Below are 56274 nucleotides of genomic sequence, written 5' to 3' on the forward strand. Positions count from 1 at the left end.
ACCAGATTCAGGTTACCGTCGCCAAATTCCTCGCAGCTTAACTTGCTGTGATCGCCGAACAAGCCACTATGCTCGTCGGCGAAGCGCATAGCGTCATCAGTGGTAAAGGTGCGGTATTCGGCCATAGTGTCGGTTCCATACTTGTGTTGAAAAAAGCAGGGCTGCATAATCGCAAACCTTATAGACGTCTGCAACGCCAAACAGGAATAAGCTATGAAAAACTTAACCTCTCTCAGCCTGAAAACCGTGCAGGGCGAATTATTTGTACTTGATCAGACCTTGTTGCCGCAGCGCCAGCTATGGTTGCTGTGTCAAACCGTGCCCGCTATGGTGGCGATGATTAAAGCGCTGCAACTGCGCGGTGCCCCCGCCATTGGCATCGGTGCCTGTTTGTTACTGGCATACCGCGCCAGTGTCGGCGACAGCCGCGAGCAGTTGCTGCGCGATGCTGAGGTGCTGCGTGCAGCGCGGCCAACCGCCGTTAATCTGATGAACAATCTTGATACTATGATAGCTGCGCTGGCGCAGGATGATTACAAAGCAGCCGCTATCGCCTGTGCTGAACAGTTATTCGCTGAAGACGTAGCACTATGCCAGCGTATGGCAGAACATGGCGCGGCGCTGGTACAACAGGGCGAGCAGCTACTGACACACTGTAATACCGGCGGCCTGGCAACCGCCGGGGTTGGTACGGCACTAGGTGTGATTAATCTGGCGCATCAGCAGGGCAAAAATATCCGCCTGTGGGTGGATGAAACCCGGCCGCTATTGCAGGGAGGGCGGTTAACCGCCTGGGAATGTCAGCAACTGGGTATTCCGTACCAGCTGATTTGCGACAATATGGCCGCTATGCTGATGGCGCGTGGCCAGGTCGACCGTATTTTTGTCGGCTCTGACCGTATTGCTGCCAATGGTGACTTTGCTAATAAAGTGGGCACTTACTCATTGGCGGTGTTGGCGCATTATCATCAGGTACCGTTTTACGTGGTCGCGCCGCATACCACGGTTGATTTAGCCTGTGCCGACGGCAGTGCTATCCCGATTGAACAGCGTGATGCCAATGAAGTGCGCGGTGTCAGCGGTGCCTTTGGCAGTGCCATCTGGGCGCCGGAGCAGGCAAATGTATTTAACCCGGCATTTGATGTCACACCAGCAGAACTGGTGACCGGTTGGGTACTGGATACCGGTGTTTACTCACAGGCTGATATTGCAGGTGGCGTACTGGCGCAATTCGCCAGGTAAAAACAAAATTGCAGATAAAAAAACAGAGTTACACCGGGGAGTAGTAACTCTGTGATACACACGGGGGAGTGTAATAGTCGAAGCAGTGAACAGGCGCTTACTCTGTTTACTGCCGGGTACTGCTATCAGACAAGGTGCAGGCGCTTACTCTGCACTAAGCTGATTTCAGTATCAGCAGTGCTTATTCTGCCGATACCATAGCTACATCTAAACCGCTGTTTGCTTTGTTCAGAGCTAACTCTAAACGCTGCAGGTTGTGCAGGTTAACATCGCTGCGGTTTAATTCCGCTGCGCGGCTGAAATCGGCCAGGGCAGCAAGGTTGTTGTTCTGCAGTAAACGCAGAACGCCACGGTTAGTCAGGGCATAGGCACGCATTTCACGTTTTTCGCCGCTGCTGACATAATGAAACTGCTGTGCAGCTGAAACGGCACTGTCACAGGCTGTTTCTGCTTGTTGCAGTTTGCCGCTTTTAGTGAAGCCAACGCACAGGCTCATCTGGCGTGAGAAGTTATCTACTTCTGCACTGTTGCTGGCTAAGGTTTCAGTAATACCCTGGTCGAACTGACCGGCCTGTAAAGCCGCTACGCCAGGTGTATCTTCAATTAGTACCATTTTATAGCCATTGGTGTTGGCTGATGCGAGAAATGAACCCGAGGCCATCAGCATCAACGCCAAAGAACTGCCTAACTTAATTGATCTCGCTTTCATAGTGTGTTGCTCCCAATTTCCCATCCAAGCAGCCGCTCTCGGTCTGCAGGAGTAATTTTGAGCAAAAGCACTAGAACTGACAAACGATAAAAAAAAACCTGACAAGTGAAAAAAATTCACCTGTCAGGCGCTACAGTTTGTCATGCAATGGTCGCAACAGGGCTGTTGGCCTTTAGCAGAAAGCTCTGCAGAACCCAGTCGATCAGCAGCTGTATCTCGTCCCGCGCCGGGTCGTTGTCGTGGCGCACCAGATAATAGCGATCGCGGCTTAGCAGTTCCTGTTCGAACAGGCGCTGCAGGCTGCCGTTGGTAAACCAGCCGTTACTGATCGGCAGAGGAATTAGCGCTACGCCCAGGCCCTGCTGGGCGGCACGGGCGACACTGAACATACTGTCCAGCTGAATAATCTGCTTCGGTTGGAAATTATGGTAGCCGACATGCTCTGCCCACTGGTGCCAGGCATGAGGCCTGGCCTGATGCAGGATCAGTGGCACCTGCTCCAGTACGCGGTAGCCTTTGCTGTGCCATTTATGGTACTGCTGCGTATTACAAGCGGGCACATAGCTGATAGGGAACAAATCGTATGCAACGATTTCAGTCGGTGTTTTGCCGGATAAGATAATCGATAAATCAGTATATTTTGGGCTTTCACGCCGCGATTTTACTGTTTCCAGCTTCAGGTTGATATTCGGGTATTGCTCTGCCCAGCCGATTAGCCGTGGCACAAACAGCTCGCTGGCAAAAAATTCCGGCATCGAAATACTGACTTCCAACATGCGCTGTGCCTGACTGAACTCACCGATTGTCATTGCCAGCTGGTGCATCAAGGGTTCTATCGCCTGATAAAACCTTTTACCGGTTTCTGTCAGAACAATAGCGCGGGTCTGGCGTTCAAATAACTGCAGGTTGAGGTTATCCTCCAGTTGTTTTATCTGGTGACTGACTGCTGAAGGCGTCAGGTACAGCCTTTTCGCAGTTTCTTTGAAACTTAAACAGTCCGCTGCGACGCAAAAACAACGCAGGCCGCGCATGGGGGTATGCATTGGCATTATATAGCACTCAGTCTCATGTATTAGCCGCTGGTTTTAGTCGACAAATATTGCATTATCATTAACAACGCTGAATTGATGCTTAACACTTTATAAATGAAGCAGCTGCATAAAATGCACCAAGGCTGATATGGCTATAAGCTCGCGGCTTATAGCAGGCTCATTAGCAGCGATTGCATCATTTTGGCGCAGGCATGCCTTAAAAAGTATCAGTTAAGGCGACATTTTCCAGTTAATAGCGATGTCGCGGGTATGGATGGTGGAGTTTCAGGCCAGCAACGGAAAGCGACTGGCGATGCTGCTGCCGGTAAAGTCAGCTACCCAACCCGCAGGGTCATTAAACAGGCGAATAGCGGTAAACTCCGGCTCGCTGCCCATATCAAACCAGTGCGTGGTGCCAGCAGGTACACTGATCAGGTCGTTCTGCTGACACAGTATCTGGTATACCTTGCTGTTAATATGCAGGCAGAATAAGCCCTGGCCGCGAACAAAAAAACGCACTTCATCTTCACTGTGGGTATGTTCTGCCAGAAATTTCTGTCGCAGTGCGGCTTTTTCCGGATGGCTGCTACTGAGTGATACTACATCAACAGTGATATAGCCGCGCTCGGTTTTCAGTTTATCGATATCGCTGGCATAGGCCTGCAGGATCTGCTCCTGGCTGCTTTGTGCATCAATCGGAGCTGTAGCTTGCCAGCGTTCAAAGCGGATGCCAGCCTGTTGCAATTGTTGCACAATGGCTGCGACATCGCTGCTGGCAAACAGCGGTTGAGACGGTTCATCAGCGCTGAATATGGTTAAATGACTCATCTTTACTCCGCAACCTGGTAAAAATCGGTGGCCGTTTTATGCTTTCCGACCGGTTGCCGTTCCCGGATCAACTGTACTGTGTCAATACCCAACTGGGCTGCAGCATCAAGCTCGGCTGTAACATCAGATAAAAACAGCACTTGCTTGGGCGGCAGCTGTAACTGTTGCAAAATGGCGGCGTAAGAGGAAATATCGCGTTTCGCGCCGATACGGGTGTCGAAATAGCCACTGAATAACGGCGTTAAATCACCGGCATCACTGTACTGAAACAATAACTGTTGTGCCTGAACAGAGCCGGAACTGTACACGTAGAGTTTAACCCCCTGACTGTGCCAGTGCTGTAGCTGCCTGACGACATCATCGTACACATGACCGGTAAAGGCGCCTGTCTGATAGCCATGTTGCCATACCATGCCCTGTAGTGCTTTGAGTGGTGTGACTTTCTCGTCAGCGGCTATCCATTGTAATAATTGCTGGCTGATCTGCTCTATGCTGGCATCACTTTGCTGCATCAGCGTACGGCATGCCTGCAGCTGAGCGGCGACGTCCGGATTATGCTGCTGTGTCTGGATAAACGCCGGCAATTCGCGTGCTGCATAAGGAAACAACACCTCGGTGACAAAACTGATACGGCTGGTGGTGCCTTCAATATCGGTAACAATAGCGGAATACTTCACGGTTTACCTTGCTAGTTTTAACCTTTCCAGTTCGCAGTTTATAAGAAATTCCCAGCCTTCTAAATGCCTTTTTGCCTCGTCGAGGCTGCGCCCCCAGACATAGAGGCCATGGCCTCGTACCAACAACCCCCAGTTCAGTGGTTGCTGCTGCCAGCGCTGGCGAACCTGAGCTGCCAGGGTAGGAATGTGTTGTGTATTGTCAAACACAGCCAAAGGGCAGGGGCCGTCGTGGCTAGTGTTGCCACTGATGGCTTTTTGCATTTCATAGCCGTTGAACTGATAGCTGTCTTCAGCAATCAGGCGTGAAAATACCGTAGCTTGTACAGAGTGGGTATGTAATACGGCCTTAATTTGGCCGTCTAACTGGTAAAGCTGCGCATGTAACGCTGTTTCAGCTGATGGCTTGCCGGGGCAGCTAAGCTCTCCGCCTTGCCAGCTGACGGGCAGTAGATCCTGTGGGCTAAGCTCGCCTTTATCCTTGCCAGACGCGGTAACCAAAGCACTGTGCTCTGAGCTTCTTACCGAAAAGTTTCCACCGGTGGCTGGCACCCAATGACGGCTGGCGATCCAGCGGCCTAAAGCGCACAGCGCTATAGCGTTAGGATTAAGCTGATGCAGCTGGGCAGTATTATTCATGATATTTGAACCTGTTGCTAAACGTTTAAGCGTTTAGATGTCTATACATAAAACGGGCTAAATGATAGCATTCAAGCCGGTTTTCGCAACTTTTTCTTGCCGCTATGACATTGCAAAGCAAACTGCCAAAGGTGGGCACCACCATTTTTAGCCAGATGTCTCAACTGGCTGCCAGGCACCAGGCCATTAACTTATCTCAGGGTTTCCCGGATTTTCCGGCAGATGCACTGCTACTGGATAAACTGGCTGAATATAGCCGGCAGGGGCTGAACCAATACGCGCCTATGCCCGGTATTGCTGAGCTGCGTGAACAAATCGCCGTACTGATACAGCGCTGCTATCAGCGCGATGTCAGTGCTGACCAGGATGTCACTGTTACCAGCGGCGCAACGGAAGCACTGTTTGTTGCCATCAGTGCTGTGGTGCAAGCCGGAGATGAAGTAATTGTATTTGACCCGGCCTACGACAGTTATGAGCCGGCAATTAACCTGTGCGGCGGCACAGCTGTGCACATCGCCCTGCAGGCCCCGGGTTATCGTATCGACTGGCAGCAGGTGGCAAAATCGATCACTGCACGTACTAAACTGATTATTGTTAACAGCCCGCATAATCCAACCGGCATGGTGTTTAGCCAATCAGACTGGCTGGCGCTGCAACAACTAGTGCTGCAGCATAATTTGTACTGCATAAGCGATGAAGTGTACGAGCATATGGTATTTGACGGCGTAGTGCAGCTTAGTGCGCATTGCCTGCCTGAGTTGGCGCAGCGTTGCTTTATAGTCTCTTCATTTGGCAAAACCTTTCATGTTACCGGCTGGAAACTTGGTTATTGCGTCGCGCCGGCGGCTTTAACTGCAGAGTTTCGTAAGCTACATCAGTACGTCACGTTTTCCAGTTTTACACCTGCGCAGTACGCTGTGGCGGCGATGCTGAAGCAGCAACCACAGCAGGTCGTTGGGCTGGGCGCATTTTATCAGCGTAAGCGTGACAGTTTCGCCGAACTACTGCAACACAGCCGTTTTAAGCTGTTACCTTGCCAGGGTACCTACTTTTTACTGGCAGATTACAGCGCCATCAGTGACATAGATGATGTGCAGTTTTGTCAGTGGCTGACCACAGAGCACAAAGTGGCTGCTATTCCGCTGTCAGTGTTTTATCAGTCGCCGCCAAATGCCCGGATTATCAGGTTTTGTTTTGCCAAACAAGACAGCACCCTGCAGGCTGCCGCGGAGCTGTTATGTCGGATTTAATCAACCCACAACAGGTTAAGCCATTGCGGGTCGCCTTGTTGCAAACAGAGCTGGTATGGCAGGACGCCGCGGCAAACCGGGCGCTGCTGGCGTCAAAAGTGGCGGCTTGTCACAATGCTGATCTTATTGTCCTGCCGGAGATGTTTAGCAGCGGTTTTTCGATGCAAAGCGACGCAATCGCGGAACCAGAAGGCGATACCCTTGCGTGGCTGATACAACAGTCGGCGCTAACCGGTGCGGCACTCTGCGGGTCTGTGGCAACCCGTAGCGGTGATGATTGTGTTAACCGCTGCTACTTTGTGACGCCACAGGGGCAGGTAAGCCGCTATGACAAAAAGCATTTATTCCGCATGGCGGGTGAGCATCGGGCGTACCGCGCCGGCACGGAACGGGTAATTGTTAACTATCAGGGCTGGCGGATATTATTGCAGGTGTGTTATGACCTGCGTTTTCCGGTATTCAGCCGCAGCCGCAATGATTATGACATAGCGCTGTATGTGGCAAACTGGCCTGCTGCCCGCTCACATGCGTGGCGCACGTTATTGCAGGCACGAGCGATAGAAAATCAGGCCTTTGTGCTGGGTTGTAACCGGGTAGGTGCCGATGGCAATGCGGTGGCATATAGCGGCGACAGCCTGATTGTTGACTATCTGGGGCAGCCCGTTGCAGATGTAAAACCTGGTGAGGACAGTGTGCTGCGCGCTGAGCTGGACTATGTAAAGCTGCTACAATGCCGGCAGCAGTTTCCAGCCATGTTGGATGCTGATGCCTTTATACTGTCTGCCCCCGAGGATTGTTAATGTCGCGTTTTCAGCCAACTGCCGCCATTTTCAGCGGTTTCTTCTTACTGGGTAACCTGATTATTTTATGGGGCATGCTGCTGCCTGATATGGCGCAGTCGCTGCAGATGGCGCCTGTGATCAGTGGTATGTTCTTCAGCCTGATGTCTGCAGGTACTATTGTCGGTGCTGTTATCGGTGGTAAATATGTACAGAAGTTTAACTTTCTGCATTTATTCGCCAGCCTGGCGCTGGCGGAAGCAGTGCTGCTGGCTTTGTTATCTTTTGTCAGCCATTGGCAGCTGTTACTGCCGCTGATTGTGTTGGTTGGCATGACATATTCTGTGATGTTCACGATCGGCCACACGCTGATCGCCCGTTTGTATGCCGACCGGCGGGCTGCAATGATGGGCCTGATGGATTTTATGTTTAGCCTGGGTACGCTAACGGCGCCTCTGTGGGTAGTTGTGTTGTACTGGTATGTTGCCGACTGGCGCTGGCCGGTTAGGCTGATTGCCCTGGCAATGGTGTTAATGGCGGCGTACAGCTGGCGGCTGGGTGCACACAAAGTGGTGCAGCATCATGCCGCCGGCAGCAAAGGTAAAAGCCTGTCATACACTGCAGTGCTCAGAAAGCCGGTGTTTGTTATTCTGCTGCTGGCGATGATTGGGTACGGCGCAGCAGAGTGGGGCCAGGGCAACTGGTTTGTCAGTTACGCGGTAAATGGCGCTGGTTACAGCACAGAAGACGCGCGTTTGTTGCTGGCCTGGTTTACCGGCGGTATGGTGCTGAGCCGTTTGGGTTTTGCCTTGCTATTACGCTGGCTGAGTGCGCCTGCGTTAATGCGCATTCTGTCTGGTTGTGCGCTGGGGGGCGGCTTGATGTTGATCCTGGCACACAGTTATCCGGCACTGGTGCTCGGCAACTTTGCGCTTGGTATCGGTATTGGTGGCTTATTTCCGCTGCTATTGTCTACAGCAATGGATCTGGATGCCGACAACGGCCCTGTGCTGTCCGGGCTGGCGAATATTGGCACCTCAGTGGGCTTTCAGTTTGCTGGTTTGGTTACCGGTTTTTGGGCGCAACAGGCAGGCATTTTGCAAGCCTTTATGATGGTGCCACTGGCCTGTGCCTGGTTATTGCTGATGATTTGGCTGTTCGCGGCAAAGCAACCATAGCCGGGTATCAAGTTCCAGCTGATGATAGTGCGGCTCCATATGCTGGCAAAGTTGATAAAACGCTTTGTTGTGCTGTTTTTCTTTAAAATGCGCCAGTTCATGCACCACTATCATCCGCAGAAATTCAGCAGGTGCCTGCTTAAACAGTGCAGCAATGCTAATGCTGTTATGGGCTTTTAATTTGTTGCCCTGCACCCGGGACTGAAAGGTATGCATACCCAGCGCCTGTTGCAGTACATTCAGTTTGCTATCATATTTTACCGACGCCAGTTGTGCCGAATGGCGCATAAACTGATTTTTCAGCTCGCAAATGTAGTTATACAGGGCTTTGTCACTTTGTACCTGATGTGTTTGCGGGTATTTCTGCCGGATATAACTGTCGAGCTGGCCGCTTTGAAGTAACGCTTCGGCCTGCTGTTGAATGGGCTTGGGATATCCGGCCAGATATTTTACCGACTGCATGCAACCTTCCTCTTCTGACTGTGCTGACATTATAAAGCGCTTGGCGGCGAACGTCATGCTGTGAACTGCCGGACTTGACCCGGAAGCTATTCGCAGTAACACTACACTCCCATAACTAACACGAGTTTAACCAGTGAGCGAAATTAACTGGGCTGCCCTGCAACAGGCAGCGCAAGATGCCGCGGCGCAGGCATATGCGCCTTATAGCAAATTCCCGGTCGGTGTTGCTGTGCTTGCTGCCAGCGGTAAAGTTTATACCGGCTGCAACGTTGAAAATGCCTCTTATGGCGGAACCGTTTGTGCTGAGCGCAATGCCATCGCGGCTGCAGTAGTCGCCGGTGAGCGTAAATTTGAGGCGCTGATGGTGTATACGCCCCAAACCATGTTAACGCCACCTTGTGGTATTTGCCGGCAGGTGATTGCAGAATTTTTCAGCCCGGACGCACCTGTGGCCAGTTGTAATCATATGCAGCAACAGCAGCAGTGGACACTGGGCGAGTTGTTACCTGCTGCTTTTACCCCAACCTACCTTGCCAATAGCACTAAAGTTGGAGCTTAATGCATGATCCCGCAGGAAATTATTAAAACAAAACGCAATGGTGGCAGTTTAAGCCAGGCTGAAATTAAGCAATTTGTAAAAGGCTTAACCGACGACAGTTTTAGCGAGGGGCAGGTCGCTTCGCTGGCAATGGCCATTTACCTCAATGGTATGAGTGTCGATGAAATTGTCACGCTAACCCTGGCGATGCGGGACAGCGGCACTGTACTGAACTGGCAAGGCAAACTGAATGGCCCCGTTGTTGATAAGCACAGCACAGGTGGTGTCGGTGATAAGGTGACACTGATGCTGGCTCCGATGGTGGCCGCTTGCGGTGCTTTCATGCCAAGTATCGCCGGCCGGGGCTTAGGCCATACCGGCGGCACAGTCGACAAGCTGGAAACCATACCGGGCTACAGCTGTACACAAAGTCTGGAAAAAATCAGCCAGTTGTTGCCCAAGCTTGGCTGTGTCATCGTTGGCCAAAGCAGCCAGCTGGCACCGGCAGATCGGCGGTTATATGCTATCCGCGATGTTACTGCTACCGTGGAGTCCATCCCGCTTATTACCGCATCCATTTTATCTAAAAAGTTATCAGAGGGGCTGGATGCTTTGGTAATGGACGTAAAAATTGGCAACGGTGCCATTATGCGCACCGTCGATGATGCCTCAGCGCTGGCCAACAGTATCGTCAACGTTGCCAATGGCGCCGGTGTGTCGACCCGGGCGCTGCTGACCGACATGAACCAAATTCTCGGGGCAACTGCCGGTAATGCACTGGAAGTTATGGAAACGCTGGATTATTTAACCGGTAAATACCGTGAGCCACGTTTACATCAGGTGACGCTGGAACTGGGCGCTAACATGTTAATGCTGGGTGGGTTATACCAGGATAAGGCCAGTGCAATCAAAGCGCTGGAGCATAGCTTAAGTTCAGGCAAAGCCGCTGAGATATTCGCCCGTATGGTATCGGCGCTTGGCGGGCCGGCTGATCTGATAGAAAAGCCTCAACAGTATCTGGCGTCGGCGCCAGTGGTGCAGGATGTCGTGGCATCTGTTGACGGTTATGTCAGTTACCAGGACACGGTAGCGCTTGGCATGGCGGTAGTGCGACTGGGTGGTGGGCGTTCACATCCGAGCCAGCAGATAGATCCAGCCGTCGGTTTTAGCCAGATTGTAGCCGCCGGCACTCAGGTGCGGCAGGGGGATGTTCTGGCCCGAGTGCACGCAGCAAACCGCGATGCCGCGCAGGTTGCAGGGGCAGAGTATTTAGCGGCGCTGCGCATAAACGCTGCGCAACAACCTGCCTTTCCGTTACTGCATCACACCATTGGCTAGCATCAGTTAGCACACACAAGGCACTGGCAGCACCAGATGTTTTTAGCTACAGTTAACGCAGTTAAAATTCAGGTGTTGCCATGTTAATACGTTGTCTTGCTCTGCTGTTTTGCTGCAGCCTTCAGGCTAAGCCACAGCTTATATGGTTACATACTGACTGGCCTCCACATCAGATCGTCAGCGGACCTTTCCAGGGGCAAGGCACTTTTGACTTGCTGCAACAACAACTTAAGGCAGCGATGCCGCAATTCGATCATCAACAGCGGCTGGTTAGCCTGGCGCGGTTGGAACAGATGTTTCAGCAGCAAGATGAAACGGTTTGTACCATCGGTACGCTCTATTCAGCCGAACGCGCCCAAACAAGGCTATTCTCCGCGCCAATAGCGGTGGGGGCAGCACTGGCGGTCGGTTACCTGCCGGGTAAGCTGACATTGCATCCTTCAATGCAAAAAGAGGGGGCGAATATCGCTGAACTTGCACAGGACAAAAGCCTGGTTGGTGCCTATCAGGCAAACCGGTTATATCCGGCACAGATGCAGCAGTTACTGCAGCAGGGGGACAGCAACCTCAGCAGTCAGGCCTTTACCAGCGAAGTTAATGCAGCAGCCTTGCTTGGCAGCAACCGTGTTGATTACGTGATCGAGTACCCTGAGCGGATGCAGTACTACAGTCATCTGTTAGTGCAACCCGTTGTACTGGAGTACCGGGCGATTGCAGGCGCTAATGTCGCCAGTGTTACGCATGTGGCCTGTACTTTTGGCGAGGTAGGAGAGGCCGCGATTGCCGCCGTTAATCAGGCTTTGCCAACGTTATGGCAAAGCCCGGCGTATCTGGAAGCAATGCACCGCTGGCACGACGACAGTAGCCGTCAGCGCTTACAGCCTGATGTTGCTGCGCAACAGGCGGCGTTAATGCAGCTTCAGCCTCGGGCGGACAATGCGGTTGATGCGCGCGACTAAACTAATCACCAGCATTTTTATCCAGCCATGCAGCGCAACCTGATGCATACGATATAAAGATATATAAGCCAGTCGGGCTATGCGGCCTTCAATCATCATAGCGCCGCCGACCAGGTTGCCCATTAAACTGCCAACGGTGCCGAAGCGGCTTAGTGAAATCAGTGAGCCATGATCGTTGTATTTGAAGTCTTGCAAAGGTTTGTCGTTAAGCTCTGCCAGAATATTACGTGCTACAGCACTGGCCATCTGGTGGGCTGACTGTGCCCTTGGCGGTACCCATTTACCATCTGGCAACGGGAAGCCAGCGCAATCGCCAATCGCGTAAATCCGGCTGTCGTGAGTGGTTTGTAGTTTTGCATTAACCAGTAACTGATTAAGCCGGTTGTTTTCCAGCCCTTCAAATGACGCCAGAAAATCAGGTGCTTTGATACCCGCCGCCCAGACCATCAGTTCGGCCTCCAGGTGTTCATCACCCAATTGCAGGCCGCTTGCATCTGCGGCAGTAACTTTTGTGCTGGTACGTACTTTCACACCAAGTTTCTGTAGTTCTTTTAATGCTGAATTGGCAATGCGCTCAGGTAATGCCGGCAGAATACGCGGCCCGGCTTCAATCAGGCTGATATTCAACCGATCTTTACGCAGGTCATCAAAACCATAAAGGTTGAGCTCGGCTGCGGCATGATACAGCTCTGCTGCCAGCTCAACCCCGGTTGCGCCTGCGCCGACAATAGCAATGTTTAGCGTATCTTTCGGATGACCGGGGGAGTTTAGTTTCAGGTAGGCGTCGAGCAGATGGCGGTGGAACCGGTTGGCTTGTGCCGGGCTGTCCAGAAAAATACAATGCTGTGCCACGCCGGGCGTATTGAAATGATTGGATACACTACCGATTGCCAGCACCAGATAATCATATTGCAGCGCTCTTGAAGCCAATACCTCTTCACCGTCATCACCTAATACCGGAGCCAGGATCACCTGCTGCTGTTCCCGCTTAATACCGGTTAAACTGCCAAGCTGGAAGTCAAAACCATGGGCGGCCGCATGGGCGCGATAGCTGAGCTGATCTATTTCAACATCCAGCGTGCCGGTTGCCACTTCGTGCAGTAGCGGTTTCCAGATATGGGTATGATTCCGGTCTATCAGAGTGACGCGGGCTTTGCCTTTGCGGCCCAGTTTATTACCTAAGCGGGTAGCCAGTTCCAGGCCTCCCGCACCGCCACCGATAATGACAATATGCGGCTGTGTCATCAGGTACTTCCTTCTGCTAAAAATAAAGCAATGTACTGTTTGCCTGCGTTAGGCTGCGGGCAATAAAAAACCGGCAACAAGGCCGGTTTTTCAGTTAACTTTTTTGCCGTTTCATGGCTTCAAAGAATTCGTCGTTTGTTTTGGTCATCAGCAGTCGATCAATCAGGAATTCCATACATTCGGTCTCATCCATCGGGTTGAGAATTTTGCGCAGGATCCACATTTTTTGCAGTTCTTCCGGCGATGCCAGCAGTTCTTCACGGCGGGTACCAGAGCGGTTAAAGTCGATGGCAGGGAACACGCGGCGTTCGGCAATTTTGCGCGATAAGTGCAGTTCCATGTTACCGGTACCTTTAAACTCTTCGTAAATAACTTCGTCCATTTTGGAACCGGTATCAACCAACGCTGTGGCGATAATAGTTAAGCTGCCGCCTTCTTCTACATTACGGGCTGCACCGAAGAAGCGCTTTGGCTTATGCAGGGCGTTGGCATCAACACCACCGGTTAACACCTTGCCTGAGCTTGGAATAACGGTGTTGTAAGCGCGCGCTAAACGGGTAATTGAGTCCAGCAGAATAATCACGTCTTTTTTATGTTCAACCAGACGTTTGGCTTTTTCGATCACCATCTCGGCAACCTGAACGTGACGGCTGGCTGGTTCGTCGAAGGTTGACGCGATAACTTCGCCTTTTACCAGGCGTTGCATCTCGGTTACTTCTTCCGGGCGCTCGTCAATCAACAATACCATTAGCACGCAATCAGGGTGGTTAGCCGCGATTGACTGGGCAATGTTTTGCAGCAAAATGGTTTTACCGGCTTTTGGTGGTGCCACAATTAAACCGCGCTGGCCTTTACCGATAGGCGAGGCTAAGTCCAGTACCCGGGCGGTGATATCTTCGCGGCTACCATTGCCACGCTCCATCCGCAGGCGGGAATTCGCATGTAATGGTGTTAAGTTTTCGAACAGGATTTTATTACGGGCTTGCTCTGGGCGACCGAAGTTAACTTCATTTACCTTAAGCAGGGCAAAGTAACGCTCACCTTCTTTCGGTGGGCGGATAAGGCCAGAAATACTGTCGCCGGTACGCAGATTGAAGCGGCGGATTTGACTCGGCGATACATAAATATCGTCGGGGCCGGCTAAGTAAGAGCTGTCACCCGAGCGCAGAAAACCGAAACCATCCTGTAGGATCTCCAGTACGCCATCACCGAAAATTTCTTCGCCGTTTTTGGCGTGGGATTTTAAAATGGCGAAAATAATGTCCTGTTTACGCAGGCGGGCCATATTTTCCAGGCCCATAGACTCAGCCAATTCAACCAGCTCGCTAATCGGCTTCAGTTTCAGTTCTGTTAAATGCATATTGATGGGTTTCTTGTTGATATATAAACAGGGTAATGCTTATCGGTTCGATAAAATAAGGTTTGGAAGTGGTTTTTCGACAGACAAGCGTGGTTTAGAACGTTTTACTGGCTACACAATAGCAGCTGACTACTGGTGCGTCCAGCGTTGAAACAGAAAAAGGCGTATAAAAATACGCCTTTTTGCTTAAATCAGATATTGCTGTCGAGAAATTCTTTTAACTGAGTTTTCGACAGAGCACCCACTTTAGTCGCGGCAACCTGACCATTTTTAAACAACAGCAGGGTTGGGATACCACGGATACCAAACTTAGGTGGAGTATTCGGGTTATGGTCGATGTTAACCTTCGCAACGGTAACTTTGCCCTGATATTCCGCTGCAACATCGTTCAGAATCGGAGCGATCATTTTACATGGACCACACCACTCTGCCCAGAAGTCGACTAACACCGGCGCTTCGGCTTTCAGGACGTCGGTTTCAAAGCTGTCATCAGAAACCTGTAAAATAAGTTCGCTCATTTGTATCTCCGCTAGTGCTATGCAGCCTGGCTGCAAAAAAGTGTTATCAATTTAAACGTGGCTGTTCCTTATTGCAAGCGTAACGGTTATGCTTAGCGCCGTATGAATAAAACACACTTAACTACACATAAATTCGCCGATTTTGCATTGGCACCACAGGTTCTTGACGCTTTAAATGCGCAAGGTTTCGGCTATTGTACGCCCATTCAGGCTCAATGTTTACCTCTGGCATTAGCCGGTAAAGATATTGCCGGCCAGGCCCAAACGGGCACGGGTAAAACACTGGCGTTTTTAACAGCAACATTCCACCATCTGCTGACGCATGAACCCAGAGGGTCTGGCCAGCCGCGTGCCATTATTATGGCCCCCACGCGGGAGTTGGCGGTGCAGATCCATCAGGATGCAAAAATGCTGGCAGAAAAAGCCGGCTTGCGCCTTGGCTTGATCTATGGGGGCGAAGGCTACGATACTCAACGTCAGTTACTGGAAAATGGCGTAGATATTTTAATTGGCACAACCGGCCGCTTAATTGATTACTTAAAACAAGGCCTGTACGACTTATCGCAAATTCAGGTTGTTGTGCTGGATGAAGCCGACCGGATGTTCGATCTGGGCTTTATCAAAGATATCCGTTTTATGTTTAATCGCATGCCACCGGCGACAGAGCGGTTGAGCCTGCTGTTTTCTGCCACTTTGTCTTACAAAGTGCAGGAGCTGGCATTTGAAAAAATGAATCAGCCGGAGCATATTCATATCGCGCCGGAAGAGATGACGGGCAGCCGGATCAGTGAAGAGCTGTTTTATCCGTCAGATGAGCACAAGATGCCATTATTGCTGACACTGATGGAAGAAGAGTGGCCAGACAAAGCCATTGTATTTGCCAACACCAAACACTGGTGTGAAGAAGTGCATGCCTGGCTGGAAGCTGACGGTCATCGTGTCGGTTTGTTAACCGGTGATGTTATTCAGAAAAAACGCCTGCGTATTCTGGAAGATTTTACCAGTGGCAAACTGGACATTCTGGTCGCTACTGATGTTGCAGCGCGTGGTTTACATATTCCCAAAGTCAGCCATGTGTTTAATTACGACTTACCGGACGATTGCGAAGACTATGTGCACCGTATCGGACGTACTGGCCGCGCCGGTGAAAGTGGTAAGGCTATCAGTTTCGCCTGTGAGCGTTATGCGCTGAACCTGACAGCAATAGAAGACTATATCCGTCATCCTATCCCGGTGACACAATATGATGCCAGCGCACTGCTGGACGATATTAAAACGCCGAAGCCGCGGGTTCGCCGTCGCGCAGGCCAGGCCAGAACCGGCAGCCGTAGCGGCTCAGGTGGACGCAGCAGTAATGGCGCAAGAGCCCCTCGCAACCGCCCTCGTTAATCCGGCGCAAGCTGCCGAGCAATCACCGCATCAGGATATCTATGCGGTGATTGACCTTGGCTCCAACAGTTTTCATATGCTGATGGTCAAAGTCGTTGGTGGCTCGGTGCAGGTTATCGGCCGGGTAAAACGCAAAGTACGCCTTGCCGCGGGTTTAAATGAAAATCTGGTATTAAGCCGTAAAGCGATGAAACGTGGCTGGGAGTGTCTGGCATTGTTTGCTGAGCGGCTACAGGATATTCCGCCACAGAACATCCGCATTGTCGGCACTGCCACCTTGCGTCTGGCCAAAAATGTTAAAACCTTTCTTAAAGAAGCCGAAGCCATTCTCGGGCAAAGTGTCACGGTAATAAGTGGCGAGGATGAAGCCCGCATTATCTATCTGGGTGTCGCTCATACATCAAACAGTGACAGCAATCGTCTGGTCATTGATATCGGTGGTGCCAGTACTGAGGTTGTGATCGGCGCTGGCTTTAATCCGGTGTTGCTTTCCAGTCTTAATATGGGCTGTGTCACTTACCTGGAGCGCTATTTCAGCGACGATGAACTCAGCGAAGATAATTTCAGCCGTGCCATTGCTGCAGCAGAGCAAGAGGCTGGCAGTATAGCCGATCAGTACAAACAGGCCGGGTGGCAGCTAGCAGTCGGCGCTTCTGGCACAGTGCAGGCGTTACAGGAAATTCTGGTGGCGCAAGGTAAAGATGAGGTTATCACCCTTAACCGGCTGGAAGATATTATGCAGCAGGCCTTGGCGTGCGGCAGGATGGAACAGCTGCATATCACCGGGCTGGCGCAGGAGCGCAAGCAAGTGTTTCCGTCCGGTCTGGCCATACTTATTGCCCTGTTCCGACAGCTGAATATTGCCGGTATGACTTTATCCGGCGGTGCGCTACGTGAAGGCGTATTGTACAGCATGCTGCCTCAGTTACAGCACACAGATGTACGTAGCCGTACCGTCAACAGCCTGATGGTGCGCTATTTTATTGACCAGCGCCATGCAAACCGGGTGGCGGAAATGGCGTGCGAGCTGGCAACGCAGCTGCAAAGCCGCTGGGACTTAAACAAGTTTGAAGGCCATAGCATGCTAAAAAGCGGTGCGCTGCTGCATGAACTTGGTTTATTGATCGAATACAAGAACCACCATCATCACGGTGCATACATCATTAATCACTCTGATTTACCCGGCTTTACCCGGGCGCAGCAACAGCTGGTGATGGCATTGGTATATAACCACAGGGCCGATATCAGCCGGGATATTATCGCCCGACAGACGATGACCTCAGTGTTGCTAACAGTGCGGTTGACGCGGATTCTGCGTTTGGCTGTCATCCTGTCGATGCGGCGGCGGCATGAAGTATTACCGCAGGTGGATATCAGCAGCAAAGGCGAACAACTGGTATTGCAGATGCCAGCAGGCTGGCTGGAGCAACATCCACTGATGCGGGCCGAGCTGGAACAGGAAGTACAATATCAACAGCAGGCCGGTTGGGATTTGCTGATTAAGTAGCCCTGCGATAACACCGGGTAAATATTACTGCAAAGTGTGTAATTCTTGCCCGGTAACCTGCCGCCACTGCATGAGGCAGCAGGTTGTCTTTGCCGCATTATCTGATCACTCCACAAGCGATAGGCGAGCCACTGTTGCCCGACGGCGAAGTGCTGTAATCGTCAGCTTGCTGATGCACGACCAAAGCATGATTTTTCACATCCTGCAGCTTCATTTCACTCATCGTAACAGCCTGCTGATTACCGTCATTATTGACGCGGATCATCGGTAGGTCACCTAAATGGCCATCACCATCAGGGCCGGCGTGTTTGCCGGTATCCGCCGGGTCTAAATGCCCACCAGCGCTGGCAGCAGGCTGCTGTGAGCCTTCTTTGATACTCGGCTCACAGCTCGGGTTCTGGTGCACATGGAAACCATATTCGCCTTGCTTCAGCCCCGTTAACGCCGGTGTAAATACCAGGCCATTAGCTGTTTCGGCTACCGTGATTTTGCCTGCGCTGTCGCCCACGCCTTCTGCGCTGACGTTGTTCATTTGCACTGTGATACTGAGTGTTTCTTCACGCGGCCCCACGTTGGCCGGTACTGAGGCCGGAGAGGTTTGCCCCTTCGGCGCGCCAGGCGGCGTGGGTTGAGGGTTACAGCCTGCCAAAAGTCCGGCCACGACGAACGGTAAAGATACGGTATGTAGTTTCATAATATCACCTCACGTTGCTGAGTCATTGAACATCGCCTGTCTGTGGTGCAAGTTCAGCGCCAGAAGCGAAAACAGCAAAATGGCATGAGCTTTGCGTTACGTCTTTTTAACCAGCCTTTTTAAAAAGCGCAGGAGGTGGCAAATGCCTTACGACAAATTAACTGAACTGCCCGGCTCGGTGAAAGACAATCTGCCGAAGCATGCGCAGGAAATTTATCAGGCGGCGTTTAACAGCGCATGGGACGAATATGATTCTGCCGATAAACGCCGCGGTGACGACAGCCGGGAAGAGGTTGCGCACAAAGTGGCCTGGTCAGCCGTAAAGCAAAGCTACAAAAAAAGCGATTCAGGCAACTGGGTTAAAAAATAATTCGCATTGTGGGGTAGCAAAATGCCGTATCTGGATGTGGGCTATGGTCATCAACTGCATTATGAAATAGCCGGCGACATAACAACCGAAGTGCCGCTGCTGTTTGTGCATGGTGGGCCGGGTGCCGGTGTCAGTGATACGGACAAAGCGTTGTTCTCAGGCCTGCAGCGGCCGGTAGTTTATTTTGACCAGCGTGGCTGCGGCCAGAGCAGGTTTGAGCAGCGTTTAAACGGCAACACAACCGAACAGTTGATTGATGATATTGAAAAGTTGCGCAAAGCCTTGTCGCTACCGAAATTGGTTCTGGTTGGTGGTAGCTGGGGCAGTACGCTGAGCTTGTTGTATGCGCTGCGTCATCCGCAGTACGTCGAGTCTATGCTGTTGTGGGGGATTTTTCTGTGCCGTCAACAAGAGCTGGACTGGTTCTACCTGAACGGCGCCAGCCAGTTGTATCCGGAAGAATATCAGAAGTTTATGCATCAGGTAGGCGATGCAGCTGATCCGGTGGCGGCATATTTTGACTTGTTATCAACCGGCTCTGAGGAGCTGCAGCAAGCAGCGGCGACCAGTTGGGCAAGGTGGGAAGCAGTTAACTCTTTTTTTGATACTGATGAGGCGACACTGCAGCATTTTACACAGGCTGACAGTAAGGTGCCTATGGCATTGCTGGAAAGTTATTATTTTAAGCATCAGGGGTTTTTACCGCCCGATTATATCTTGCGTCATTGTGAGCTATTGCGCGAGATACCTGTGGATATAGTGCAGGGCCGGTTAGACACTATTTGTCCGTGCGGCACGGCCTGGCAACTGGCAAAGCAGCTACCACTTTGCCGCCTGTATATTTCTCCGCGGGCATCGCACGCCGCCTCTGAGCCGGAGAATTTTTCAGCTTTGCGCACGTTATTACACAAACTTGAACCAGCGGCCTGAGTACAGAGGCCGCGCATGACAGGGGAAAATACAGTGACTTCTGCACAACAGGCTAAAAGCACCAATGTTGGCTCAGCTGAAAAAACACAATTACGACGCAAGCCTATGCTACTTGGTATGGTTGGCAGTCTGCTGTTTGTTGCCGCTTTACTCGCGGTGCTGGTGTATTTTGATGTGCACAAACAGGTGCTGCAGTTACTGGAGTGGTTCAAGCAGCAGGGGCCCTGGGCACCACTGTTGTTTATGCTGATTATGGCAGCCGTGGTAGTGCTATTGTTGCCGGGTGCATTGTTTACGATAGGCGCAGGTTTCGTGTTTGGTGTTATCCCCGGCTCGGTGTATGTGGTGCTTGGCACTACAGCAGGTGCGGCGGTCGCATTTTTACTTGCCCGCTACTGCTTTGGCCGACGCGCGCGCGAGTTTGTGCTGGCGCGGGCCAAGCTGCGGCTGGTGAATGACGAACTGACGCCAAACGGCTGGAAAATCGTATTACTAACCCGGCTGATCCCGTTTTTCCCCGGCAAATTATCTAATTACTTTTTTGGTTTAACCCAGTTTTCGCTGCGGGGTTATCTCGGCGGCTCGCTGCTGGGCTTTATCCCTTTTAGTGTACACAACGTTTATCTGGGATCCTTGATTGCTGACATCTCTAACTTTGATATTACCTCCAGAGAACGTTCAGTTTGGGAGTGGGGCTTATATGCTGCCGGGCTGGTTGCCGCTATCGCGGTGATTGTGTATCTGAACCGTCTGGCTAGCCGCGCGCTGGCCAAATATACCGACAAGGAGCAGCAACAATGACCTGGCTAAAGTGGTTGCCCTGGCGTTACGTAGTGCGTTATGTCGCACACAAAAATGGTTTTATCGACCCGGTTGCATTACTGGCGCGTTTACATAACTTTGCGCAGCCCTCCGAGGTAGGAGAGCCGATAGAGCTATTACGGGCTGGTGTAGTGTTTCATGCCCGCGGCCTGATCAACAGTCGGGTGATCCAGCATAATCTGGACTGGGTCTGGCCGTACTGGATTTCCCGTCAGTTTGACCCTTCAGATGCGTCCTTTATTCCGCGGGCTTTTTCTATAACGCATATCAATCTGACTCACCGAAACTGGACGGCTATCGGCTTGCCGGACTGTCCTGAGCTGCCGATAGTTGACCCCAGAGGGCTGTTGACGCCATTTTTGGATGGCTGGTCGCTCGATAGCTGGGTGGTACCAGAGCAGGGCGACTGCCTGTTACCGTCGCGCAGTTTGCAAAGCCAGCAGCAGTTGCTGTTATCGGGTAACGTCAGCGTCCGCACCAAAACGTCTGAACACGGGATGACACTGATAAGCGAAGCCTCGGTAGAGCTGGAAAACGGCGTAGCGGTATGTAAGCTGCGGCTGAAAGCAAAATCGGCTCAGTCAGGGCATCTGGTGCTGGCGTTGCGGCCGCAGAATCCGGAAGGCGTCAGCTTTATTCATCAGGTAAAACTGAACCCCGACCGCACGGCGTGGCAGGTGGATGACAATAAACAGGTCCGGTTCAGCCAGGCGGCACAGCGCCATCATGTGTCTACCTATCGTCAGGGTGATGTGTACATTCATATGCAAGATGCAAAGGAGCAGGCTGACGGTGTCTGTGATGTCGGCATGGTAACAGCAGCGGCGATGTTTGCCTTGCCGGCAGAGCAATGGCAGGAGCTGGAGGTGTCTGTGCCGCTGGCAACAGAACAACAAGTGCAGTACCAGCAGGATGCCTGGCTGCAGGAAAAGCAAAAGTGCTGCAAACTGGTGTGCCCGGATGAGCACTATCAGTTCTTATATGATGCGGCATTGGCATCGTTAATTCTGCACTCACCGGAAGATGTTTACCCCGGCCCCTATACCTATAAACGTTTTTGGTTCAGGGATGCCGCTTTCATTATTCATGCACTGCTTTGCGCCGGTTTAACGGATCGCGCCGAACGGGCATTAAATCAGTTTCCGCCACGGCAAACTCTGCTGGGGTATTTCAGGTCGCAGGAAGGTGAATGGGATGCCAATGGCGAGGTGCTTTGGATCCTCAAACGTTACTTTGATATGACCGGGCGGCAGCTGCCAGAGGACTGGCACAGTGCCGTACAAAGCGGCGCCCGCTGGATAGGGCGCAAGCGTCTGCCAGATAAAGCTGACATACCCCATGGTGGCTTGCTACCGCCGGGTTTTAGTGCTGAGCACCTTGGTCCGAATGACTATTACTACTGGGATGATTTCTGGGGCGTTGCCGGACTGCAGGCTGCCGCAGAGATGTTCGCGCCGGCTGATAAAGCGTTACAGCGGGAATTTACCGACGAAGCCGACAAATTCAGTGCGGCCATCGATAACAGCCTGGCGCATTGCCAAAAGCGGCTCAAACGCCCCGGTATGCCGGCGTCACCATACCGCAGGCTGGACGCCGGCGCCATTGGCTCATTGGCGGCTGGCTATCCCGCTCAGCTTTGGGCTGCGGATGATCCCCGATTACTGGATACCGTTGAGTTTTTACTACAGCGCTGCTTTGTCAAAAATGCATTCTATCAGGACATGATTCATTCAGGCCTTAATGCTTACCTAACCCTGCATGTCGCCCAGGTGTTACTGAGAGCGAAAGACCCACGGTATTTGACTCTGATGGATGCGGTAGCTGAACTTGCTTCGCCAACCGGGCAATGGCCGGAGGCGATACATCCTGCTACAGGGGGCGGCTGCATGGGCGATGGTCATCATGTCTGGGCCGCAGCAGAGTGGTTGCTGATGATCCGCAACTGCTTTGTACGCGAAGAGGGCCCGCAGCTGGTTCTGTGCAGTGGCGTGCCGCAGCGCTGGCTAAGTAGTGCTGACCCAGTGCGGTTTGGCCCGGCACCAACCAGTTTTGGTGCTGTCAGTATTGAAATTACCCTAACCGGGTCGGAGCAGGCGCGGGTTAGCTGGCAAGCCGACTGGCACGCTGCAGGGGCCGCGCCGGCACTCGAAGTGTGTTTACCCGGTTATCAGCCCGTCAAAGTTGCGGCGACGGATAGCACAGTTACGTTAACAAAAGCAGAGGCCTGACGGATGAACATTGCAATCTTTACCAACACTTTTACGCCTCATGTGGGTGGGGTCGCCCGCTCTGTTGAAGCCTTTGTCGCGGAATATCGCAAACTGGGGCACAGAGTGTTGGTGGTGGCACCCGAATTTGCCAATATGCCAGAGCATGAAACGGATGTCTTCCGCGTTGCCGCCATCCAGAACTTTAATGCCAGCGATTTCTCTGTGGCGCTGCCATTTGTTGATCAGTTGAGCGAAGTGCTCGATGAATTTTCGCCTGATATTATTCATTCGCAGCACCCGTTTTTACTTGGCATGACGGCGCTGCGTACAGCACGTTACCGTCAGATCCCGTTAGTATTTACCCATCATACGCTGTACGAGCAATACACCCACTATGTGCCTGGCGATTCTTCTACCATGCAGCGTTTTGCGGTGGAGCTTGCCACCCGTTATGCCAATTTGTGCGATCAGGTGATTGCTCCCAGCCAGAGTATCGCAGACTTACTGCAGCAGCGCGGTGTTAACACGCCGATAGAAGTGGTACCCACCGGCGTTTACCCGCAGCGCTTTGCCAGTGGTGACGGCGCAGCGGTACGCCAGCAGTATGCTATTGCCGCAGATGCCACAGTAATTGGACACTTAGGGCGGTTGGCACCCGAGAAGAACCTGGCCTTTTTGGCCCATGCTGTAGCAAATGTCGCCGTAGAAAAGCCCGAAGTGCACTTTCTGGTGATTGGTGCTGGCCCGTCGGAGCAGGAAATTGAACAAACCTTTACCCAGGCCGGCGTCGCCGACCGGTTACATATGACCGGTGTTTTACAACAGCAAGCCCTGATAGATGCGTTACACGCAATGGACATTTTTGCTTTCGCTTCGTGCAGCGAAACGCAAGGTATAGTGCTGACAGAAGCAATGGCAGCCGGGCTACCTGTGGTTGCGTTGGATGCCAGCGGTGTACGCGAAGTGGTGCAGCACGAACGTAACGGCCTGTTAATTCAGGAACATACAACAGCAGCCTTTACCGGCGCGCTGAAGCAAATAACGGCGGCGACAGCACAGCAACGTGAAACATTAAAGCAGGGCGCAAAGGCAACAGCAGAAGAGCATGCTATGTCGCGCTCAGCGGCAAAAGCGTTGCAGTGCTTTCGCGCCCTGGCTGAGCATCAGCCGGGTACACCAAAGGGAGAGCGGGACTGGGAAGATGCGCTGGCATGGGTAAAAGCAGAATGGGATATTCTGCGCAGCATGGCTGAAGCCGGCACGGCTGCAGTTGGCAGCACGTTATTTGCTGCCAGTGAAGAGTAGCGGCAGTTAATCACTTTTTACCGGGATAACGGTGTAAGGCGGAGGAGTATGATAATTCGGGTTTCAGTATGGCTGCGCTGGTTAAGACGGGCAGTAAGTCGCAGCCGCTGGCTGGCGAGGCTATTACAATTACCGGTTTCAAAAGGGTCAGCCGTGCGGCCGGGGCTGATTATGCTGCAAATAGATGGCCTGTCTAAAATTGAATTGCAGCGGGCGCTGGACAGCGGCGAAATGCCTTTTTTGCGCCGTTTGCTGCAGCGGGAACACTACAGCATGCACGCTCAGTACTCCGGCTTGCCGGCGACGACGCCAGCGGTACAGGCTGAATTATTTTACGGTATCCCCGGAGCAGTGCCAGCTTTCTCGTTTTGTGACCACCGTACCGGTAAGATAGTGCGTATGTTACAACCTGATACTGCGGCGCAGGTAGAACAACGCTTGGCCGGTCAAACCAAAGCGGCACTATTAAAAGACGGTAGTGTCTATGCTGACATGTTTACCGGCGGTGCTGCTGAATCGCACTTCTGTGCTTCTTCACTGGGTTGGGGCTCTGCCTTGCGTAGCGCTAATCCGTTGGTATTGTTGGTGCTGTTTATAACCAATTTGTACAGTGTGCTGCGTATTGCCGGTCTGTTTTGTCTCGAAGTTGGCCTGGCACTGCGTGATTTTTTTCGCGGGCAGGTAAAAGGGCACGATTTTTTTAATGAACTCAAGTTTGTACCAACCCGGGTTGCGATCTCTATTGTGCTGCGGGAGTTGTGTGTCATCGGCGGTAAGATTGACCTTAGCCGCGGTATGCCGATAGTACATATTAATTTTCTTGGCTACGACGAGCAGTCACACCGGCGCGGGCCCTCGTCCCGCTTTGCGCATTGGACGTTAAAAGGCATCGACGACAGCATCGCCAGATTATGGCGCGCTGCTCACCGGTCTGAGTGGCGTAATTATGAAGTCTGGATCCATTCTGATCATGGTCAGGCAAAAGTCAGTCAGTACAGCCAGCTACATGGCTATCCGTTACAACATGCAGTAGAGCAGTGCTTCGACAAGCTCTCCTCTGACTCACCTCTCGCACGGCCTGCGGCAAAAGGGGGGATCCAGACTCAGCGCGTAAGACTGCTGGGCGGTAAGCGGGTGCAACGTATCTTCGCGGTAGAACGCAGCGAAGATAACGATACAGATGACGTAGTCAAAGTGGCAGCTCTGGGGCCGGTTGGCCATATTTATGCACCGAGGCCGCTGTCAGAGCAGGAACTGCATTTTGTAGCTGCTGAGCTGGCAACACGTTATCAGGTACCGATAGTGCTAACGGTTGAAAGCGAGCAGTGTTTGCGCGCCACGACCAGCGATGGGGATTATTATTTACCAGAAGACGCTGCTAAGTTATTCGGTGCCGAGCATCCGTTTCTGGACAGCCTGAGCGATGATTTGCTGCGATTATGTCAGCATGCCGATGCCGGCGATCTGGTTGTGATGGGCTGGCGCGATGGGCTCACGCCGTTAACTTTTGCGGATGAAAATGGTGCGCACGCCGGTGCCACGCCAGAGGAAACCACAGGTTTCGCCTTGCTGCCAGCTGATGTTGCGCTGCCCCCGGCAGGCAGCCGCTATATGCGGCCGCACGATTTGTATCAGGCTGCGCTGCAATATATGCGCCGTACAACCAGTCAGCCGGTGTCGCGTGACAAAGCAAGAGCCAACACCGGTGACGGCCTGCGCGTGATGACGTACAACGTTCATAGCTGCATTGGGCTGGATGGTAAGGTTGATGTTGAACGCATAGCCCGGGTTATCGCGCAGGCCAACCCCGATATTGTCGCGCTGCAGGAGTTAGATCTTGGACGTGGCCGCAGTTTAGGAATGGATCAGGCCCGTTTAATTGCGCGCAAATTGGAGATGGAGTTTCATTTTCACCCGGCAATGCATCTGGAGGAAGAACAATATGGCGATGCCATTTTAACCCATCTGCCGCTGCGGTTGATTAAAGCCGGGCCATTGCCGGGATTAGCTGGCAAACCGGGGTTAGAGCCAAGAGGGGCTATTTTGGCTGAGGTAACTTATCAAGGCCAACAGGTGCAGGTTATTAATACACACCTTGGCCTGAACAGCCGTGAGCGGCTTGTGCAAATAGACAGCTTGCTCGGCGAGGATTGGCTTGGCCATCCAGAATGCAAGGGGCCGGTAATATTTTGCGGAGATTTGAATGCCCCGCCCAATTCAGAAGTATGTCAGCGGCTTGGCTCCCGGCTGCAAGATGCGCAGGTAGCTTTGGCCGGGCACAGGCCTGCCGGCACTTTCCCCAGCCGTTTTGCAGCAGCCCGCATCGACCATATTTTTGTCAGCAGCCAGCTGGCGGTGACGGCTGTAGAGATACCTGCTTCTGATCTGGTAAAGCGGGCATCCGACCATCTACCTTTGTTAGTGCAGCTACGGTTGCCACAGGCAGAAACTTACAGCACAGACGCGTAGCCAGCTAATGCCGGGCTGCCGCCGGTATGCACAAAGAGCTGGCGGCTTCCCTGTTCAATAATACCGCGTTGGCATAAATCCATCACGCCGGCCATTGCTTTGCCGGTGTAGACGGGGTCCAGCAGTATACCTTCAGCCCGCGCGGTTTGCTGCAGCGCATTGACGGTGGCAGGTGTCGTGATGCCGTAACCTGCACCATAGTAGTCGCCATTAGCATGCACTTTACCCTGCGCCTGATCCGGGTCGAGCCCAATCAGCGGTAACACCTGCTGTAACAGCTGCAACACCAGCTGCTGTTGTTGCACGGCCGGGCGACTGACAGTGATACCTAACACCGGAATATCAAGCCCGGCGAGCATCAGGCCAGCCAGTAAGCCTGCCTGGGTACCGGCGCTACCGGTTGCTACGACTATTTGCTGTGGTACTGTATTAAGCTGGCGTAGCTGCTCAGCCAGTTCAAGCGCACAGCGGACATAGCCTAGGCTGCCAATGGCATTGGAACCACCGATGGGGATCAAATAAGGCTGCTTGCCCTGGCGCTGTAACGCTGTCATTAACGTTGCCGCATACTGCTGACAATCGTCTGTCAGCGCCAGCTGATGTATGTTTGCCCCCAACAGATGGTTGAACAGCATATTACCGTTGCTGGCATAGTCTGCCGTTGGGGTACCGGCGACATCCTGCAGCACCAGCTCACAGGCGAAACCAAACCGCGCCGCCGCCGCTGCAGTCTGCCTAGCATGATTAGACTGCAAGCCGCCAATAGTAACCAGTGTATCTGCACCAAGGCGTTTTGCATCCGCGAGTAAATATTCAAGTTTGCGCGCTTTGTTGCCACCACCGGCCAGACCGGTACAGTCATCGCGCTTTATCAGCAGCTCTATCCCAAGCTGCGCCGATAAACGCGGTGCCTGTTCCAGTGGGGTGGGTAAATGCGCGAGTGTCAGGCGTGGTATCTGGTCAAATGCTGGCATAGCCTGCGGCCCTGTCGCTTATTTCTGCTGCAACCAGATGGCCACTTTCTTAGCAAAGTAAGTCAGAATGCCATCAGCGCCTGCGCGTTTAAAAGCCAGCAGTGATTCCATAATTACCGGTTGTTCTGCCAGCCAGCCATTTTCAATGGCGGCCATATGCATAGCATACTCACCACTGACCTGATAGGCAAAAGTCGGTACACCGAATTCATCTTTCACCCGGCGCACTATATCCAGATAAGGCATGCCGGGTTTAACCATGACCATATCGGCGCCTTCTTCCAGATCCTGCGCAACTTCATGTAACGCTTCATTGCTGTTGGCCGGGTCCATCTGGTAGGTTTTTTTATTGCCACCTTTCAGGTTGCCGGCAGAACCGACAGCATCGCGAAACGGGCCATAATAACTTGACGCATACTTTGCCGAGTACGCCATGATACGGGTATTAATAAAACCCGCGTCTTCCAGAGCTTCACGAATTGCGCCGATGCGGCCATCCATCATATCGGAGGGTGCCACAACATCAGCACCGGCTTCAGCATGTGACAACGCCTGTTTTACCAATGCGGCTGTGGTGATATCGTTCTGCACATAACCGTTGTCATCGATGATGCCGTCCTGACCATGTGTAGTGAACGGATCCAGCGCGACGTCAGTGATAACGCCAAGTTCTGGTACATGCTTTTTCAGTAAACGCACGGCCCGTTGCGCCAGTGCATCAGGGTTCCAGGCTTCTTCTGCCTGCAGTGATTTTTTCTCAGTTGCTGTTACCGGAAACAATGCAATGGCTGGAATTCCCAGAGCGGCCAGCTGCTTAGCCTCTTCGAGCAGTAAATCGAGGCTCAGTCTTTCAATACCCGGCATAGACGCTATGGCTTCGCGCTTATTATCACCTTCAATAATAAACATTGGGTAAATCAAGTCGTTAACGGTAAGCTGGTGTTCTGCCATCAAGCGGCGGCTGAAATCATGCTCGCGCATACGGCGCATGCGGCTCGCTGGAAAATAGCGGTTAGTATTCATTTACTTCTCCTGATGTTGCACTAAAGGCGGCTGCGGCCGGATAGCTGTGAACCTGATTACGGCCGGCGGCTTTGGCGCGATACAGCGCAGAATCAGCGAAGCGGATGTATTCATCGTTATCGCTTTGCACGCCTGGTACGGCGGCGTAACAGCCTGCGCTCAGTGTCAGATGAAACGCGGGCTCAGTTTTTTGCTCTGCATTTTCTAAACTATGGCGAATTTGTTCTGCTAACTGTCTGGCACCTTGTAAGGTGGTATTCGGTAGGATCAACGCAAATTCTTCGCCGCCGTAGCGGCACAGTTTGTCTGCCGGCCGCTTCAATTGCTGCTGTATCACGTTTGCAACAAACTTAATGGCATGGTCGCCGGCCAGATGCCCCAGATTATCGTTAATTCGTTTAAAATGATCGATATCCAGCAAGACCAGTGCCAGTGAGCGCTGTTCACGCCGGCTGCGTTTGAGTTCAGACCGCATGCGCCGGTCAAAGTATGCTCTGTTGTAGATGCCCGACAGCGTATCGGTTTGCGTTTGCTGCTGCAGCAAATGGTTTTTCTCTGCCAGTTCGTCGAGCGTTATCTGCAACTCGAAACTGTGGCTGCGTAGCTGGTTTTCCAACTCTGCTGCGGCCTGCTTCAAACGCCGCACCTTACTCAGGGCAAAGGCACCTGCCAGACAAGCGCCTGTTACGCTGCCGGCAATAAAGCAGAAAAGCAGCTCATTCATGATATTCCCCCGTCACCGGCAGTCTGCCTTCAAGCTGAAACAAGTTGCGGCAATTATCGACAGTTTGTCTTGCCAGCCGGCTGATGTCCAGTTGTAACATCCGTGCGACGGTAGCGCCAATGTGTGGTAACAGGGCAGGTTCGTTTCGGCGGCTGGCAGGTTTAGGCATAAGGTCACGCGGTAACAGATAGGGCGCGTCAGTTTCCAGCAGCAGCCGGTCTAGCGGAATATAGTGCAATGCCTGACGCAACTCAGATGCGCGGCGCTCGTCGCACAGCCAACCTGTGATGCCGATGTACAAGCCCAAATCAAGCCAGGCCTTTAACTGCGCGGTGTCGCCTGTAAAGCAATGGCTGACGCCGCGGCTGACTTGCGCCTCTTTCAATATAGCCAGTTGGGTCTCGAAGGCGTCGCGTTGGTGCAGGTATACCGGTTTAGCCACTGAGTTAGCAAGTTGCAACTGCTCGGCAAAAACCTGTTGTTGTACCGGGCGGGGGGAGAAATCACGGTTAAAATCTAAACCGCATTCGCCAACAGCAATAACCTTGGGGTCTTGCAGCAGCGTTGTCAGTTGTGGCAGGTAGTCAGCAGCAGCGCCGGCTGCCTGATGCGGATGGATACCCGCTGTAGTAAAGCAGCCGCTATGTTGGTGGCAAAAAGCGATATTCTGTTGGCTTTCTGCCAGGTCGCTGCCAATCAATATTAATTGGACGACACCGGCATCGGCGGCCCGTTGCAACACTGCCTCACGGTCAGTGTCGAACTGACCGCTGAACAGGTTTACTCCAATATCGCACCAGGCATGCATATTATTGTTCGCGCTTTACCCGTATAGTCCGGTTGTTATCGTCGTTACCAAGGAAAAACGACCCTAACACGCCGCGTTTAATATAGTGTTTTTCGCCAGCTTTTATCTGATAGTAGTCATTGCCGCGTTGGCGCCAGATCTGGCCATTGGTAAATTCCACGACTAATTCCCGCTGCTGGTTTTCGGAAACAGTTTTAACCGTGACATATATTTTATCTGTGGTCTGTTCTGATGACTTTTTGTGTTCAAGACCGAAACTGCTTTCAGCGGTAGCAGCAGGAGCTGGCTGAGCTGCAGGCTGAGGCCGGGGTGCCGCAGTTTGTTGCTGTGGTGCAGTTGTTTGTGTTGCGCGTACAGCCGGTTCAGCTACGCTGACAGTTGTGTCTGCGGTAATAGCGTCGTAGCAATTAAGGCGGCGCAGTGCATTCTGCTCTGCCCGACAAAGTTCAATTGCCTGCTCCGCTGGAATGGCAGCCTGAACCTGTGTGGCGGCACCTAGTAAGATCATCAAGGCAAATTGTTTCATTACTTCTGTTCCTGTTGTTCTGATTGCTCTGTTGTATCAGGCTGATAAAACCGGCTAAGTGCCAGGCCAAGCTCAAACAATAACCACATCGGCACTGCCAACAGTGTTTGTGACAACACGTCCGGTGGTGTTAATAACATACCCAGCACGAAAGCGCCAACGATAATATAGGGCCTTTTTTCGGCTAAATCGGCGCGGGTGCTGACACCTGTCCAAACCATCAGCAAAATGGCTACCGGAATTTCAAATGACAGGCCAAAAGCAAAAAACAGCTTCAGCACGAAGTCCAGATAGTTGCTGATATCCGTGGCAACGGTTACGCCTTCAGGCGCAACACTGGTGAAAAAGCCAAAGATAATCGGAAACACAACAAAGTAGGCAAAGGCTATACCCGAATAAAACAGCAAAGTACTACTGACGACCAGAGGCGCCATCAGTTTCTTTTCCCTGCTGTAAAGTGCCGGCGCAATAAATTGCCAAACCTGCAGCAGGATATACGGAATAGCAAAACAGATGGCAACGATAAAGGTTAACTTGAACGGTGCAAAGAAAGGTGCAGCAACATCTGTTGCAATCATGCTGCTGTTTTCCGGCAACACGGCCATTAGCGGCTTTGCCAGCAGATGATAGATATCCTGGGAAAAAGCAGCCAGTGCTGCAAAAACGACGATAACGGCAATGACACAACGTAACAGCCGGTTGCGTAGCTCAATAAGATGCCCCAACAGGCTGTCAGGATTAGCGTTCAGACTCATGGTTCTTTTCATTGTTGAGCAGTGGCGTGTTGACATCAGCTGCAGCCTGCTTCAGCTCGGCCAGAGCGGCTTTTTCCTGCTCAGTAAGATTAATCAGCCCTTTGGCTTCAGCATCTTTCAGTTTCTGATGCAGTTCGTGTGCACGTAAATCAGCATTCAGCTCGGCCTGCATCTGCTGACCGAACTGCTTGATGCTGCGCACTGTTTTATTGACGGAGCGGATCGCGCCGGGCAGACGCTCGGGACCCAGCACCAGCAGGGCAACTACACCAACGACAACCAGTTCCCAGAAACCCATTTACACTTTATCTTTTGAAGCAGATTGGCTCGTTTTAACTTGCTCGGCATCTGACTTTGCTTTGTCAGACAACTGTGCCGAGGGGTGCTCTTCGTCCTGCGGTTCATCTTTTATTGAACTGCGAAAACCTTTGATGGCAGAGCCTAAGTCAGAACCAATACCGCGTAATTTCTTTGTGCCAAACAGCAGCACGATAATGGCCAGTACAATAAGCAATTGCCAGATACTGATGTTGCCTAACATGGTTAATCCCCTTTAGTGGTCATGCAATGTGGTACTGCAATCAGTGTATGTCTTTATTGTGACAGTCTTATTATCCGCCGGTTCAGCGCCAGGCTCTGCTGCCGCATATCGCACTGGCTGCAAACAACAACGCCGAGGATACAAGGTTGTCAAAGCAGAGCAACATACTAGCACTAATCAATAGTGCTGCAGCAAAGGTCGCCGCAATAATTTGTTGTCTGGTCTTGCGCTGCTGTACAGCCAGAAGCTGCAGTTGTTGCAGCAACTGACGTTGTTGTTTTGGTCCCTGCTCCAGATACTGGTGCAACAGGTTTGGCATTTGCGGCAGCTTTTCCGCCCAAAACGGCAGGTTTTCTTTGACCTGACGCCAGATAGCCGGTAAACCGACCTGTTGCTTTACCCAGTTTTCCAGAAACGGCTTGGCAGTTTTCCACAAATCCAGCTGTGGGTACAATTGCCGGCCCAACCCTTCAATATACAGCAGGGTTTTTTGCAGCAGCACCAACTGCGGCTGCACCTGCATGTCAAACCGGCGTGCAGTATTAAACAGATTCAACAGAACATGGCCGAATGAGATTTCTGCCAAAGGCTTTTGAAAGATTGGTTCGCAGACAGTGCGGATGGCACTCTCAAACTCCTCGACTTTGGTGTGGGCCGGTACCCAGCCGGAATCGACATGTAGCTGTGCTACTTTCTTATAATCGCGGTTAAAAAATGCGACGAAATTCTCGGCCAGATAGCGTTTGTCTTCGGCATTCAGGGTGCCGACGATACCACAGTCAATACCAATGTATTTTGGGTTTTGTGGGTTGTCGCGTGAGACAAAAATATTGCCCGGATGCATGTCGGCATGAAAAAAACTGTCGCGAAATACCTGGGTAAAAAACACCTCAACACCACGTTTTGCCAGCAGTTCCATATCTGTACCCTGTGCCTGCAGGGCGGTGATATCCGATACCGGTATGCCGTAAATTCGTTCCATCACCATCACGTTAGAGCGGCTGTAATCGCTGTACACGAACGGAATGTATAACGAATCTGAATTATCGAAGTTACGCCGCAGCTGTATAGCGTTAGCGGCCTCGCGTTGCAGATCCAACTCGTCCAGTATGGTTTTACGGTATTCTGATACCACCTCGCGTGGGCGTAACCTTTTGCCGTCTGGTAAAAACCTGGCGGCGGCATCGGCCAGCGTTTCCATCAGAGCCAGATCAGCCAGAATTTGCTGACGGATATCGGGTCTGATGACTTTAATAACAACATCTGCCAGATTACCGTCAGGCTGGATCAGCCGGGCGCTGTGTACCTGAGCAATAGAGGCCGACGCGAGTGGTGTTTGCTCAAACCCAGTGAATAACTGCGCTATGTCTTCAAGCTCCAGCGCTTTTTCAATCAGTTTCTGCGCCTGGGCACCATCAAAAGGGGGCACTTTGTCCTGCAGTTTGGCCAGCTCATCGGCAAGGTGCGGTGGAAACAAGTCACGCCGTGTGGACAGCATCTGGCCAAACTTCACCCATACCGGTCCCAGGCTTTGTAGTGCCAGACGCAACCGCACGCCGACCGGCTGCTGTGGGTGGCGGTTACGCAGCCAAAACAGGCTGCGACGAAACAGCCGGGCGTACCAGGGTTGCCACTGTGGTGGAATAAGTTCGTCCAGCCCGAATTGCAACAGGGTTTTCTGAATATGGTAGAAACGGCTGATACGCACTAGGACTCCTGAAGGGCTTTGATTTGCTGCTGCAGCTTATCCACCCTCGCTGATAACTGACTGACCGTATCACTGAACTGGGCAAGCTCCGCTGGGGCTGGGCTGACTTTCAGTTCGTCTTGCGCCAGCTCTGTACCCATCTGGCTAAGCGCCTCAGCTTTGTTGCTGAAATAGGCGTGAGCCTGTTGCAGACTGCGGGCTATTTTGTGCGCCGGCGCATCGCCAACATAACCAGACAAGGCTTGTTGCCAGTCTGGGCTCAACTGCTGAAAAAAGTGGCTGTACTGCTGTGCTACCTGAATGTCACCGTCAATGTGTAATGCATCGGCTTTTATCAGACGGGTCAATTGGCTCGGATCACGCAGTAAACGCAGGCTGGCCAGGTCGGTCTGTATTGCGCAATCTACCGGGTTATCATGCTGGTTGAACAGGATGGCTCCGCCACTAACCGTCATCACCAGTGTTGTCTGCCATTCGCGCAGACGAAAAGACAGTTGCTTGTCGCTAAGCCGCGTTAACCGGGCTTTGGCCTGTGGATCCATTGCAATCAATCTGGCCAGCACTTTCTCTGCTACAGCACAGAATAACTGAGGCAGTAAGGGTAACATCAGAACTTATAACCACGGTGCAGGGCGACAATACCGCCGGTGAGATTGTGGTAACTTACCTCTGCAAAGCCCGCCGTCTGCATCATGCCTTTCAAGGTTTCCTGATCGGGATGCATCCTTATAGACTCTGCCAGATACTGGTAGCTTTCTTTATCATTTGCTACCAGTTGCCCCATGGCGGGTAACAGCTTAAACGAATATAAATCGTACGCTTTGCTCAGCCAGTCATGCTCAGGTTTAGAGAATTCCAGCACCAGCAAACGGCCACCGGGCTTTAATACCCGGAAAATTGAACGCAGTGCAGCATCTTTGTCGGTCACATTACGCAGGCCAAAGCCAATGCTGACAATGTCAAAGCTGTTGTCAGCAAAAGGCAGGGCCTCAGCGTTAGCCTGCACATACTCAATGTTGTTTACCAAGCCGAGATCGCGCAGTTTGTCTCGGCCCACAGTCAACATGGACGCATTAATATCCGCCAGTACCACTTTGCCGGTGGGGCCAACCCGCTTGGAGAATAATGCGGTGATATCACCGGTACCGCCCGCCAGGTCTAACACCTGTTGCCCGGCCCGCACGCCGCTGCAGTCAATAGTAAAGCGTTTCCATAAACGGTGAATGCCGAGCGACATTAAGTCATTCATTAAGTCATATTTAGCAGCAACCGAATGGAATACGTTAGCGACCATCGACACTTTTTGCTCGGCAGCAACTGTTTTATAGCCAAAGTGAGTCGTGTTGGAGTTTTGATCTGTCATGCGGCGCACCTGTCGGTAACTAAATGCGGCTAGTGTAAAAGATAACGGTGCCAAGGCCAACTTATCTGTTGGCTTTTATGCAAGAGCGCCGTCGGCAAGCATTAATTCGCTGGCTACCTGATTGCGGCCCCGTTTTTTCGCCAGTAACAGCACTTCTGCTGTGCGGCCAAGAAACTGGTACCAGTTTTCACTCTGTTGATATAAAGAAACGCCCAGTGATATGGTGACTTTAGGCAGTGTCTTCTTACTGCGTGAGGAGACAAACCGCAGTTTTTCGACCCCTCGGCGCACCTGCTCTGCTATTTCACTGGCGCTGCGCAGGTCAACGTCTGGCAATAGGATAAGAAACTCTTCACCGCCCGAGCGAACAGGTAAGCCGCTACTTTGAACGTAGCTGCTTATCTTGCGTGCGACTTTTGACAGGATAACGTCGCCAATCGTATTACCATATTCTTGATTGAAACGACTGAAATGATCAAGGTTGACCGCTATGGCAGCTATACGCCGGCCAGGTTGTTCACTAAACCAGAGATCCAGCTGATTTTGCATTGCAAGACGGTTATATAAGCCGGTAAGCGGGTCGAGTAAGCGCTGTTGTTTCAGTTGTTCTAATTCATGTCGCAGCTGGTGACTCTGCTGGTTTGCCAGCAGTAATTGCTGTTGCATTTGTTGCTGACTGAGCCTGAATTCGGCAGTCGTCTGTTGTAGCTGACTAATAATGGGTTGTAGTACCGGGTCTGGTTTGGTTTGCTGTATTTGTAGCATGCTGTGATCTAACTGCAGCAGATAGTCATCCAGCTGTTCTGCGGCAACGTCTGTGTAGGCAGCCATCCGGCTTACCATACCTGAGGCTTCCTGTAGCATCTGTTCCTGTTGCGGGTTGGCAGGTGCCAGAAAGCGGCTATACAGATCCGCCATAATAAAATCATCCAGAGGGGCTCTGGCTGACAGCTTTTGTTCAATAATTTGGCACAGCTGAGAGTTGTGTCCGCTGATATACTCATAACATACCGCGTAATTAACAGGATGAGCAGCAAGATTGGCACGCTGCAGGAATAATTTAACCTGCGCTGCTTTTTCGCCAGCCTGTTGTATCGAATCGTGATACTTCATGAGATCACACAAAACTCCGGTTATTGTTATTATTAATCCGATGCCAGATTGATGTTAACGCAAAAAATCCCATAGCCATAGTACGCGAATTTTATTAACTGGCAACAGCTCTGGCGCTATCGTCGTGCGGTGCGCAGAAAATAACAACACTTTGACTTATTTATAAGCAGTGCGCAGCTGATTTCACGAAAACGACTAAAGGCGGCTGCTGTCAGTTAAGCTAACTGTAAAGTCGGTATAAAGTCGTTACAATCGGGCTGTCTTTTATCTACGGTGGGAAAACCAGAATGACAATCACACCTACTATTAAAGTGCTGATGCTAAACATTGGCCTGACAATGATGTTGGCCGGTTGTGCAGCCACGCAACAACAACCTGATGCCGCGTTTTCTGAACTGGCGGCGCAATTATGGCAGGCAGAGCAACAACTTAACCAAGCGGAGCCAGGTCGGCTGACGGATATATCGCCTGAAGCACTGGCTATGCGTAATAAACAACGACTGGGCTGGCAAAAGAAATTGCAGCAGGTTGATGTGAACAGGCTGTCTGAGCAAAACCAGATTAATCATGCCATCCTAAGTTACCGTTTGGCCGACGATATTGATGAATATCGTTACGGAGCACATCTGATGCCGCTGACGTCAGAATCAGGCTTTCATACCAGCTTGGGGTTTTTACCCCAACGCGCAACCTTTGGTAGCGTGAATGATTACCAGCTGTATATTCAGCAGCTTTCCGCCATTCCACGCTATATGCAGCAGCAGACCGCCTGGATGCAGCAAGGATTGGCTACCGGGATGACTCAACCTAAAGCGGTGCTGAAAGGCTTCGAGCAAAGTATTATTTCATATATCACTGAACCTGAACAAAGTGTGTTTTTTAAGCCATTTGAAACTAAACCGGCTTATATCAGTGCCGAACAATGGCAACAGCTACGGCACGAAGCTGCAATGCAAATCCGCACTGCGGTGAACCCGGCTTATCAGGCGTTTTATGATTTTATGGTAGAACAGTATATTCCGGCAGCACGAGATACTATTGCTGCCAGTGCATTACCGCAGGGTGAAGCGTATTACCAAAACCGCCTGCAGCATTACACTACGCTAAACATGACGCCGGCTCAGGTGCATCAGATTGGGCTGGATGAAGTTAAGCGCATTCGTACTGAAATGCAGCAGGTTATTGCCGACACGGGTTTTCAGGGTAGCTTTGCTGACTTTATTCAATTTTTGCGCACAGACCCCCAGTTTTACCCAAAAACGCCAGACGAGTTAATGCGCTATGCCGCGTTTCTTGCCAAGAAATCTGATGCTCAATTACCTAAGTTGTTTAAAACCTTGCCTCGCACTCCTTATGGCGTGGTACCGGTGCCGGCGGAAATTGCGCCTAAATATACTACTGGCCGTTACTCCGGGCCGTCGCGTGATGACCAGGCTGGCTTTTACTGGGTTAATACCTATCGGTTAGACAGACGTCCACTCTATGAAATGGAGGCGCTGACTTTGCATGAGGCGGTGCCGGGCCATCATTTGCAAATAGCGCTGGCCCGCGAGCAGAAAGCCTTGCCTGATTATCGCCGTAGTTTTTATACGTCTGCGTTTGGTGAAGGCTGGGGGTTATATGCCGAGTACCTGGGGCTGGAAATGGGTTTTTATCAGGACCCATACAGCAATTTTGGCCGCTTAACTTACGAAATGTGGCGGGCGGCCCGTTTAGTGGTCGACACCGGGATGCACAGCATGGGCTGGAGCAGGCAGCAGGCGATTGATTTTCTCGCCAGCAATACCGCGTTATCAATGCACAATGTCACTACAGAGATTGACCGTTACATCAGCTGGCCAGCTCAGGCATTGTCTTATAAGCTCGGTGAAATAACTATTAAACGCTTGCGGGCCGAAGCTGAGCAGGCATTGGGTGAGCGGTTTAATATCAGGGAGTTTCACGATGTTGTGCTGAGTAATGGCAGCCTGCCACTAGCCGTATTGGAACAGCAGGTTCGGCGTTACATCGCAGCAGAAAAAAGATAATATGTACCGGTGTTAGAAAGAGGGCACTGACAGTGCCCTGATGCAGCTTGCAGGGAACAAATGCAGTATGGTCTGGATGTTGTTTATCGGCGTGTTAGTTGTCGTGATGTTGTACATTCTGTGGCAAATGGAACAGATTGGCAAAACCAATAAAGGATTGCAGCAAAAGCTAAACGCGCGCGAGCAGGAGCTACTGAAACTGCAGCAGGCAACCTATCAGCTTGCCGAGCAACAAAAAGCGGTATTAGAGCAGCAGGTATCACAGCAGCCGGTTAATCCGGTGTTGTCCGCAGATGAGATTCAGCTTGCCCGCCTGTTGTGTATCAGCCTGCCTGCCGTCGTTAAAGAATGTTGTAGTAAGTCAGTTACGCCGCATCAGGCCATGGCTGGACAGCTCAAAAAGCACAGCACCTTAGGTGTGAGTCAGCTGGAGAAAATGATGCAGAACCACAGCCGGTTAACATCACTGTGGCGTAATAACAGCCTGATGTCTCACCTGCAACTGTGTGTGGTCGTTGCGTTGTTGGCTCAGGAAGAGAAACAGGCAAAGGTCAGCAGCCTGTAGGCTGCTGTCAATGCCGTAGGACTACCTTAGGCTCAATATCAATTTGGCCTTCGATATCAATTGCCGCCACTTTGCTACCCGATGCTAATACTGCCATGCTGCCATTAGCGATGTGGCGAACGAAGAGTAAGTCATAACCAAACCGCTGCAGCTCAGCAACGGAAAATTTTTGTGCCAGATTCAGATCGTCCCAGAAAAAATGTATATCCTTATCCATCTGGCGCCTTTCATGTGACATAACAGGCTCCAACCATCAGGGATAACAGGTTTCAGGCTCAATCAATATGCCGTTAACGCTGCTGTAAAATACTCTGCCACTGCTCAGGCGTTACCGGCATAACAGACAGTCTGCTGCCTCGTTGAACTAAAGGCAGTTCACTTAGCTTAGCCAAGCTTTTAAGTTTGTCCAGTGGAATAATGGCTGGCAGCTTTTCTACAAAAACAAGGTCTACAGCGAACCAGCGAGGGGATGTCTGGCTGGATTTCTCATCAAAATAAACACTTGCAGTATCAAATTGACTTGGATCCGGGTAGCCGGCGCTCACTACTTGGGCAATGCCAGCTACTCCGATCAGTTTGCAACTGGAATGATAGATAAAAACCAGATCATCTTTTTTAACATCGTCGCGCAGCATATTACGGGCCTGGTAGTTTCGCACGCCTTCCCAGACTATCGGCGTATCCGGTGCGTTGGCAAAATCATCGATACTGCATTCTGACGGTTCGGTTTTAAATAACCAGTAGCTCATCTTTGCTGATCTCCTTCGTTTGCGGCAGAATATCATTATACTTCAGCCAAACAGAATAAAAGGGACAGCCATGAGTCAGGTTTTACAGAATTTACTGGCATTATTAAAGCTGGAAACCATAGAGCAGGGCCTGTATCGCGGTCAGAGCCAGGATTTGGGTTTCAAGGCGGTATTTGGTGGTCAGGTTATGGGGCAGGCGTTATCCGCGGCAAAAGAGACTATTGCTGAAGATAGAAAGGTGCACTCGTTTCACTCCTACTTTTTGCGTCCGGGCGATGCGGCTAAAGCCATTGTTTACGAAGTAGAAAATATCCGCGATGGCAAAAGTTTTAGCACGCGACGCGTTAGTGCTATTCAGTACGGCAAGCCCATCTTTTATATGACGGCTTCATTTCAGGCGGAAGAACAAGGTTTCGAACATCAGGATGTTATGCCGCAGGTGCCTGAGCCTGAGCAGCTGGTGTCTGATCTGGAATTTTATCAGCAGCATGCACAGTTAATTCCTGAGAGCTTACGTAGTAAGTTTATCTGTGAAAAACCGATAGAAATGCGGCCGGTGGACTTTCAGAACCCGTTCAAGCAGGAAGTCAGCCCGGCGCTGCGCTATGTTTGGTTTAAAGCTAATGGCCCCATGCCGGACGACTTGCGTGTGCACAAATATATGTTGGCCTATGCATCCGACTTCAACTTCTTACCAACAGCGCTACAGCCGCATGGTAAGTCATTTATGGCGCCCAATATGCAAGTCGCAACCATCGACCATGCGATGTGGTTTCATCAGGATTTTCGTTTTGATGATTGGTTACTGTATGCAGTAGACAGCCCAAGTGCATCTGGCGGGCGCGGCCTGGTGCGCGGCCAGTTTTTTAACCGGGCCGGCACCTTAGTTGCCTCTACCATCCAGGAAGGGGTTATCCGTTCGTATCCGACCAGCCGCTAATGGGTGACGGCAGCGGTGGCCGGGTTAACGGCAGGGACTATGCTGTGAATGCTTTGTAGTACATCGTTACGCAGTAATAGCCCTACCGTGGTATTTAACACCGGCAGTTGAGCCGTAGCCACCACCTGGCTGCGTTCATCTGTCTGCGTATAACCGCTGTCTTTTAACGCATTCACCAAAGTGGCAAACAGTTGCTTATCGTAATACTCCGGCGCGGTAATACCATGCAGGCTGAGCAGGCGCTGAGCCAGTTCGTGGCTGTGTTTTTCCAGTACAGCACGGCTTTGCGCGCCCTGACTTTCTATAAGTTGTAGCACCATTGCATAGCGCTGCAGCGTATGTTCAGCGTTATGCGCCAGCATGCTCAGCATAAAATAACCTTTACTGTTTTGTGCTGGTGTCCTGTAACTTTGCTCAACCTGTTCTGCCAGGCCTGTATCAGTCAGATGTTGCAATATTGCGTCGCAGTATGCGTTTACATCGCTGATACTCAGAAATAACTCTTGTTGCAACAGCGGAAACAGCTGCTGAACGATATGGCGTAATTGCTGCTGACTGATGTCGCGCTGATGCAAAATAGCGCTGGCGATAATCGCTGGCAGAATATACGCATGCAGCACATTATTGCGGTAATAACTCAACAACACTGCATTTTCTTCGCTCAGGCTCAGTAACTCGCCAAAACTGTCACGCTGCTGCTGCACTTTTTGTAATTGTATCGCATGGTCGATCAATTGTGCTGCCGACTCTGCAGGTAGTGTCATCTTTTCACTGTAAGGTGCAGTACGTTGCAGCTGCAGGTAAAAATCAAGCTGCTGCTCCAGCTCACGCCGGGTCAGCGTGTGTTTTTCGGTTGCCAGCAAACACAGTGCTATCAGGTTAATACTATTAAGCGCCGCGGCATGATTTATTCGCTGCATCAGGGTGTCAGCAAGCCTAGCCACTGTGGGGTTCAGCCATTGAGGCTTTTGCACCTCCATTGGGTGTAGATCCTGTTTCCAGTCTGGTACATGCTGGTTCAGGTAATTATTCAGTGTTATCGGCTCACCAAAGTTGACGTAACCATAACCATAGTCGCGTAAATTGCGGATTGCTTTAATGACACCCCAGGCAGACTCTTTCTGTTTGCCGGAACCCTTAAGTTCACGTAGGTAAGTGTTTACTTCCATTACGTGCTCATAGCCAAGGTAAACCGGTACCAGTGTTACAGGCCTTTCAATACCGCGCAGCATCGACTGCAGCGTCATGGCCAGCATGCCTGTTTTGGGCTGCAATAAGCGACCGGTGCGGCTTCGGCCACCTTCGGTGTAATATTTAACCGAATAACCCTTACTAAACAGCTGGCATAAATACTCGCGAAATACGGCTGAGTACAACTTATTACCACTGAAACTTCGCCTGATAAAAAAAGCGCCTCCGCGGCGGAAAATGGGCCCTGCGGGCCAAAAGTTCAGGTTAATACCGGCAGCTATATGCGGCGGCGCCAAGCCTTGCTGATAAATGACGTAGCTTAGTAACAAATAATCCATATGGCTGCGATGACAGGGGACATAGACTATTTCGTGCCCCTTTTGCGCCAGATCCCGCAGCATGTCAGCATTATTAATTTTTATACCCGTGTATAACTTACTCCATAACCAGCGTAGTACCCGGTCACCCACACGTAGCGTCGTAGCGCGATAATCTGCCGCTATTTCCAGCAACAGTTTTCTGGCTTCCTGCCGGGCATCACTGACTGATATCCGCTTGGCTTTAGCTTCATCTTCTATCGCTTTTTTAAGCGCAGGAGCCGCCAGTAGGGCATTAAACAACTGGGCGCGATTCACCAGCTTGGGGCCTGTTGCCGCCAGGCGTTGCCGGTAAAAATGGAATCGCGACATTCTCAGCAGCTTATGGGCTGTCTGCTGCTCGGCACCAAATTCTGCGGCCATTTGTTTCAGTGCTACGGCCCGGCTAAACCGAACCAGCGTATGGCGGCCGGATATCAGTACTATTAAGAGTTTCGCCAGCCAGTTTGGTGCATGTGCTTCGCCCAATAGCCATTTAATGCTATTTTCTTTACCCGGCGCCCGGCCCCACAGTAATGAAATAGGCACTAGTTGCGCATCCAGTGCCGGATCATCAAGATGAGCCTGCAACAAAGCCTGCCCTTGCGCCAGTGCAGTGGTTTTTCCGCGTTTCAGCCATAAAGTATGAGGTTTTTCAAGAAATAACGTCCGTGGATGCTCGATGCCATTTAGGCTGACATCCTCTGCCGGATCGGGTAGTCCGAGAGATCCACAAACACGGCGGATTGCTGCTAAATCTGCTGCTGACTCCGTAGCGCAAATGTAAAAGAATGGCCTGTTTTTATCTAACGCCAGTTCTGAAACAGCTTGTTCGGGAACAATTTTGTACTTCAGCAGCGGCCACATTGGCCATTTTAATAAGGCTGCAAACAATTTTACCGGCCGGAACATAGCCTACTCACCTCAGTTAAAAAGTCGCCTAGCATAGCACGTCAGTGTAGTGCAGAAAAATGTGCGTCAGCACAGATGCTTGCAATTGTAGCATGCCTGTATATACTCACAGTATTAACTGTACAGGTAACCAGCACTATGAGACCACTGACGCCACGCCAGGCAGAAATTTTGCAGCTGATAAAAGATTATCAACAAGATAGCGGCATGCCACCAACCCGCGCCGAAATTGCACAACAACTGGGCTTTAAATCGGCAAATGCCGCAGAAGAACATTTAAAAGCCCTTGCTAAAAAAGGCGTTATTGAAATGATGCCTGGCACTTCGCGCGGTATCAGATTGGTTGATACAGACGAACCGGAGCAACTGGGGTTGCCTTTGATTGGTAAAGTTGCCGCTGGCCAACCGATACTCGCAGCAGAACATGTGCAGGAGCATTATCAGGTAGACGCAAACTTGTTTAAACCCCATGCTGATTTTTTGCTCAGGGTGCAAGGTATGAGTATGCAGGACATCGGCATTCTCGACGGGGATCTGTTGGCGGTGCATAAAACCAGTCAGGTGCAACCTGGCCAGGTTATTGTTGCCAGGGTTGATGAAGATGTTACCGTAAAAAGATTTCAGCGTGATGGCAGCACTGTTTTTTTACATCCGGAAAATAGAGATTTTGATGTAATTAAAGTGGACTTACGCGTCCAGCACTTTGCCGTCGAGGGCTTGGCTGTAGGCGTTATCCGTAACGGAAATTGGTTATAATTTGTACTAACCTCAATAAGTTATTTTTACAAAAGCGCTGGTACGACCACCTAGGTTTGCCAGCGCTTTTGTTATTTAGGGGTTTACACTGAGTGTAATTTGGATAATTCTTAACCTGAAACTGATTAAAAAATAACAACAGGGTCAGTTCCGGCTTCTGCGCTAGCCCCGAAGCCGACGCTAACAATAAAAATAATAAACTGATGAAACTTCATACATAGGTTCGGGATGGGTGTGTAAGGACCGTGTAGTACTGTGTACTTAGTTTCTGCAGTTTGCTTTGCAAAATGACAGAGGAGAAGTCCAGTGACGAAAACGCGTAGTCTTCGTTGGTCGCTGCCAACCCTGCTTTTAGCTGCATCGGCTAATGCAGCAGATATGCCCCTGAATATGACCAAAGGGGTAACAGAAATCAGTCAGCGGGTATATCACCTGCACATGACAATTTTCTGGATCTGCTGCGTTATTGGTGCAGTGGTGTTCGGGATCATGTTCTGGTCCATCGTTCGCCACCGAAAAGCACGGGGTGTGCAACCCGCCCAATTCCATGAAAGCACCAAAGTAGAAATACTCTGGACCGCCATACCGGTACTTATTCTGATTCTTATGGCCATTCCGGCCACCAAAACCCTGATCGCAATGGAAGATACTACTGAGGCTGATGTCACAGTAGTCGTCACCGGTTCGCAGTGGAAATGGCACTACAAGTATCTGGAGCATGACGTTGAGTTTTACTCTTTACTGGCTACGCAGAAAGAGCAAATAGCCAATAGATTTGCCAAGGGTGAAAACTACTTGCTGGAGGTTGACCGGCCACTGGTTCTGCCGACTGGCAAAAAAGTACGTTTTCTAATGACGTCAGATGATGTGATTCACTCATGGTGGGTGCCGGCGTTTGCTGTTAAAAAAGATGCTAACCCGGGCTTTATTAATGAGGCCTGGACCCGTATCGACGAGCCTGGCATATACCGGGGCCAGTGTGCTGAGCTGTGCGGCAAAGATCATGGTTATATGCCAATTGTCGTTATCGCTAAAGAACCGGCTGAATTTGATAAATGGTTAGCCGGGGAAGCTGAGCGGATTGCCAAAGCGAAAGCCGAAGAACAGGAACTACTGGCGATGAATATGAGCTTGGAAGAGCTTATGAGCGTCGGTGAACGCACATACACGGCTTACTGCGCTGCTTGCCATCAGCCTAGCGGCGAGGGGTTGCCGGGTATTTTCCCAGCGCTCAAAGGCAGTAGCATAGCTCTGAACGATAAACCGGCGCACATTGATATTGTTTTGCACGGTAGAGCGGGCACGGCTATGCAGGCTTACGCCAAGCAACTTAGCTTAAAAGAAATTGCTGCGGTTATCACCTATGAGCGTAATGCCTGGGGTAATAGTACTGGCGAGTTGGTACAGGCTGCTGATGTGCATGCTGTCATGCAAGGTAAAGGGGAATAACGGATGAGTGCAGTAGTGACAGATCATGAGCATGATCACGAGCATCATGACCATAAACCCAGCGGCATAAAACGCTGGTTCTATACCACAAATCATAAAGATATCGGCACCATGTACCTGGTGTTTGCGCTGATAATGTTTTTTATCGGTGGCACCATGGCAATGGTGATTCGTGCTGAATTATTCCAGCCGGGTATGCAGTTTGTGGAGCCTAACTTTTTTAATCAGATGACAACTGTTCATGGCCTTATCATGGTGTTTGGCGCCGTAATGCCGGCCTTCACCGGCCTGGCTAACTGGATGATCCCGATGATGATAGGTGCGCCGGATATGGCGTTGCCGCGCATGAATAACTGGAGTTTCTGGATCCTGCCGTTCGCGTTTCTGATTTTATTGATTTCATTGTTTTTGCCTGGCGGCGGGCCTAATTTTGGTTGGACCTTTTACGCACCGTTATCGACCAAATACAGTGGCGACAGTACTGCGCTGTTTGTGTTTTCTGTTCACATCATGGGTATTTCTTCCATCATGGGAGCCATTAATGTGATTGTGACCATTTTCAACCTGCGTGCGCCCGGTATGACCTGGATGAAAATGCCGCTGTTTGTCTGGACCTGGCTGATCACTGCGTTCCTGCTGATTATGGTGATGCCGGTATTGGCTGGCGCCGTCACCATGGTGCTAACCGACAAATATTTTGGCACCAGCTTTTTTGACGCCGCCGGTGGCGGTGACCCGGTGTTGTTTCAGCATATTTTCTGGTTTTTCGGTCACCCGGAGGTGTATATCATGATACTGCCGGCATTCGGCATTGTATCCAGCATAGTACCGACTTTTGCCCGTAAGCCACTGTTCGGTTACGCGTCTATGGTATATGCCACCTCCAGCATAGCGCTGTTATCTTTCCTGGTATGGGCTCACCATATGTTTACCACAGGTATGCCGGTATTTGCTGAGCTGTTCTTTATGTACTGTACGATGCTCATTGCAGTGCCGACCGGGGTAAAAGTGTTCAACTGGGTAGCAACGATGTGGCGTGGTGCAATGACCTTTGAAGTGCCGATGATGTTTGCACTGGCATTCATAGTGTTGTTTACAATAGGCGGGTTTTCGGGCCTGATGCTGGCGATTACGCCCGCTGACTTCCAGTACCATGATACATACTTTGTGGTGGCTCATTTCCATTATGTACTGGTTACCGGTGCGGTGTTCTCCATCATTGCTGCAGCATATTACTGGTTGCCTAAGTGGACCGGCCATATGTATGACGAAAAACTTGGCCAGTGGCATTTCTGGTGTTCGTTAATCTCAGTCAACCTGCTGTTCTTCCCCATGCATTTTGTCGGCTTGGCTGGTATGCCAAGACGGATACCGGACTACGCACTGCAGTTTGCTGATTTTAATGCTTTTATCAGTATTGGCGGTTTCCTGTTCGGTGCGTCACAGCTTATTTTTGTCTGGGTGTTAGTGAAATGTGCCCGCGGCGGCGAAAAGGCGACTGCACAGGTTTGGGAAGGTGCAGAAGGCTTGGAATGGGAAGTGCCATCACCAGCGCCTTATCATACCTTCGAAACACCGCCGGTGATTAAGTAGGAGCAGACATGGCATTTAAGCATAAACCTCTGACAACGAAGCTGGTGTTTATTGCGTTGGCGATGTTTGGATTTGGCTTTGCCTTAGTGCCACTGTATGACGTATTTTGCGATTTGACGGGCCTCAACGGCAAAACGGCGTCAACTGCTGCCAGCGCCGAAGCTGCGATAGTTGATACCAGCCGCGAGGTTGTTATTGAATTTATTGCCCGGCCAAATAAACAAATGCCTTGGGTATTTGAGCCCGAAGTGACCCGCATGACGGTGCACCCGGGAGAAATTCATATTATGAATTACCTGGCGCAGAACCCGACCAGCAGGTTAATTGTTGGACAGGCTGTACCTTCAGTGTCACCCGGGCAGGCCGCATTATACTTCCACAAAATAGAGTGTTTCTGCTTTACCCAGCAACGGTTAGCGGGAGGCAAAGACATGCTGATGCCATTACAGTTTTACGTGGATCCGGCGTTGCCGCCTCAGTTCAGTACCATCACGCTGTCGTACACTTTGTACGATGTCACCAGTGCCAGTACCGACCTGACAACAACGTCATCCCAACTTGGGGAATAACATGAATAAGACTTATGAAAAATACTATGTTCCCGCTCAAAGCCCCTGGCCAATAGTCGGGGCCGTAGCGTTGTTTTTGATTGCGTTTGGTGCCGGGAACTTTGTCAACGAAGTCACAAAGCAGCAGCCCGGGTTTGGCGGTTATGTTTTGGCTGCTGGCTTTGCAGTATTAATTTTTATGCTGTTTGGCTGGTTCAAGAACGTGATCGATGAGTCGATGAGCGGTTTGTACAGTGCACAGATGGACCGCTCCTTCCGCCAGGGAATGAGCTGGTTTATTTTGTCGGAAGTGATGTTTTTTATGGCGTTCTTTGGCGCCTTATTTTATGGCCGGGTTATTGCGCTGGATTGGTTGAGCGGTGGCAGCAACAATGCCATGACGTTCGAGTTACTCTGGCCAGAATTTGAAGCGATGTGGCCGCTACTAAAAACGCCGGGTGGTATAGAAACACAGGCAATGCCAGCTTCAGGCTTACCGCTGATCAATACCGCTATATTGGTGACATCGTCTATAACGTTACATTTTGCTCATGTCGGTCTTGAGCAGAATAAACGCGGTCAGTTAAAGCTGATGTTACTGGTAACCATATTGCTGGGTTTAACCTTTCTGAGTTTGCAGGTGTATGAGTATATGCATGCTTACCATGACCTGGGTTTGACACTGGCGTCTGGCTTCTATGGCAATACGTTTTTCCTATTGACCGGCTTTCACGGTATGCACGTTACTTTAGGCGCAATTATATTGCTGTTTGTGTTCTTCCGCGTATTGAAGGGGCATTTTACGCCGGACAACCACTTTGCCTTTCAGGCGGGTGCCTGGTACTGGCATTTCGTTGATGTTGTCTGGTTATGTCTGTATGTGTTTGTGTATGTACTGTGATTATTAGTAAGGCCTGGGGTTGGGTTCGATCCATCCCAGCGCCTGTGCTAAAAAGATCAACAGCAGAACAAGGGCAGAAAACATGACACGACGGCCAAGGTAGCGAGACATCTTTACCTCTGGTTTGTCAGGGTTAAGCATAACCAGACCGGCTCTAACCAGATTTACAATAATAAAAAGCAGTAGCGCAATGACAATAAGTTTAATCAACATCGGTAACAGGCTCCGGGTCCATAATGATGCGCGTTAAGCTGGCGAAGCAGATTTTTGTATTTAATCCGCTGTGGCTTGTCCTCACTTTGACCGCTTTTGCTATTTTAATCAACTTGTCATGGTGGCAACTGAGCAGGGCTGCAGAGAAAACAGAATATCTGCAGCGTTTGCAGCAGTTAGCGGAAGATGGCGCACTTACTCCCGCCCAGTTGCAAACAATGGACGCAGCCAGTTTTGATGGCGCCCCTTTGGCGGGGGAAGCAAGATGGGTAGCACCTTATATCTGGTTGCTGGACAATCAGATAGTTAATGGTATACCGGGCTATGATGTGATTGTGCCGGTTCAGGCTTCAGGGTTGGCTCAGCCAATGCTGGTAAATCTTGGCTGGTTAAGTGGAACACCAAGCAGGGATATACTGCCAGTGCCTGACATCCCGGCAACGTTTAAACTCGACGGTCTGGTTCGGGCAGACGTTAGCGGCCTGATGTTGTTGGGGCAGAATGCAGAAGATACAGGCAACTGGCCGATGCGAATTCAGCAGGTGGACTATGCCGAATTGTCAGCGCTCAGCAACCTGAAGTTGTATCCGGCCTTGCTGTATCAGCTTCGCGCAAGCAACTATACACCACACTATAAAGCAGTTGTTTTACCGCCACAAAAACACCGGGGTTATGCATTGCAGTGGTTCTTATTGGCTGTCGCCGTTGTTGGGGTGGCGCTGGCGGCCAGTCATCGGGGGAAGGCAAACTATGAATAAAAAGAAGTTTCTGCTGTTGTTCATCCTGTGCTGCGCTTTACCACTGGCGGCCGCCAAGCTGGTTTTAGAAATGGGTTGGTTTAGCCGCGGAGCTTCCAGCCATGGCCAGTGGCAGCAGACCGAGGTGTTTCTGTTACCTGCAACAACGGAAAAAGCGCATTGGCGTCTGGCTGTTCCGGCGTCTGAGGAATGCGATAATCAGTGTCAGCGGGCATTATTTACTGTGCAGCAATTGTATGTTGGGCTGGGGCGTAAGCAACAGCAGTTGCAGCCGGTGTTGCTTGGTAGTGCTAAAGCACCAGAACAATTTAATGTATTCAGCAGGTTACAGCCTGAACGGTCAGTGCCGGAGACGCTTAACAAGCATATTCTTTTAATCGATCAGCAAGGGTTGGTTTTACTCAGTTATCCTGCCCCGGCGACAGATGCTGATATGGCCGGTGTTGCCAAAGCTATCCGCCAGGATTTACTTAAATTGTTTAATTACGACCGGACCAGCGCATGAAAAAACAACAATGGCTGGCGACCATCGCCATTTTTCTTACCATGGGCGTAATACTGTTGGGCGCCTATACACGCCTGACTGATGCCGGTTTGGGTTGCCCCGATTGGCCGGGTTGTTACGGGTTTTTAAAAGTGCCACATCAGGAACATCATATCGCCGCTGCAGAGCAGGCCTTTCCTGACAGGCCGTTGGTGCATCATAAAGCCTGGAATGAAATGGTGCACCGCTATTTTGCCGGTAGCCTGGGATTGCTGATCGCTGCCATTTTCTTCAGCAGCATGTTCAGCAGGCAAAGCCCCAAGGCGGTGCCGACCGTGCTGTTGTTGCTGGTAGTATTTCAGGCGGCACTGGGTATGTGGACAGTAACATTGAACCTGTTGCCTCTGGTGGTCATGGGGCATCTGCTTGGCGGGTTTACTCTGCTTAGCTTGCTGGCCGTGTACTGGTTAAAACTGCACCCTGATTACAAGGTGCAGGAGCCGCAGCTGGTTTCATTAAAACCTTTTGCTGTGCTGGCGCTCATTGTACTGGTTACCCAAATTGCACTTGGCGGCTGGACAGCGGCTAACTACGCAGCACTGGCGTGCATCGAGTTACCGGTCTGTGAACAAGGGTGGCTGGAACGGCTGAATTTTAGCGACGCTTTTGATTTGCACCTTGGGCATGATGATTATGAATACGGGGTGATGTCTGCTGAAGCCCGGCAGACAGTGCATGTGCTTCACCGCTTTGGTGCTTTGGTTACCCTGGTTATTCTGGCGTCCTTTCTGCTGCAGCTATGGCGTCGGGCAAAGGCACCGCTGATGCGAAAATTAACACTGGCAGCGGTGACACTGCTGTTCGTGCAGTTTAGCCTGGGGGTAATGAATGTTGCATTGCACTTGCCGCTGCTAAATGCCGTGGCGCATAACTTTGTTGCTGCTAATTTGCTTATGCTGATGGTGGTTATCTATATGCAACTGCGGCACAGCTGTCGCTTTTCAGCGGAGGAGGCACTATGACTGCCATTGTGAAAGCAAGGCCGGGACTAAACCGGGTTCGTGATTATCTGGAACTGACCAAACCTAAAGTTGTGGCTTTGCTGGTTCTGACGGCCTGGGTCGGCATGATGCTGGCGGTGCCTGGCATACCTGAACTGACGACGCTGGTCATGGCAACACTGGGCATAGGCCTGCTGTCTGCAGCTGCTGCAGCGATGAATCATGTTGTGGATAAACGCATTGATGCACAAATGGCCCGGACCTACAGCCGGCCTGTGGCAAAAGGCCGTATCAGCACAGTACAGGCTGCCAGTTTTGCCTTTACGCTGGCGCTGAGCGGCTTTATTTTACTTTATTTTGCCGTCAATGCCCTGACGGCCTGGTTAACGCTGGCCAGCCTGTTCGGGTATGCTGTGGTGTACACTATGTTTTTAAAACGTGCGACACCGCAGAATATTGTCATTGGCGGTTTAGCTGGTGCCATGCCTCCGCTGCTGGGTTGGACTGCTGTGACCGGTGAGCTGCATGGTCATGCTTTGCTGCTGGTCATGATTATTTTTGCCTGGACTCCACCGCATTTCTGGGCGCTGGCAATCCACCGGCGGGATGACTACGCCAAGGTGAATATGCCAATGCTGCCGGTTACCCACGGTATTGAGTTCACGAAGAGCGTGATCTGTCTTTATACAGTATTACTTTTTCTGGTGTGTCTGATGCCGTATTTAGTCGGCATGAGTGGTGCAATTTACTTGTTGGGCAGTGCTTTGCTTAACCTGCGGTTTATGCAGTACGCCTGGAAGTTGAAGTTTAATCCGGATGCCGGTACGGCGATGGCGACGTTTAAGTTTTCAATTGTGCATCTGATGGTATTATTCCTGCTGTTACTGGTTGACCATTACTTTAAGGTATCGCCTATTTATGTTTCGTAATCTCGGTTATCTGTTGTTGGCAATTGCTGCGTTGGCTGCGGGGCTGGTGTTTTATCAGGTATCACAGCTAAATGCCGAGCCGAAATTGGCCTTGGTATATCCACAGCCTAGGGCGTTAGCAGACTTTGCGCTGACAGATCAGCATGGCCAGACTGTTAACCGTGAGCGTCTATACGGCAATTGGACCCTGGCTTTTGTTGGTTATACGTCCTGCCCGGATATATGCCCGTTGACGCTGGCAAAGCTGGCCGGAGTACAGCCGGAATTAGCGGCGCTAACGAAACAACCACTTAAGATCTGGTTTATTTCGGTAGACCCCAAGCGCGACAGTATTGAACAGTTAAATAACTATGTCAGTTACTTTGAGCAGGCTGATGTGCTTGGCATGACCGCAGGGCATGATCAGTTATTTCCATTCGTACGCCAATTGGGGCTGATGTATGCTCTTAGCAGCACCACTGCGGAAGACTACCTGGTTGACCACAGTGCATCAGTTGCGCTGATTAACCCGCAAGGCCAGTTGGTAGCCATGTTCAAACCGCCGATGCAACAGGGTGAGTTGCCCGTTATCGACGCGCAACAATTACTGGCGGATTTCCCGTTGGTACTGAACAAGCTTAAGGCTGGTTAATCCAGGGCTGTGAATACCAGTAGAAGTAGCCTTTTTTACTGAGTGAAGGCGCGGTGCAGTTATATCGAGACCGGCTGCCTTGCAGTACCGAGCTTGCGGTAACACTGAAGGTATTATCGTTCTGCCACTGTGGTTTGATCACCTCGCTGCCGGCAAAGCATTGTAACTGCGCCGGGCGAAAATCATCAACCTTAAGCGTTAATGTCAGTGTTGGCGGGTTGGCTGGCGATACCGGATTAACACCATGATAATCAGTGATATTAAATGACAGCGTACGCAGCTTCTGGCTTAAGTCATCCATTTTGGCATAGCGACCCGCTGCCGGATAACGCGGAATGCGGCTAAGTACTGTGTTGCTACCGATAGCTCCTGATTGCTGGCCGATACCAATGAAACCAAGCTCTGTGACCAGTTGCTCCAACTCCACACTGTACTCGCCGTAAGGATAAGCCAGCCACTTATGGCGCTGCCCGGTAACCTGTTCAATTTTATCCTCGGCTGCCAGAATGCTCTGTTTCATGCGCTCACGCCAGGCTGACCGGCTTTCGCCCGGCTCTGGTTGTGCCATATGCTCATGCCACATAGCATGGTTAGCAACTAACACACCCTGATCAGACATCTGCTTTACCTGCTTCCAGTTCAGCAACGGGCCGTCACCTTTGTCGATGCTGCCTGGGCTGATAAAGATAGTGTAGGGAAAACCAAACTCCTGCAAAATCGGATGGGCAGCACTGAAGTTGTTCTCGTAACTGTCGTCGAACGTGATAACGACGGCATTATCAGCAAGCGGTTCGCCGTTTTTAAGTTGATGAATCAGCTTATCAAGGCCGATTACCTGAAAGCTGTTATCTTTTAAGTACTGCAGATGCTGGCGCAATTCATCTGGCGCGACACTGGTAACTCTGGGCGTATCGGTAGCAACGTGATGATAAATCAGCATGACGGCTGCCTGAGCAGGCTGGATGACCGTTAACAACAGCAGAACAAAAACACGTATCAACATTGCAGAGTCCGGGTATTAGCTGCACTTACTCGCGCCCCAATAGCGTTGCGGGCACGAGTAAGTATCACTTACGTTAAATCAGTAGTATGAGTGCTCGCCACGCTGGTGTTCGGTGATATCACGTACACCGCTTAACTCACCGCTAAAACGGTTCAGCAGCTCTTTTTCAATCCCTTCTTTCAGCGTTAAGTCGACCTGCGAGCAGCCATTACAACCACCGCCGAACTGCAACACTGCAACACCTTCGGTGGTTAGCTCGATTACTGATACACGGCCACCGTGATTGGCCAGCTGAGGATTAATTTCGCTGTCGATGACATACTGCACCCGCTCCATCAACGATGCATCGTCACTCACCTTACGTACTTTGGCGTTCGGCGCTTTTAATGTAAGCTGCGATCCCATCTGATCGGTGACAAAATCAATTTCAGCATCAACCAGAAAGGGTTTACTTTCGTTATCAACAACGGCGTCAAAACCGTTAAAGTTCAGTGTTAAATCTGTGTCTTCTACTGCATCAGGCGGACAGTAAGATACGCCACATTCCGCTTGAGCAGTGCCCGGGTTAACCACAAACACCCGAATATTTGTGCCTGCAGGCTGTTTCGATAACAGCTTGGCAAAATGCTGTTGTGCCTGTTCAGAAATCGTAATCATAAGAGTACCTGACTAAATTACTAGGTTAATGGTTATGATACTCCTCCTGTTTCTGTGATGCCAGCCCCGCTTGAGTTTTGCATCTGTTCTGGCTAACTTAGCCGCAGCACAGAGGAAATCAATAATGAAATATTACACTTTACTGGCGCTGCTTGCGCTTAGTGGTTACAGCTTCGCTCAGACTAAATATGTGCCCGCAGTACAAAATTCAACCCTGCCCGCACCAGAGCAGGTATTGGGGTTTCAGGTGGGAGACTGGCATGCCCGCCACGACCAGATCCAGCGCTATATGGAGCAGTTGGCAGCTGCATCACCACGGGCGCAGCTTGACATTATTGGTTATAGCCATGAACAGCGGCCGCTATTGCAGCTGGTCATTTCTTCTGAGCAGAATTTGCAGCGTCTGGAACAAATTCGTCAGCAGCACGTTAATGCAGCACGTGATGGCGAAGGCATAGCGGACGATGCCCCGGTCGTTATTTGGCTAGGTTATAGCATACATGGTAATGAACCCAGCGGCGCCAATGCGGCTTTGCTGGTAGCTCAGTATCTTGCAGCGGCAGAAACGGAAGAGGTTCGCAGCTGGCTGGACAAGGCAGTGATTCTATTGCAGCCCAGCCTGAATCCGGATGGTCATGACCGTTTTGCGCAGTGGGCTAACAGCCATAAAGGTATGATGGCTGTTTCAGACCCACAACATCGCGAGCACAATGAGCCTTGGCCGAATGGCCGTCCCAACCATTACTGGTTTGATTTGAACCGTGACTGGTTGTTATTGCAACACCCTGAAAGCCGGGCCCGTATCGCCCAGTATCAGCAATGGTTGCCCAATATTGTTGCTGATTACCATGAAATGGGTAAAGACAGCACTTTCTTTTTTCAACCGGGTATTCCAAGCCGCAACTATCCGCTGACTCCGAAGCGGAATTTTGTTCTGACACAAGAGTTAGCCAACTTTCATGCTGCTGCATTCGATCAGGCGAAACAGCTGTATTTCACCGAAGAGAGTTTTGATGATTTTTACGTCGGTAAAGGCTCAACTTATCCGGATATTCAGGGTAGTGTCGGCATTTTATTTGAGCAGGCCAGCAGTCGGGGCCACGCCCAGGACACCGACAATGGCTTGCTACTGTTTAGCGATACTATTCAAAACCAGCTGACGGCATCATTGTCGACGATCAAAGGTGCTGTTAGCAAACGCACAGAGCTACTGTCTTATCAGCAGGATTTCTATAAGTCTGCGCAGCAACAAGCCAGAAACAGCAAAACCAAAGGCTACATGCTGACTGAAACGGCAGACAGAAGCCGCTTTGCGGCCTTGCTGGATGTATTGCAACGTCATCATGTCGAAGTGTATCAGCTTAACCGTGATTGGCAGGATGGCGACACCAGTTATGCGGCCGGTGACAGCTATTATGTGCCGTTGCAGCAACCGCAGTTCCGCCTGGTTAAAGCGATGTTCAGTACTGAGAAGAATTTTGCCGACAACACCTTTTATGACGTATCGGCCTGGACACTGCCTTATGCGTATAATATCGCGTTTTCAGCAGTTAGCCGTGAGCCGGCCAAATCCCAGTTGACCACGTCCTGGCATAGCAGTACAGCAAAAAACCAAGCTCTGCCGGCAAATCAATATGCCTATGCGTTTAATTGGCAGGATCAACAGGCACCCTTATTACTGCAGGCATTATTGCGGGAAAAGCTGGTAGTCCGTTCTGCACTGGCGGCTTTCACTGCCCGCAGTGTTGATAGCGATATCAGCTTTAGCGCCGGGGCGATGGTCGTCGCCGCTGGTTTACAATCAGAAGCAGACTGGTTTAACCGCCTACAGCGTGTACAGCAGCAGTTCTCTGTGCCGGTATATCCGATTAGTTCTGGTTTAACTGCGCAGGGTAGTGATTTGGGTAGCCGGCGGTTTGCTGCGGTTATACAGCCAACGGTATTGGTGTTGGCCGGGCCAGATGTCAATTCTACTGAAGCCGGCGAAGCCTGGTATAACCTGGAGCGCCTGGCTGGCGTATCTCCAACGCTTGCCGAACCGCAGCGTTTGCAGCAGCTTGATTTGAGCCATTACAGTCATATAGTTTTGCCAGATGGTAATTATAACCAATGGCAAGAGAAAGAGATTAACCAGCTCAAGGAGTGGGCACAGCGTGGTGGCGTATTATGGGGCCATAAACGAGGTGCTGCCTGGCTGGCCAAAGCGGGTTTACTAAAAGCCGGCATCTGGCAAGGCGAAGAGATGAGTAGCCTTATCCCGAATCATGACCTGAGCTATCAGGACAAGGAAATGCTGGCGGGCAAGCAACGTATTGCCGGTGCTATATATCAGGCCGAACTTGACCTAAGCCATCCGCTGACATTTGGCCTGACAAGGGCTACGTTACCGGTATTCAAAAACAGTACCTTGCTATTGCAGCCCAGCCCAATGCCATTTGTTAATGTTGCACTTTACAGCAGCTCACCACAACTGGCCGGCTATACAGCGCCAGAGTATATACCGCGCATCAGCCAGAGTGCGGTGATGCTGGCGCATAATATTGGTAAAGGCAGGGTAATTGCGATGTCAGATAACCCGGTGTTTCGGGGATATTTCTACGGCTCCAGCCGTTTGCTGGTAAATGCTTTGT

General features: G+C 51.1%; 58 protein-coding genes (2 of these 58 running past the window's edge). 29 read left to right on the forward strand and 29 right to left on the reverse strand.

Annotation, left to right across the window (positions count from 1 at the left end):
• A protein-coding gene (mtnK, locus tag AC5SV9_RS10905; RefSeq protein ID WP_475152416.1) for an S-methyl-5-thioribose kinase crosses the window boundary here: on the reverse strand, positions 1-125 show its 5' end (the start). 1075 nt of this gene lie to the left of the window's left edge; the window shows 125 of its 1200 coding nt (coding positions 1-125); its start codon is at positions 123-125; the stop codon falls past the left edge of the window.
• 88 nt (positions 126-213) lie between these two features.
• On the opposite strand from mtnK, the gene mtnA reads away from it, so the two are divergent.
• Positions 214-1242: an S-methyl-5-thioribose-1-phosphate isomerase gene (gene mtnA, locus AC5SV9_RS10910; protein WP_475152418.1), complete on the forward strand. Its 1029-nt coding sequence runs from the start codon at positions 214-216 to the stop codon at positions 1240-1242.
• Between the two features lie 181 nt (positions 1243-1423).
• Here mtnA and AC5SV9_RS10915 read toward each other — a convergent pair whose 3' ends face one another.
• The 5 genes from AC5SV9_RS10915 to AC5SV9_RS10935 form a co-directional block, all read right to left on the reverse strand.
• The gene (locus AC5SV9_RS10915; protein ID WP_134058809.1) at positions 1424-1951 is read right to left on the reverse strand and encodes a tetratricopeptide repeat protein; all 528 of its coding nucleotides are present in this window, start codon (positions 1949-1951) and stop codon (positions 1424-1426) included.
• 140 nt (positions 1952-2091) lie between these two features.
• Complete coding sequence (locus AC5SV9_RS10920; RefSeq protein ID WP_475152420.1) at positions 2092-3000, reverse strand: LysR family transcriptional regulator; 909 nt, start codon at positions 2998-3000, stop codon at positions 2092-2094.
• A gap of 267 nt (positions 3001-3267) precedes the next feature.
• The gene (locus AC5SV9_RS10925; protein WP_475152422.1) at positions 3268-3810 is read right to left on the reverse strand and encodes a 1,2-dihydroxy-3-keto-5-methylthiopentene dioxygenase; all 543 of its coding nucleotides are present in this window, start codon (positions 3808-3810) and stop codon (positions 3268-3270) included.
• Positions 3811-3812: 2 nt separating this feature from the next.
• Positions 3813-4487: an acireductone synthase gene (gene mtnC, locus AC5SV9_RS10930; protein ID WP_475152424.1), complete on the reverse strand. Its 675-nt coding sequence runs from the start codon at positions 4485-4487 to the stop codon at positions 3813-3815.
• A gap of 3 nt (positions 4488-4490) precedes the next feature.
• On the reverse strand, positions 4491-5123 hold the full coding sequence (locus AC5SV9_RS10935; protein WP_475152427.1) for a methylthioribulose 1-phosphate dehydratase: 633 nt from the start codon (positions 5121-5123) through the stop codon (positions 4491-4493).
• Positions 5124-5227: 104 nt separating this feature from the next.
• On the opposite strand from AC5SV9_RS10935, the gene AC5SV9_RS10940 reads away from it, so the two are divergent.
• From AC5SV9_RS10940 to AC5SV9_RS10950, 3 genes are read left to right on the forward strand one after another with little or no spacing between them, the layout of a single operon-like run.
• Complete coding sequence (locus AC5SV9_RS10940) at positions 5228-6373, forward strand: pyridoxal phosphate-dependent aminotransferase (protein ID WP_475152430.1); 1146 nt, start codon at positions 5228-5230, stop codon at positions 6371-6373.
• Positions 6361-7173 (forward strand): amidohydrolase, encoded by an 813-nt coding sequence (locus tag AC5SV9_RS10945; RefSeq protein WP_475152433.1) that lies wholly within the window; start codon positions 6361-6363, stop codon positions 7171-7173. The genes AC5SV9_RS10940 and AC5SV9_RS10945 overlap by 13 nt, the downstream gene beginning before the upstream one ends.
• Positions 7173-8330, forward strand: coding sequence for an MFS transporter (locus tag AC5SV9_RS10950; protein WP_475152436.1), 1158 nt, complete (start codon positions 7173-7175; stop codon positions 8328-8330). Before AC5SV9_RS10945 ends, AC5SV9_RS10950 begins: the two co-directional genes overlap by 1 nt.
• Here the strand turns inward: AC5SV9_RS10950 and AC5SV9_RS10955 are convergent.
• Positions 8289-8792, reverse strand: coding sequence for a M48 metallopeptidase family protein (locus tag AC5SV9_RS10955; RefSeq protein ID WP_475152439.1), 504 nt, complete (start codon positions 8790-8792; stop codon positions 8289-8291). The two genes, AC5SV9_RS10950 and AC5SV9_RS10955, sit on opposite strands and share 42 nt — an antisense overlap.
• A 133-nt stretch (positions 8793-8925) precedes the next feature.
• Here AC5SV9_RS10955 and AC5SV9_RS10960 point away from each other — a divergent pair, with 133 nt between their 5' ends.
• The 3 genes from AC5SV9_RS10960 to AC5SV9_RS10970 all read left to right on the forward strand — a co-directional run bounded on the left by AC5SV9_RS10960 (position 8926) and on the right by AC5SV9_RS10970 (position 11627).
• On the forward strand, positions 8926-9351 hold the full coding sequence (locus tag AC5SV9_RS10960; RefSeq protein ID WP_475152441.1) for a cytidine deaminase: 426 nt from the start codon (positions 8926-8928) through the stop codon (positions 9349-9351).
• Between the two features lie 3 nt (positions 9352-9354).
• The gene (gene deoA / locus AC5SV9_RS10965; RefSeq protein WP_475152442.1) at positions 9355-10668 is read left to right on the forward strand and encodes a thymidine phosphorylase; all 1314 of its coding nucleotides are present in this window, start codon (positions 9355-9357) and stop codon (positions 10666-10668) included.
• An 80-nt stretch (positions 10669-10748) separates the two neighbouring features.
• Positions 10749-11627 carry a TIGR02285 family protein gene (locus AC5SV9_RS10970; protein ID WP_475152445.1) on the forward strand — a complete coding sequence of 293 codons (879 nt, stop codon included), beginning with the start codon at positions 10749-10751 and terminating at the stop codon, positions 11625-11627.
• Here AC5SV9_RS10970 and AC5SV9_RS10975 read toward each other — a convergent pair.
• From AC5SV9_RS10975 to trxA, 3 genes are all read right to left on the reverse strand, one after another.
• The gene (locus AC5SV9_RS10975; RefSeq protein ID WP_475152448.1) at positions 11577-12872 is read right to left on the reverse strand and encodes an NAD(P)/FAD-dependent oxidoreductase; all 1296 of its coding nucleotides are present in this window, start codon (positions 12870-12872) and stop codon (positions 11577-11579) included. The two genes, AC5SV9_RS10970 and AC5SV9_RS10975, sit on opposite strands and share 51 nt — an antisense overlap.
• 94 nt (positions 12873-12966) lie before the next feature.
• Positions 12967-14232: a transcription termination factor Rho gene (gene rho, locus AC5SV9_RS10980; RefSeq protein WP_134058772.1), complete on the reverse strand. Its 1266-nt coding sequence runs from the start codon at positions 14230-14232 to the stop codon at positions 12967-12969.
• Positions 14233-14423: 191 nt separating this feature from the next.
• The gene (gene trxA, locus AC5SV9_RS10985) at positions 14424-14750 is read right to left on the reverse strand and encodes a thioredoxin TrxA (RefSeq protein WP_134058770.1); all 327 of its coding nucleotides are present in this window, start codon (positions 14748-14750) and stop codon (positions 14424-14426) included.
• 102 nt (positions 14751-14852) lie between these two features.
• Between trxA and rhlB the strand changes: the two genes are divergently transcribed.
• Together rhlB and gppA are read left to right on the forward strand one after the other, a co-directional pair.
• Positions 14853-16139 carry an ATP-dependent RNA helicase RhlB gene (rhlB, locus tag AC5SV9_RS10990; RefSeq protein ID WP_475152452.1) on the forward strand — a complete coding sequence of 429 codons (1287 nt, stop codon included), beginning with the start codon at positions 14853-14855 and terminating at the stop codon, positions 16137-16139.
• Entirely contained in the window at positions 16105-17646 is a 1542-nt protein-coding gene (gene gppA / locus AC5SV9_RS10995) for a guanosine-5'-triphosphate,3'-diphosphate diphosphatase (RefSeq protein WP_273020530.1), read from the forward strand. Before rhlB ends, gppA begins: the two co-directional genes overlap by 35 nt.
• Positions 17647-17743: 97 nt before the next feature.
• On the opposite strand, the gene AC5SV9_RS11000 is transcribed toward gppA, so the two are convergent.
• Entirely contained in the window at positions 17744-18340 is a 597-nt protein-coding gene (locus AC5SV9_RS11000) for a superoxide dismutase family protein (protein ID WP_475152455.1), read from the reverse strand.
• 142 nt (positions 18341-18482) lie between these two features.
• On the opposite strand from AC5SV9_RS11000, the gene AC5SV9_RS11005 reads away from it, so the two are divergent.
• The 6 genes from AC5SV9_RS11005 to AC5SV9_RS11030 are packed head-to-tail and all read left to right on the forward strand — an operon-like array spanning position 18483 to position 26446.
• Positions 18483-18710: a ChaB family protein gene (locus AC5SV9_RS11005; RefSeq protein ID WP_134058762.1), complete on the forward strand. Its 228-nt coding sequence runs from the start codon at positions 18483-18485 to the stop codon at positions 18708-18710.
• A gap of 21 nt (positions 18711-18731) precedes the next feature.
• Positions 18732-19640, forward strand: coding sequence for a prolyl aminopeptidase (gene pip, locus AC5SV9_RS11010; RefSeq protein WP_475152457.1), 909 nt, complete (start codon positions 18732-18734; stop codon positions 19638-19640).
• Between the two features lie 15 nt (positions 19641-19655).
• A complete protein-coding gene (locus AC5SV9_RS11015; protein ID WP_475152459.1) occupies positions 19656-20441 on the forward strand; it encodes a TVP38/TMEM64 family protein in 786 nt (261 codons plus the stop codon).
• On the forward strand, positions 20438-22690 hold the full coding sequence (locus AC5SV9_RS11020; protein WP_475152461.1) for a hypothetical protein: 2253 nt from the start codon (positions 20438-20440) through the stop codon (positions 22688-22690). The genes AC5SV9_RS11015 and AC5SV9_RS11020 overlap by 4 nt, the downstream gene beginning before the upstream one ends.
• A 3-nt stretch (positions 22691-22693) precedes the next feature.
• Complete coding sequence (locus tag AC5SV9_RS11025) at positions 22694-23977, forward strand: glycosyltransferase (protein ID WP_475152463.1); 1284 nt, start codon at positions 22694-22696, stop codon at positions 23975-23977.
• 48 nt (positions 23978-24025) lie between these two features.
• The gene (locus tag AC5SV9_RS11030; RefSeq protein ID WP_475152465.1) at positions 24026-26446 is read left to right on the forward strand and encodes an endonuclease/exonuclease/phosphatase family protein; all 2421 of its coding nucleotides are present in this window, start codon (positions 24026-24028) and stop codon (positions 26444-26446) included.
• Here AC5SV9_RS11030 and AC5SV9_RS11035 read toward each other — a convergent pair.
• The 12 genes from AC5SV9_RS11035 to AC5SV9_RS11090 form a co-directional block, all read right to left on the reverse strand.
• Complete coding sequence (locus AC5SV9_RS11035) at positions 26428-27420, reverse strand: D-cysteine desulfhydrase family protein (protein WP_475152467.1); 993 nt, start codon at positions 27418-27420, stop codon at positions 26428-26430. The genes AC5SV9_RS11030 and AC5SV9_RS11035 overlap by 19 nt on opposite strands.
• A gap of 18 nt (positions 27421-27438) precedes the next feature.
• A complete protein-coding gene (gene hemB, locus AC5SV9_RS11040) occupies positions 27439-28443 on the reverse strand; it encodes a porphobilinogen synthase (protein ID WP_475152469.1) in 1005 nt (334 codons plus the stop codon).
• Positions 28433-29167 (reverse strand): GGDEF domain-containing protein, encoded by a 735-nt coding sequence (locus AC5SV9_RS11045; RefSeq protein WP_475152472.1) that lies wholly within the window; start codon positions 29165-29167, stop codon positions 28433-28435. Before AC5SV9_RS11045 ends, hemB begins: the two co-directional genes overlap by 11 nt.
• Positions 29160-29975: a TatD family hydrolase gene (locus AC5SV9_RS11050; protein ID WP_475152473.1), complete on the reverse strand. Its 816-nt coding sequence runs from the start codon at positions 29973-29975 to the stop codon at positions 29160-29162. Before AC5SV9_RS11050 ends, AC5SV9_RS11045 begins: the two co-directional genes overlap by 8 nt.
• Before the next feature lies 1 nt (position 29976).
• Positions 29977-30501, reverse strand: a complete 525-nt coding sequence (locus AC5SV9_RS11055; RefSeq protein WP_475152475.1) for a hypothetical protein — start codon at positions 30499-30501, stop codon at positions 29977-29979.
• Positions 30501-31256, reverse strand: coding sequence for a twin-arginine translocase subunit TatC (gene tatC / locus AC5SV9_RS11060; protein ID WP_475152477.1), 756 nt, complete (start codon positions 31254-31256; stop codon positions 30501-30503). The genes AC5SV9_RS11055 and tatC overlap by 1 nt, the downstream gene beginning before the upstream one ends.
• Complete coding sequence (tatB, locus tag AC5SV9_RS11065) at positions 31240-31554, reverse strand: Sec-independent protein translocase protein TatB (protein ID WP_134058725.1); 315 nt, start codon at positions 31552-31554, stop codon at positions 31240-31242. The genes tatC and tatB overlap by 17 nt, the downstream gene beginning before the upstream one ends.
• Positions 31555-31797, reverse strand: a complete 243-nt coding sequence (gene tatA / locus AC5SV9_RS11070) for a Sec-independent protein translocase subunit TatA (RefSeq protein WP_475152480.1) — start codon at positions 31795-31797, stop codon at positions 31555-31557. It lies immediately after the preceding gene.
• An 82-nt stretch (positions 31798-31879) separates the two neighbouring features.
• Positions 31880-33505: a ubiquinone biosynthesis regulatory protein kinase UbiB gene (ubiB, locus tag AC5SV9_RS11075; protein WP_475152483.1), complete on the reverse strand. Its 1626-nt coding sequence runs from the start codon at positions 33503-33505 to the stop codon at positions 31880-31882.
• The gene (locus AC5SV9_RS11080; RefSeq protein WP_475152484.1) at positions 33505-34113 is read right to left on the reverse strand and encodes a ubiquinone biosynthesis accessory factor UbiJ; all 609 of its coding nucleotides are present in this window, start codon (positions 34111-34113) and stop codon (positions 33505-33507) included. The genes ubiB and AC5SV9_RS11080 overlap by 1 nt, the downstream gene beginning before the upstream one ends.
• Positions 34113-34868, reverse strand: a complete 756-nt coding sequence (ubiE, locus tag AC5SV9_RS11085) for a bifunctional demethylmenaquinone methyltransferase/2-methoxy-6-polyprenyl-1,4-benzoquinol methylase UbiE (protein ID WP_475152487.1) — start codon at positions 34866-34868, stop codon at positions 34113-34115. The genes AC5SV9_RS11080 and ubiE overlap by 1 nt, the downstream gene beginning before the upstream one ends.
• A gap of 75 nt (positions 34869-34943) precedes the next feature.
• Entirely contained in the window at positions 34944-35981 is a 1038-nt protein-coding gene (locus tag AC5SV9_RS11090; RefSeq protein WP_475152489.1) for a GGDEF domain-containing protein, read from the reverse strand.
• 287 nt (positions 35982-36268) lie between these two features.
• Here AC5SV9_RS11090 and AC5SV9_RS11095 point away from each other — a divergent pair, with 287 nt between their 5' ends.
• Positions 36269-38008, forward strand: a complete 1740-nt coding sequence (locus tag AC5SV9_RS11095; protein WP_475152491.1) for a DUF885 domain-containing protein — start codon at positions 36269-36271, stop codon at positions 38006-38008.
• Positions 38009-38075: 67 nt separating this feature from the next.
• A complete protein-coding gene (locus AC5SV9_RS11100) occupies positions 38076-38573 on the forward strand; it encodes a hypothetical protein (RefSeq protein WP_475152492.1) in 498 nt (165 codons plus the stop codon).
• 7 nt (positions 38574-38580) lie between these two features.
• Here AC5SV9_RS11100 and AC5SV9_RS11105 read toward each other — a convergent pair whose 3' ends face one another.
• Both AC5SV9_RS11105 and AC5SV9_RS11110 read right to left on the reverse strand, forming a co-directional pair.
• Complete coding sequence (locus tag AC5SV9_RS11105) at positions 38581-38790, reverse strand: hypothetical protein (protein WP_206109690.1); 210 nt, start codon at positions 38788-38790, stop codon at positions 38581-38583.
• A gap of 73 nt (positions 38791-38863) precedes the next feature.
• On the reverse strand, positions 38864-39322 hold the full coding sequence (locus AC5SV9_RS11110) for an EVE domain-containing protein (RefSeq protein ID WP_475152494.1): 459 nt from the start codon (positions 39320-39322) through the stop codon (positions 38864-38866).
• Between the two features lie 70 nt (positions 39323-39392).
• On the opposite strand from AC5SV9_RS11110, the gene tesB reads away from it, so the two are divergent.
• Positions 39393-40262, forward strand: coding sequence for an acyl-CoA thioesterase II (gene tesB / locus AC5SV9_RS11115; RefSeq protein ID WP_475152496.1), 870 nt, complete (start codon positions 39393-39395; stop codon positions 40260-40262).
• Here tesB and plsB read toward each other — a convergent pair.
• Entirely contained in the window at positions 40259-42721 is a 2463-nt protein-coding gene (plsB, locus tag AC5SV9_RS11120; RefSeq protein ID WP_475152497.1) for a glycerol-3-phosphate 1-O-acyltransferase PlsB, read from the reverse strand. The two genes, tesB and plsB, sit on opposite strands and share 4 nt — an antisense overlap.
• Before the next feature lie 138 nt (positions 42722-42859).
• Here plsB and lexA point away from each other — a divergent pair, with 138 nt between their 5' ends.
• The 5 genes from lexA (at position 42860) to AC5SV9_RS11145 (ending at position 47968) form a co-directional block, all read left to right on the forward strand.
• The gene (gene lexA, locus AC5SV9_RS11125) at positions 42860-43477 is read left to right on the forward strand and encodes a transcriptional repressor LexA (RefSeq protein ID WP_475152499.1); all 618 of its coding nucleotides are present in this window, start codon (positions 42860-42862) and stop codon (positions 43475-43477) included.
• A 306-nt stretch (positions 43478-43783) separates the two neighbouring features.
• Positions 43784-44926, forward strand: coding sequence for a cytochrome c oxidase subunit II (coxB, locus tag AC5SV9_RS11130; RefSeq protein ID WP_226768185.1), 1143 nt, complete (start codon positions 43784-43786; stop codon positions 44924-44926).
• Positions 44927-44929: 3 nt separating this feature from the next.
• Entirely contained in the window at positions 44930-46519 is a 1590-nt protein-coding gene (ctaD, locus tag AC5SV9_RS11135; protein ID WP_134058686.1) for a cytochrome c oxidase subunit I, read from the forward strand.
• An 8-nt stretch (positions 46520-46527) separates the two neighbouring features.
• Positions 46528-47088, forward strand: a complete 561-nt coding sequence (locus AC5SV9_RS11140; RefSeq protein WP_475152500.1) for a cytochrome c oxidase assembly protein — start codon at positions 46528-46530, stop codon at positions 47086-47088.
• A 1-nt stretch (position 47089) separates the two neighbouring features.
• Positions 47090-47968: a cytochrome c oxidase subunit 3 gene (locus AC5SV9_RS11145; protein WP_230819715.1), complete on the forward strand. Its 879-nt coding sequence runs from the start codon at positions 47090-47092 to the stop codon at positions 47966-47968.
• 3 nt (positions 47969-47971) lie between these two features.
• On the opposite strand, the gene AC5SV9_RS11150 is transcribed toward AC5SV9_RS11145, so the two are convergent.
• Positions 47972-48181: a DUF2909 domain-containing protein gene (locus AC5SV9_RS11150; protein ID WP_475152502.1), complete on the reverse strand. Its 210-nt coding sequence runs from the start codon at positions 48179-48181 to the stop codon at positions 47972-47974.
• A gap of 23 nt (positions 48182-48204) precedes the next feature.
• Here AC5SV9_RS11150 and AC5SV9_RS11155 point away from each other — a divergent pair, with 23 nt between their 5' ends.
• Genes AC5SV9_RS11155 through AC5SV9_RS11175 form a run of 5 tightly spaced genes read left to right on the forward strand, consistent with a single transcriptional unit; the run spans position 48205 to position 51984 of the window.
• Positions 48205-48939: an SURF1 family protein gene (locus tag AC5SV9_RS11155; RefSeq protein WP_475152503.1), complete on the forward strand. Its 735-nt coding sequence runs from the start codon at positions 48205-48207 to the stop codon at positions 48937-48939.
• Positions 48932-49444: a redox-active disulfide-containing membrane protein gene (locus AC5SV9_RS11160; protein ID WP_475152504.1), complete on the forward strand. Its 513-nt coding sequence runs from the start codon at positions 48932-48934 to the stop codon at positions 49442-49444. Before AC5SV9_RS11155 ends, AC5SV9_RS11160 begins: the two co-directional genes overlap by 8 nt.
• A complete protein-coding gene (locus AC5SV9_RS11165; protein WP_475152505.1) occupies positions 49441-50445 on the forward strand; it encodes a COX15/CtaA family protein in 1005 nt (334 codons plus the stop codon). The genes AC5SV9_RS11160 and AC5SV9_RS11165 overlap by 4 nt, the downstream gene beginning before the upstream one ends.
• Positions 50442-51353, forward strand: coding sequence for a heme o synthase (gene cyoE, locus AC5SV9_RS11170; protein ID WP_475152507.1), 912 nt, complete (start codon positions 50442-50444; stop codon positions 51351-51353). Before AC5SV9_RS11165 ends, cyoE begins: the two co-directional genes overlap by 4 nt.
• On the forward strand, positions 51343-51984 hold the full coding sequence (locus tag AC5SV9_RS11175) for an SCO family protein (protein ID WP_475152508.1): 642 nt from the start codon (positions 51343-51345) through the stop codon (positions 51982-51984). The genes cyoE and AC5SV9_RS11175 overlap by 11 nt, the downstream gene beginning before the upstream one ends.
• On the opposite strand, the gene AC5SV9_RS11180 is transcribed toward AC5SV9_RS11175, so the two are convergent.
• Positions 51971-52987 (reverse strand): polysaccharide deacetylase family protein, encoded by a 1017-nt coding sequence (locus AC5SV9_RS11180; RefSeq protein WP_475152510.1) that lies wholly within the window; start codon positions 52985-52987, stop codon positions 51971-51973. The genes AC5SV9_RS11175 and AC5SV9_RS11180 overlap by 14 nt on opposite strands.
• Positions 52988-53065: 78 nt before the next feature.
• Entirely contained in the window at positions 53066-53644 is a 579-nt protein-coding gene (gene nfuA, locus AC5SV9_RS11185; RefSeq protein WP_475152512.1) for a Fe-S biogenesis protein NfuA, read from the reverse strand.
• A 124-nt stretch (positions 53645-53768) separates the two neighbouring features.
• On the opposite strand from nfuA, the gene AC5SV9_RS11190 reads away from it, so the two are divergent.
• Positions 53769-56274: the 5' portion of a M14 family metallopeptidase gene (locus AC5SV9_RS11190; protein WP_475152513.1), read on the forward strand. The gene runs 35 nt beyond the window's last position; the window shows 2506 of its 2541 coding nt (coding positions 1-2506); it begins with the start codon at positions 53769-53771; its stop codon lies beyond the right edge, outside the window.

It is taken from the genome of Rheinheimera sp. ATLC3 (genome assembly GCF_059429535.1).

Excerpts from the sequence above, each read along its gene's own strand:
- mtnA (WP_475152418.1), top strand. The coding sequence starts at position 214 with ATGAAAAACTTAACCTCTCTCAGCCTGAAAACCGTGCAGGGCGAATTA.
- AC5SV9_RS10915 (WP_134058809.1), bottom strand. The coding sequence starts at position 1,951 with ATGAAAGCGAGATCAATTAAGTTAGGCAGTTCTTTGGCGTTGATGCTG.
- AC5SV9_RS10920 (WP_475152420.1), bottom strand. The coding sequence starts at position 3,000 with ATGCCAATGCATACCCCCATGCGCGGCCTGCGTTGTTTTTGCGTCGCA.
- AC5SV9_RS10925 (WP_475152422.1), bottom strand. The coding sequence starts at position 3,810 with ATGAGTCATTTAACCATATTCAGCGCTGATGAACCGTCTCAACCGCTG.
- AC5SV9_RS10935 (WP_475152427.1), bottom strand. The coding sequence starts at position 5,123 with ATGAATAATACTGCCCAGCTGCATCAGCTTAATCCTAACGCTATAGCG.
- AC5SV9_RS10940 (WP_475152430.1), top strand. The coding sequence starts at position 5,228 with ATGACATTGCAAAGCAAACTGCCAAAGGTGGGCACCACCATTTTTAGC.
- AC5SV9_RS10945 (WP_475152433.1), top strand. The coding sequence starts at position 6,361 with ATGTCGGATTTAATCAACCCACAACAGGTTAAGCCATTGCGGGTCGCC.
- AC5SV9_RS10950 (WP_475152436.1), top strand. The coding sequence starts at position 7,173 with ATGTCGCGTTTTCAGCCAACTGCCGCCATTTTCAGCGGTTTCTTCTTA.
- AC5SV9_RS10955 (WP_475152439.1), bottom strand. The coding sequence starts at position 8,792 with ATGCAGTCGGTAAAATATCTGGCCGGATATCCCAAGCCCATTCAACAG.
- deoA (WP_475152442.1), top strand. The coding sequence starts at position 9,355 with ATGATCCCGCAGGAAATTATTAAAACAAAACGCAATGGTGGCAGTTTA.
- AC5SV9_RS10970 (WP_475152445.1), top strand. The coding sequence starts at position 10,749 with ATGTTAATACGTTGTCTTGCTCTGCTGTTTTGCTGCAGCCTTCAGGCT.
- AC5SV9_RS10975 (WP_475152448.1), bottom strand. The coding sequence starts at position 12,872 with ATGACACAGCCGCATATTGTCATTATCGGTGGCGGTGCGGGAGGCCTG.
- rho (WP_134058772.1), bottom strand. The coding sequence starts at position 14,232 with ATGCATTTAACAGAACTGAAACTGAAGCCGATTAGCGAGCTGGTTGAA.
- trxA (WP_134058770.1), bottom strand. The coding sequence starts at position 14,750 with ATGAGCGAACTTATTTTACAGGTTTCTGATGACAGCTTTGAAACCGAC.
- rhlB (WP_475152452.1), top strand. The coding sequence starts at position 14,853 with ATGAATAAAACACACTTAACTACACATAAATTCGCCGATTTTGCATTG.
- gppA (WP_273020530.1), top strand. The coding sequence starts at position 16,105 with ATGGCGCAAGAGCCCCTCGCAACCGCCCTCGTTAATCCGGCGCAAGCT.
- AC5SV9_RS11000 (WP_475152455.1), bottom strand. The coding sequence starts at position 18,340 with ATGAAACTACATACCGTATCTTTACCGTTCGTCGTGGCCGGACTTTTG.
- AC5SV9_RS11005 (WP_134058762.1), top strand. The coding sequence starts at position 18,483 with ATGCCTTACGACAAATTAACTGAACTGCCCGGCTCGGTGAAAGACAAT.
- pip (WP_475152457.1), top strand. The coding sequence starts at position 18,732 with ATGCCGTATCTGGATGTGGGCTATGGTCATCAACTGCATTATGAAATA.
- AC5SV9_RS11015 (WP_475152459.1), top strand. The coding sequence starts at position 19,656 with ATGACAGGGGAAAATACAGTGACTTCTGCACAACAGGCTAAAAGCACC.
- AC5SV9_RS11020 (WP_475152461.1), top strand. The coding sequence starts at position 20,438 with ATGACCTGGCTAAAGTGGTTGCCCTGGCGTTACGTAGTGCGTTATGTC.
- AC5SV9_RS11025 (WP_475152463.1), top strand. The coding sequence starts at position 22,694 with ATGAACATTGCAATCTTTACCAACACTTTTACGCCTCATGTGGGTGGG.
- AC5SV9_RS11030 (WP_475152465.1), top strand. The coding sequence starts at position 24,026 with ATGATAATTCGGGTTTCAGTATGGCTGCGCTGGTTAAGACGGGCAGTA.
- AC5SV9_RS11035 (WP_475152467.1), bottom strand. The coding sequence starts at position 27,420 with ATGCCAGCATTTGACCAGATACCACGCCTGACACTCGCGCATTTACCC.
- hemB (WP_475152469.1), bottom strand. The coding sequence starts at position 28,443 with ATGAATACTAACCGCTATTTTCCAGCGAGCCGCATGCGCCGTATGCGC.
- AC5SV9_RS11045 (WP_475152472.1), bottom strand. The coding sequence starts at position 29,167 with ATGAATGAGCTGCTTTTCTGCTTTATTGCCGGCAGCGTAACAGGCGCT.
- AC5SV9_RS11050 (WP_475152473.1), bottom strand. The coding sequence starts at position 29,975 with ATGCATGCCTGGTGCGATATTGGAGTAAACCTGTTCAGCGGTCAGTTC.
- AC5SV9_RS11055 (WP_475152475.1), bottom strand. The coding sequence starts at position 30,501 with ATGAAACAATTTGCCTTGATGATCTTACTAGGTGCCGCCACACAGGTT.
- tatC (WP_475152477.1), bottom strand. The coding sequence starts at position 31,256 with ATGAGTCTGAACGCTAATCCTGACAGCCTGTTGGGGCATCTTATTGAG.
- tatB (WP_134058725.1), bottom strand. The coding sequence starts at position 31,554 with ATGGGTTTCTGGGAACTGGTTGTCGTTGGTGTAGTTGCCCTGCTGGTG.
- tatA (WP_475152480.1), bottom strand. The coding sequence starts at position 31,797 with ATGTTAGGCAACATCAGTATCTGGCAATTGCTTATTGTACTGGCCATT.
- AC5SV9_RS11080 (WP_475152484.1), bottom strand. The coding sequence starts at position 34,113 with ATGTTACCCTTACTGCCTCAGTTATTCTGTGCTGTAGCAGAGAAAGTG.
- ubiE (WP_475152487.1), bottom strand. The coding sequence starts at position 34,868 with ATGACAGATCAAAACTCCAACACGACTCACTTTGGCTATAAAACAGTT.
- AC5SV9_RS11090 (WP_475152489.1), bottom strand. The coding sequence starts at position 35,981 with ATGAAGTATCACGATTCGATACAACAGGCTGGCGAAAAAGCAGCGCAG.
- AC5SV9_RS11095 (WP_475152491.1), top strand. The coding sequence starts at position 36,269 with ATGACAATCACACCTACTATTAAAGTGCTGATGCTAAACATTGGCCTG.
- AC5SV9_RS11100 (WP_475152492.1), top strand. The coding sequence starts at position 38,076 with ATGGTCTGGATGTTGTTTATCGGCGTGTTAGTTGTCGTGATGTTGTAC.
- AC5SV9_RS11105 (WP_206109690.1), bottom strand. The coding sequence starts at position 38,790 with ATGGATAAGGATATACATTTTTTCTGGGACGATCTGAATCTGGCACAA.
- AC5SV9_RS11110 (WP_475152494.1), bottom strand. The coding sequence starts at position 39,322 with ATGAGCTACTGGTTATTTAAAACCGAACCGTCAGAATGCAGTATCGAT.
- tesB (WP_475152496.1), top strand. The coding sequence starts at position 39,393 with ATGAGTCAGGTTTTACAGAATTTACTGGCATTATTAAAGCTGGAAACC.
- plsB (WP_475152497.1), bottom strand. The coding sequence starts at position 42,721 with ATGTTCCGGCCGGTAAAATTGTTTGCAGCCTTATTAAAATGGCCAATG.
- lexA (WP_475152499.1), top strand. The coding sequence starts at position 42,860 with ATGAGACCACTGACGCCACGCCAGGCAGAAATTTTGCAGCTGATAAAA.
- ctaD (WP_134058686.1), top strand. The coding sequence starts at position 44,930 with ATGAGTGCAGTAGTGACAGATCATGAGCATGATCACGAGCATCATGAC.
- AC5SV9_RS11140 (WP_475152500.1), top strand. The coding sequence starts at position 46,528 with ATGGCATTTAAGCATAAACCTCTGACAACGAAGCTGGTGTTTATTGCG.
- AC5SV9_RS11145 (WP_230819715.1), top strand. The coding sequence starts at position 47,090 with ATGAATAAGACTTATGAAAAATACTATGTTCCCGCTCAAAGCCCCTGG.
- AC5SV9_RS11150 (WP_475152502.1), bottom strand. The coding sequence starts at position 48,181 with ATGTTGATTAAACTTATTGTCATTGCGCTACTGCTTTTTATTATTGTA.
- AC5SV9_RS11155 (WP_475152503.1), top strand. The coding sequence starts at position 48,205 with ATGATGCGCGTTAAGCTGGCGAAGCAGATTTTTGTATTTAATCCGCTG.
- AC5SV9_RS11160 (WP_475152504.1), top strand. The coding sequence starts at position 48,932 with ATGAATAAAAAGAAGTTTCTGCTGTTGTTCATCCTGTGCTGCGCTTTA.
- AC5SV9_RS11165 (WP_475152505.1), top strand. The coding sequence starts at position 49,441 with ATGAAAAAACAACAATGGCTGGCGACCATCGCCATTTTTCTTACCATG.
- cyoE (WP_475152507.1), top strand. The coding sequence starts at position 50,442 with ATGACTGCCATTGTGAAAGCAAGGCCGGGACTAAACCGGGTTCGTGAT.
- AC5SV9_RS11175 (WP_475152508.1), top strand. The coding sequence starts at position 51,343 with ATGTTTCGTAATCTCGGTTATCTGTTGTTGGCAATTGCTGCGTTGGCT.
- AC5SV9_RS11180 (WP_475152510.1), bottom strand. The coding sequence starts at position 52,987 with ATGTTGATACGTGTTTTTGTTCTGCTGTTGTTAACGGTCATCCAGCCT.
- nfuA (WP_475152512.1), bottom strand. The coding sequence starts at position 53,644 with ATGATTACGATTTCTGAACAGGCACAACAGCATTTTGCCAAGCTGTTA.